Annotated in this window: 58 protein-coding genes; 31 read left to right on the top strand and 27 right to left on the bottom strand. The window is 72.4% G+C overall.

Translation table 11 applies throughout. The annotated features are described in order from the left end of the window. The first annotated feature begins 9 nt into the window (after window positions 1-9). Both MTDSW087_RS21945 and MTDSW087_RS21940 read left to right on the top strand, forming a co-directional pair. Window positions 10-741 (top strand): DUF599 domain-containing protein, encoded by a 732-nt coding sequence (locus tag MTDSW087_RS21945; RefSeq protein ID WP_144767000.1) that lies wholly within the window; start codon window positions 10-12, stop codon window positions 739-741. Continuing rightward, on the top strand, window positions 741-1,028 hold the full coding sequence (locus MTDSW087_RS21940; protein ID WP_144766999.1) for a DUF3253 domain-containing protein: 288 nt from the start codon (window positions 741-743) through the stop codon (window positions 1,026-1,028). The genes MTDSW087_RS21945 and MTDSW087_RS21940 overlap by 1 nt, the downstream gene beginning before the upstream one ends. On the opposite strand, the gene MTDSW087_RS21935 is transcribed toward MTDSW087_RS21940, so the two are convergent. Next, the gene (locus tag MTDSW087_RS21935) at window positions 974-1,789 is read right to left on the bottom strand and encodes a YdcF family protein (RefSeq protein ID WP_144766998.1); all 816 of its coding nucleotides are present in this window, start codon (window positions 1,787-1,789) and stop codon (window positions 974-976) included. The genes MTDSW087_RS21940 and MTDSW087_RS21935 overlap by 55 nt on opposite strands. 270 nt (window positions 1,790-2,059) lie before the next feature. Between MTDSW087_RS21935 and MTDSW087_RS21930 the strand changes: the two genes are divergently transcribed. The 5 genes from MTDSW087_RS21930 (at window position 2,060) to MTDSW087_RS21910 (ending at window position 6,458) form a co-directional block, all read left to right on the top strand. After that, on the top strand, window positions 2,060-3,007 hold the full coding sequence (locus tag MTDSW087_RS21930; protein WP_144766997.1) for an aspartate carbamoyltransferase catalytic subunit: 948 nt from the start codon (window positions 2,060-2,062) through the stop codon (window positions 3,005-3,007). 5 nt (window positions 3,008-3,012) lie between these two features. After that, entirely contained in the window at window positions 3,013-4,323 is a 1,311-nt protein-coding gene (locus tag MTDSW087_RS21925; protein ID WP_373322004.1) for a dihydroorotase, read from the top strand. Beyond that, window positions 4,323-4,928: a glycerol-3-phosphate 1-O-acyltransferase PlsY gene (plsY, locus tag MTDSW087_RS21920; protein WP_186383953.1), complete on the top strand. Its 606-nt coding sequence runs from the start codon at window positions 4,323-4,325 to the stop codon at window positions 4,926-4,928. The genes MTDSW087_RS21925 and plsY overlap by 1 nt, the downstream gene beginning before the upstream one ends. Window positions 4,929-5,095: 167 nt before the next feature. Beyond that, window positions 5,096-6,262, top strand: coding sequence for a DNA-processing protein DprA (dprA, locus tag MTDSW087_RS21915; protein ID WP_144766995.1), 1,167 nt, complete (start codon window positions 5,096-5,098; stop codon window positions 6,260-6,262). Window positions 6,263-6,278: 16 nt separating this feature from the next. Beyond that, on the top strand, window positions 6,279-6,458 hold the full coding sequence (locus tag MTDSW087_RS21910) for a hypothetical protein (RefSeq protein ID WP_144766994.1): 180 nt from the start codon (window positions 6,279-6,281) through the stop codon (window positions 6,456-6,458). 12 nt (window positions 6,459-6,470) lie between these two features. Here MTDSW087_RS21910 and MTDSW087_RS21905 read toward each other — a convergent pair whose 3' ends face one another. Together MTDSW087_RS21905 and MTDSW087_RS21900 are read right to left on the bottom strand one after the other, a co-directional pair. Further along, entirely contained in the window at window positions 6,471-6,974 is a 504-nt protein-coding gene (locus MTDSW087_RS21905; RefSeq protein ID WP_373322003.1) for a DUF3280 domain-containing protein, read from the bottom strand. A gap of 97 nt (window positions 6,975-7,071) precedes the next feature. Next, the gene (locus MTDSW087_RS21900; protein WP_186383952.1) at window positions 7,072-7,605 is read right to left on the bottom strand and encodes a helix-turn-helix domain-containing protein; all 534 of its coding nucleotides are present in this window, start codon (window positions 7,603-7,605) and stop codon (window positions 7,072-7,074) included. Between the two features lie 59 nt (window positions 7,606-7,664). Between MTDSW087_RS21900 and MTDSW087_RS21895 the strand changes: the two genes are divergently transcribed. Together MTDSW087_RS21895 and MTDSW087_RS21890 are read left to right on the top strand one after the other, a co-directional pair. Beyond that, window positions 7,665-8,387, top strand: coding sequence for a glutamine amidotransferase (locus tag MTDSW087_RS21895; protein WP_306421690.1), 723 nt, complete (start codon window positions 7,665-7,667; stop codon window positions 8,385-8,387). After that, window positions 8,384-9,082, top strand: a complete 699-nt coding sequence (locus MTDSW087_RS21890) for an MOSC domain-containing protein (RefSeq protein ID WP_238179315.1) — start codon at window positions 8,384-8,386, stop codon at window positions 9,080-9,082. Before MTDSW087_RS21895 ends, MTDSW087_RS21890 begins: the two co-directional genes overlap by 4 nt. A gap of 15 nt (window positions 9,083-9,097) precedes the next feature. On the opposite strand, the gene ruvX is transcribed toward MTDSW087_RS21890, so the two are convergent. Next, window positions 9,098-9,610 (bottom strand): Holliday junction resolvase RuvX, encoded by a 513-nt coding sequence (gene ruvX / locus MTDSW087_RS21885; protein WP_144766991.1) that lies wholly within the window; start codon window positions 9,608-9,610, stop codon window positions 9,098-9,100. A gap of 10 nt (window positions 9,611-9,620) precedes the next feature. Further along, on the bottom strand, window positions 9,621-10,187 hold the full coding sequence (locus MTDSW087_RS21880) for an SMI1/KNR4 family protein (RefSeq protein WP_144766990.1): 567 nt from the start codon (window positions 10,185-10,187) through the stop codon (window positions 9,621-9,623). A gap of 167 nt (window positions 10,188-10,354) precedes the next feature. Between MTDSW087_RS21880 and MTDSW087_RS30350 the strand changes: the two genes are divergently transcribed. Further along, complete coding sequence (locus MTDSW087_RS30350; protein WP_186383951.1) at window positions 10,355-10,492, top strand: hypothetical protein; 138 nt, start codon at window positions 10,355-10,357, stop codon at window positions 10,490-10,492. Window positions 10,493-10,530: 38 nt separating this feature from the next. Here the strand turns inward: MTDSW087_RS30350 and MTDSW087_RS21875 are convergent, their stop codons facing one another. Continuing rightward, entirely contained in the window at window positions 10,531-11,022 is a 492-nt protein-coding gene (locus MTDSW087_RS21875) for a DUF2147 domain-containing protein (protein ID WP_144766989.1), read from the bottom strand. Window positions 11,023-11,254: 232 nt separating this feature from the next. On the opposite strand from MTDSW087_RS21875, the gene ndk reads away from it, so the two are divergent. Next, on the top strand, window positions 11,255-11,677 hold the full coding sequence (ndk, locus tag MTDSW087_RS21870) for a nucleoside-diphosphate kinase (RefSeq protein ID WP_144766988.1): 423 nt from the start codon (window positions 11,255-11,257) through the stop codon (window positions 11,675-11,677). A 166-nt stretch (window positions 11,678-11,843) separates the two neighbouring features. Then, window positions 11,844-12,206: a hypothetical protein gene (locus MTDSW087_RS21865; RefSeq protein ID WP_142585576.1), complete on the top strand. Its 363-nt coding sequence runs from the start codon at window positions 11,844-11,846 to the stop codon at window positions 12,204-12,206. A 150-nt stretch (window positions 12,207-12,356) separates the two neighbouring features. On the opposite strand, the gene purN is transcribed toward MTDSW087_RS21865, so the two are convergent. Together purN and purM are read right to left on the bottom strand one after the other, a co-directional pair. After that, window positions 12,357-13,013: a phosphoribosylglycinamide formyltransferase gene (gene purN, locus MTDSW087_RS21860; protein ID WP_186383950.1), complete on the bottom strand. Its 657-nt coding sequence runs from the start codon at window positions 13,011-13,013 to the stop codon at window positions 12,357-12,359. Next, window positions 13,010-14,071 carry a phosphoribosylformylglycinamidine cyclo-ligase gene (gene purM / locus MTDSW087_RS21855; protein WP_144767010.1) on the bottom strand — a complete coding sequence of 354 codons (1,062 nt, stop codon included), beginning with the start codon at window positions 14,069-14,071 and terminating at the stop codon, window positions 13,010-13,012. The genes purN and purM overlap by 4 nt, the downstream gene beginning before the upstream one ends. A gap of 143 nt (window positions 14,072-14,214) precedes the next feature. Between purM and MTDSW087_RS21850 the strand changes: the two genes are divergently transcribed. From MTDSW087_RS21850 to MTDSW087_RS21825, 6 genes are all read left to right on the top strand, one after another. Further along, entirely contained in the window at window positions 14,215-15,312 is a 1,098-nt protein-coding gene (locus MTDSW087_RS21850) for an AI-2E family transporter (RefSeq protein WP_144766986.1), read from the top strand. Window positions 15,313-15,427: 115 nt separating this feature from the next. Beyond that, complete coding sequence (locus MTDSW087_RS21845) at window positions 15,428-16,138, top strand: P-loop NTPase family protein (RefSeq protein ID WP_144766985.1); 711 nt, start codon at window positions 15,428-15,430, stop codon at window positions 16,136-16,138. Window positions 16,139-16,292: 154 nt separating this feature from the next. Next, window positions 16,293-18,671 carry an RNA degradosome polyphosphate kinase gene (locus tag MTDSW087_RS21840; protein WP_244948397.1) on the top strand — a complete coding sequence of 793 codons (2,379 nt, stop codon included), beginning with the start codon at window positions 16,293-16,295 and terminating at the stop codon, window positions 18,669-18,671. Between the two features lie 217 nt (window positions 18,672-18,888). Beyond that, the gene (gene ppx / locus MTDSW087_RS21835) at window positions 18,889-20,409 is read left to right on the top strand and encodes an exopolyphosphatase (protein ID WP_238179199.1); all 1,521 of its coding nucleotides are present in this window, start codon (window positions 18,889-18,891) and stop codon (window positions 20,407-20,409) included. Between the two features lie 136 nt (window positions 20,410-20,545). Next, a complete protein-coding gene (locus MTDSW087_RS21830; protein ID WP_144767008.1) occupies window positions 20,546-22,171 on the top strand; it encodes a sensor histidine kinase in 1,626 nt (541 codons plus the stop codon). Next, window positions 22,168-22,872: a response regulator transcription factor gene (locus tag MTDSW087_RS21825; RefSeq protein WP_144766984.1), complete on the top strand. Its 705-nt coding sequence runs from the start codon at window positions 22,168-22,170 to the stop codon at window positions 22,870-22,872. The genes MTDSW087_RS21830 and MTDSW087_RS21825 overlap by 4 nt, the downstream gene beginning before the upstream one ends. Before the next feature lie 216 nt (window positions 22,873-23,088). On the opposite strand, the gene gatB is transcribed toward MTDSW087_RS21825, so the two are convergent. From gatB to ptsP, 9 genes are all read right to left on the bottom strand, one after another. Continuing rightward, window positions 23,089-24,561: an Asp-tRNA(Asn)/Glu-tRNA(Gln) amidotransferase subunit GatB gene (gene gatB / locus MTDSW087_RS21820; RefSeq protein ID WP_144766983.1), complete on the bottom strand. Its 1,473-nt coding sequence runs from the start codon at window positions 24,559-24,561 to the stop codon at window positions 23,089-23,091. A gap of 70 nt (window positions 24,562-24,631) precedes the next feature. Beyond that, on the bottom strand, window positions 24,632-25,732 hold the full coding sequence (locus tag MTDSW087_RS21815; RefSeq protein ID WP_244948396.1) for a glycosyltransferase family 61 protein: 1,101 nt from the start codon (window positions 25,730-25,732) through the stop codon (window positions 24,632-24,634). A 9-nt stretch (window positions 25,733-25,741) separates the two neighbouring features. Then, window positions 25,742-26,041: a hypothetical protein gene (locus MTDSW087_RS21810; protein ID WP_144767006.1), complete on the bottom strand. Its 300-nt coding sequence runs from the start codon at window positions 26,039-26,041 to the stop codon at window positions 25,742-25,744. Continuing rightward, a complete protein-coding gene (gene gatA / locus MTDSW087_RS21805) occupies window positions 26,038-27,519 on the bottom strand; it encodes an Asp-tRNA(Asn)/Glu-tRNA(Gln) amidotransferase subunit GatA (protein ID WP_144766982.1) in 1,482 nt (493 codons plus the stop codon). The genes MTDSW087_RS21810 and gatA overlap by 4 nt, the downstream gene beginning before the upstream one ends. A gap of 87 nt (window positions 27,520-27,606) precedes the next feature. Beyond that, the gene (gene gatC / locus MTDSW087_RS21800) at window positions 27,607-27,894 is read right to left on the bottom strand and encodes an Asp-tRNA(Asn)/Glu-tRNA(Gln) amidotransferase subunit GatC (protein ID WP_144766981.1); all 288 of its coding nucleotides are present in this window, start codon (window positions 27,892-27,894) and stop codon (window positions 27,607-27,609) included. 160 nt (window positions 27,895-28,054) lie between these two features. Further along, window positions 28,055-29,539 carry a carbohydrate porin gene (locus MTDSW087_RS21795; RefSeq protein WP_144766980.1) on the bottom strand — a complete coding sequence of 495 codons (1,485 nt, stop codon included), beginning with the start codon at window positions 29,537-29,539 and terminating at the stop codon, window positions 28,055-28,057. 157 nt (window positions 29,540-29,696) lie between these two features. Further along, on the bottom strand, window positions 29,697-31,418 hold the full coding sequence (locus tag MTDSW087_RS21790) for a fructose-specific PTS transporter subunit EIIC (protein ID WP_144766979.1): 1,722 nt from the start codon (window positions 31,416-31,418) through the stop codon (window positions 29,697-29,699). Window positions 31,419-31,600: 182 nt separating this feature from the next. Beyond that, window positions 31,601-32,551, bottom strand: a complete 951-nt coding sequence (pfkB, locus tag MTDSW087_RS21780) for a 1-phosphofructokinase (protein ID WP_144766978.1) — start codon at window positions 32,549-32,551, stop codon at window positions 31,601-31,603. Beyond that, entirely contained in the window at window positions 32,548-35,094 is a 2,547-nt protein-coding gene (ptsP, locus tag MTDSW087_RS21775) for a phosphoenolpyruvate--protein phosphotransferase (protein WP_144766977.1), read from the bottom strand. Before ptsP ends, pfkB begins: the two co-directional genes overlap by 4 nt. A gap of 177 nt (window positions 35,095-35,271) precedes the next feature. Here ptsP and MTDSW087_RS21770 point away from each other — a divergent pair, with 177 nt between their 5' ends. The 3 genes from MTDSW087_RS21770 (at window position 35,272) to MTDSW087_RS21760 (ending at window position 37,763) form a co-directional block, all read left to right on the top strand. After that, window positions 35,272-36,255 carry a LacI family DNA-binding transcriptional regulator gene (locus MTDSW087_RS21770; protein WP_144766976.1) on the top strand — a complete coding sequence of 328 codons (984 nt, stop codon included), beginning with the start codon at window positions 35,272-35,274 and terminating at the stop codon, window positions 36,253-36,255. Window positions 36,256-36,349: 94 nt separating this feature from the next. Continuing rightward, the gene (locus tag MTDSW087_RS21765) at window positions 36,350-37,324 is read left to right on the top strand and encodes a hydroxyacid dehydrogenase (protein ID WP_238179345.1); all 975 of its coding nucleotides are present in this window, start codon (window positions 36,350-36,352) and stop codon (window positions 37,322-37,324) included. 43 nt (window positions 37,325-37,367) lie between these two features. Next, a complete protein-coding gene (locus tag MTDSW087_RS21760) occupies window positions 37,368-37,763 on the top strand; it encodes a hypothetical protein (protein WP_144766974.1) in 396 nt (131 codons plus the stop codon). Here the strand turns inward: MTDSW087_RS21760 and MTDSW087_RS21755 are convergent. From MTDSW087_RS21755 to MTDSW087_RS30345, 3 genes are all read right to left on the bottom strand, one after another. Next, a complete protein-coding gene (locus MTDSW087_RS21755) occupies window positions 37,753-38,643 on the bottom strand; it encodes an MBL fold metallo-hydrolase (RefSeq protein ID WP_373322009.1) in 891 nt (296 codons plus the stop codon). The two genes, MTDSW087_RS21760 and MTDSW087_RS21755, sit on opposite strands and share 11 nt — an antisense overlap. A gap of 127 nt (window positions 38,644-38,770) precedes the next feature. Beyond that, window positions 38,771-39,769 (bottom strand): DUF2865 domain-containing protein, encoded by a 999-nt coding sequence (locus tag MTDSW087_RS21750; RefSeq protein WP_144766972.1) that lies wholly within the window; start codon window positions 39,767-39,769, stop codon window positions 38,771-38,773. A 336-nt stretch (window positions 39,770-40,105) separates the two neighbouring features. Then, entirely contained in the window at window positions 40,106-40,264 is a 159-nt protein-coding gene (locus MTDSW087_RS30345) for a hypothetical protein (protein WP_186383949.1), read from the bottom strand. A 290-nt stretch (window positions 40,265-40,554) separates the two neighbouring features. Here MTDSW087_RS30345 and MTDSW087_RS21745 point away from each other — a divergent pair, with 290 nt between their 5' ends. Continuing rightward, entirely contained in the window at window positions 40,555-40,731 is a 177-nt protein-coding gene (locus tag MTDSW087_RS21745; RefSeq protein ID WP_003599466.1) for a DUF1328 domain-containing protein, read from the top strand. 93 nt (window positions 40,732-40,824) lie between these two features. Here the strand turns inward: MTDSW087_RS21745 and MTDSW087_RS21740 are convergent, their stop codons facing one another. Then, window positions 40,825-41,067 carry a NepR family anti-sigma factor gene (locus MTDSW087_RS21740; RefSeq protein ID WP_373322008.1) on the bottom strand — a complete coding sequence of 81 codons (243 nt, stop codon included), beginning with the start codon at window positions 41,065-41,067 and terminating at the stop codon, window positions 40,825-40,827. A gap of 234 nt (window positions 41,068-41,301) precedes the next feature. Here MTDSW087_RS21740 and MTDSW087_RS21735 point away from each other — a divergent pair, with 234 nt between their 5' ends. Together MTDSW087_RS21735 and MTDSW087_RS21730 are read left to right on the top strand one after the other, a co-directional pair. Continuing rightward, window positions 41,302-42,108, top strand: a complete 807-nt coding sequence (locus MTDSW087_RS21735) for a response regulator (protein WP_144766971.1) — start codon at window positions 41,302-41,304, stop codon at window positions 42,106-42,108. A gap of 487 nt (window positions 42,109-42,595) precedes the next feature. Further along, entirely contained in the window at window positions 42,596-42,970 is a 375-nt protein-coding gene (locus MTDSW087_RS21730) for a hypothetical protein (RefSeq protein ID WP_144766970.1), read from the top strand. Window positions 42,971-43,172: 202 nt separating this feature from the next. Here the strand turns inward: MTDSW087_RS21730 and MTDSW087_RS21725 are convergent, their stop codons facing one another. Continuing rightward, complete coding sequence (locus MTDSW087_RS21725) at window positions 43,173-43,367, bottom strand: con-10 family general stress protein (protein WP_142585180.1); 195 nt, start codon at window positions 43,365-43,367, stop codon at window positions 43,173-43,175. A 181-nt stretch (window positions 43,368-43,548) separates the two neighbouring features. Between MTDSW087_RS21725 and MTDSW087_RS21720 the strand changes: the two genes are divergently transcribed. Both MTDSW087_RS21720 and MTDSW087_RS21715 read left to right on the top strand, forming a co-directional pair. Further along, a complete protein-coding gene (locus MTDSW087_RS21720; RefSeq protein ID WP_306421694.1) occupies window positions 43,549-43,764 on the top strand; it encodes a hypothetical protein in 216 nt (71 codons plus the stop codon). A gap of 163 nt (window positions 43,765-43,927) precedes the next feature. Next, window positions 43,928-44,371, top strand: a complete 444-nt coding sequence (locus MTDSW087_RS21715; protein ID WP_144766969.1) for a Crp/Fnr family transcriptional regulator — start codon at window positions 43,928-43,930, stop codon at window positions 44,369-44,371. Window positions 44,372-44,381: 10 nt separating this feature from the next. On the opposite strand, the gene MTDSW087_RS21710 is transcribed toward MTDSW087_RS21715, so the two are convergent. Next, complete coding sequence (locus MTDSW087_RS21710) at window positions 44,382-44,831, bottom strand: VOC family protein (protein WP_144766968.1); 450 nt, start codon at window positions 44,829-44,831, stop codon at window positions 44,382-44,384. Between the two features lie 223 nt (window positions 44,832-45,054). Here MTDSW087_RS21710 and MTDSW087_RS21705 point away from each other — a divergent pair, with 223 nt between their 5' ends. Then, window positions 45,055-45,693 carry a L,D-transpeptidase gene (locus tag MTDSW087_RS21705; protein WP_144766967.1) on the top strand — a complete coding sequence of 213 codons (639 nt, stop codon included), beginning with the start codon at window positions 45,055-45,057 and terminating at the stop codon, window positions 45,691-45,693. 68 nt (window positions 45,694-45,761) lie between these two features. Here MTDSW087_RS21705 and MTDSW087_RS21700 read toward each other — a convergent pair whose 3' ends face one another. Then, entirely contained in the window at window positions 45,762-46,919 is a 1,158-nt protein-coding gene (locus MTDSW087_RS21700; protein WP_144766966.1) for an AI-2E family transporter, read from the bottom strand. Between the two features lie 239 nt (window positions 46,920-47,158). Here MTDSW087_RS21700 and MTDSW087_RS21695 point away from each other — a divergent pair, with 239 nt between their 5' ends. Genes MTDSW087_RS21695 through MTDSW087_RS21685 form a run of 3 tightly spaced genes read left to right on the top strand, consistent with a single transcriptional unit; the run spans window position 47,159 to window position 49,090 of the window. Beyond that, the gene (locus tag MTDSW087_RS21695) at window positions 47,159-47,467 is read left to right on the top strand and encodes an acyl carrier protein (RefSeq protein WP_142585174.1); all 309 of its coding nucleotides are present in this window, start codon (window positions 47,159-47,161) and stop codon (window positions 47,465-47,467) included. A gap of 34 nt (window positions 47,468-47,501) precedes the next feature. Beyond that, window positions 47,502-47,966, top strand: coding sequence for a 3-hydroxyacyl-ACP dehydratase FabZ family protein (locus tag MTDSW087_RS21690; RefSeq protein ID WP_144766965.1), 465 nt, complete (start codon window positions 47,502-47,504; stop codon window positions 47,964-47,966). After that, complete coding sequence (locus MTDSW087_RS21685; protein WP_144766964.1) at window positions 47,963-49,090, top strand: beta-ketoacyl-ACP synthase; 1,128 nt, start codon at window positions 47,963-47,965, stop codon at window positions 49,088-49,090. Before MTDSW087_RS21690 ends, MTDSW087_RS21685 begins: the two co-directional genes overlap by 4 nt. 61 nt (window positions 49,091-49,151) lie before the next feature. Here MTDSW087_RS21685 and MTDSW087_RS21680 read toward each other — a convergent pair whose 3' ends face one another. Together MTDSW087_RS21680 and MTDSW087_RS21675 are read right to left on the bottom strand one after the other, a co-directional pair. Continuing rightward, window positions 49,152-50,426: a glycosyltransferase family 4 protein gene (locus MTDSW087_RS21680; protein WP_144766963.1), complete on the bottom strand. Its 1,275-nt coding sequence runs from the start codon at window positions 50,424-50,426 to the stop codon at window positions 49,152-49,154. 108 nt (window positions 50,427-50,534) lie between these two features. Continuing rightward, window positions 50,535-51,299: an NAD kinase gene (locus MTDSW087_RS21675; RefSeq protein ID WP_144766962.1), complete on the bottom strand. Its 765-nt coding sequence runs from the start codon at window positions 51,297-51,299 to the stop codon at window positions 50,535-50,537. 99 nt (window positions 51,300-51,398) lie between these two features. Here MTDSW087_RS21675 and cutA point away from each other — a divergent pair, with 99 nt between their 5' ends. Next, entirely contained in the window at window positions 51,399-51,719 is a 321-nt protein-coding gene (gene cutA / locus MTDSW087_RS21670) for a divalent-cation tolerance protein CutA (protein WP_144766961.1), read from the top strand. 126 nt (window positions 51,720-51,845) lie between these two features. On the opposite strand, the gene MTDSW087_RS21665 is transcribed toward cutA, so the two are convergent. Beyond that, complete coding sequence (locus tag MTDSW087_RS21665; protein ID WP_186383947.1) at window positions 51,846-52,730, bottom strand: LysR family transcriptional regulator; 885 nt, start codon at window positions 52,728-52,730, stop codon at window positions 51,846-51,848. Window positions 52,731-53,011: the final 281 nt, after the last annotated feature.

Raw genomic sequence — 53,011 nt, 5'->3', positions numbered from 1 at the left:
CCCGGTCCCATGCCCAACCTTCCCGCCAGCGCCGCCGCCTTCTCGCCGCTCGACCTCGGCGCCCTGCTGTTCTTCGTGGTCGCCTGGATCGGCTACGCGCTCTCGGTCGGCCGCCTGCGCGGGCGGATGGTCTCGCTGTCCCAGCTCATGAACCGGCAGCGCGAGACCTGGGCGCAGCAGATGCTGGCGCGCGAGAACCGCGTGGTCGACACCACGATCAACGCCTCGCTGCAGAACGGCACCGCCTTCTTCGCCTCGACCTCGCTGATCGCGCTGGGCGGCGCGCTCACCCTGTCGCGCTCGGGCGACGACGTGCTGAGCCTGTTCGGGGCGCTGCCCTTCGGCGGGCTGGCCACGCGGCTCACCTGGGAGATCAAGGTCGCCGGGCTCGCGGTGGTGTTCGTCTACGCCTTCTTCAAGTTCGCCTGGGCCTACCGGCTGTTCAACTACGGCGCCATCCTGATCGGGGCGGTGCCGCCGAAGGGCTCGGGCGCGAGCGAGGCCGAGATGCTGCGCGCTGCGCGCCGGGCCGCGGCCATGAACACCGCCGCCGGCAGCCAGTTCGCCCGCGGCCAGCGCGCCTTCCTGTTCGCGCTCGCCTATCTCGGCTGGTTCGTGAGCCCCTACCTGCTGATGGCTGCGACCGCCGCGGTGGTCCTTGTGATGTGGCGGCGCCAGTTCGCCTCCGAGGTGCGCGCGGCGCTGCTCGCCGACGACCCGACCCTGGAGGATGCGGAGTGATGGCCGACGACGCGCTGATCGAGACCACGCTCCTCGACCTCGTGGCGGCGCGGGGGGCGGGCAAGACCGTCTGCCCGTCAGAGGTGGCCCGCGCGCTCGGCGGCGCCCATCCGGACGGCTGGGGGCCCCTGATGCAGCCGGTCCGGCGGGTGGCCGTGCGCCTCGCCAAGGCGGGCCGGATCACGATCCTGCGCAAGGGCCGGCCGGTGGACCCGGACGATTTCCGCGGGATCTACCGGCTCGGCCCCCCGGCGGAATCGGGCTCGGGCAGCCAATCGGGCGTGTAGCCGGCGAGCCGGTAGGCGGCGAGGCCGATCCATTCCTTCACCGCGAGATCGAGGATCAGGAGCCCCTCCGAGGCGAAGCCGCCGAAGCGCAGGGCGGTCCAGCCCGCGGTGCGGTAATCCACCGGATAGGCCTCCACCGTGAAGCCCGCCTGCCGGAAGCAGCCCACCGTCCGCGGCATGTGCCAGGCGGAGGTGACGAGGAGCCAGCGCTCGCCGGGCTTGGGCTGCACCAGGGCGGCGGTGAAGGCCGCGTTCTCCTGCGTGTTGCGCGAGCGGTTCTCCAGGATCAGGCGCGAGCGCGGCAGGCCGAGGGTGTCGGCGTAGCGGCTGATCACGTCGGCCTCCGAGATCCCGGTGCCGCTCAGGGCGGCGTTCCCGCCCGTGAAGACCAGCCGCGTCTCGGGGAAGCGCCGGGCGAGGTCGGCCATGTAGGTCTGGCGCTCGTCCGCGTTGTTGCCGACGAACTGGCGCCGCGCCGCCGACAGGCCGGTCTCGACGCCGCCGCCGAGCAGGATGATGCCGGCGGGCGGCGCATCGCCCTCGCGCCATTGGGGAAAGCGGTCCTCCAGCGGCGCCATCACCAGGACGGGCAGGGGCGAGAGGCCGCCGAGCAGGAGGCCGACGGCGCCGAACAGCACCAGCCCGGCGGCAATGCGCCGCCGGCGCGTCGCGAGGAGGAGGCCGCCGAGGAGCGCGGCGAGGATGAACAGGTTGGAGGGGGTGATCAGGAAGAAGATCACCTTCGAGGCGGAGAAGAACATCGCCGCTCAGGCCCGGCCGCGCGCCGGGCTCACCGCGGGCGGCGCGTCGCGCAGGGTCTCGTCGGTCATGGGGTCGTCCTGAGGAGGGTTCGGCCCTGCGGCGGCGGGGCGCGGCGCGTGCGGCCACGCCGGAACCCGGCATATCATGGGGAGCGGCGCTCCTCCCAGCCGCCGGCGCCAATCGCCTCGGGATCGTCGCGGCGCGGTTACCTGCTTGCCCCTCGCGCCCCTTGCCCGCATGCCTGCCGCGACCTATCACCGGCCCTCGACATGACTCACGGCACGCCCCCGAGCTTCCCCCACCGCCACCTCCTCGGCATCGAGGGGCTGACGCGTCCCGAGATCGAGGGGCTGCTCGACAGGGCGGACGCGGCCGTCGACATCTCCCGCCAGGTCGAGAAGAAGCGCGTGACCCTGCGCGGGCGCACGCAGATCAACCTGTTCTTCGAGCCTTCGACGCGGACGCAATCCTCCTTCGAGCTCGCCGGCAAGCGGCTCGGCGCCGACGTGATGAACATGTCGGTCGCCTCCTCCTCGGTGAAGAAGGGCGAGACCCTGATCGACACCGCGGCGACGCTGAACGCCATGCGGCCCGACATCATCGTGGTGCGCCACCAATCGGCGGGGGCTGTGCATCTGCTCGCCCGCAAGGTCGATTGCTCGGTGGTGAACGCGGGCGACGGCGCCCACGAGCACCCGACCCAGGCGCTCCTCGACGCGCTCACCATCCGCCGCAACAAGGGCCGCATCGAGGGGCTCCAGATCGCGATCTGCGGCGACGTCCTGCATTCGCGGGTGGCGCGCTCGAACATCATCAGCCTGCAGGCGCTCGGCGCGCGGGTGCGGGTGATCGGCCCTTCGACGCTGCTGCCCGCAGGCATCGAGCGCTTCGGCGTCGAGGTCTTCACGAACATGCGCGAGGGGCTGAAGGGCTGCGACATCGTCATGATGCTGCGCCTCCAGCGCGAGCGCATGAACGGCTCCTTCGTGCCCTCCGTGAAGGAGTATTTCCGCTATTACGGCCTCGACGGCGACAAGCTGGCGCTCGCCAAGCCCGACGCCCTGGTGATGCATCCGGGCCCGATGAATCGCGGCGTTGAGATCGCCTCGGACATCGCCGACGGCGCGCAATCGCTGATCCGCGAGCAGGTCGAGATGGGCGTCGCCGTGCGCATGGCGGTGCTGGAAGCCCTCGCGTGCCACTTGCCGAACGAGTGATGTCGATGTCGCTGCGACCGCTCCTCCTCACCAATGCCCGCCTGCTCGACCCGGCCGCCGGCCGTGAATCCCGGGGTGCCGTGCTCGTCCGCAGCGGGCGCATCGCCGACATCGCGCAGGGCGCCGCTCCCGGGACGCCCGAGGATGCCCAGACGATCGATTGCGGCGGGCTCGTCCTGGCGCCCGGCCTCGTCGACATGCGCGCCTTCGTGGGCGAGCCGGGCGCGGAGCACCGCGAGACCCTGGCCTCGGCGAGCGCCGCGGCGGCGGCCGGCGGTGTCACCACTTTGGTCTGCATGCCCGACACCAACCCGGTCATCGACGGGCCGGCCATCGTCGACTTCGTGCTGCGGCGGGCCCGCGGCACGGCCTGCGTCAACGTCCTGCCGGCCGCCGCCGTCACCAAGGGCCTGGCGGGGCGCGAGATGACCGAGTTCGGCCTGCTGCAGGAGGCCGGCGCCGTCGCCTTCACGGACGGGCTCAAGGCCGTGACCAACGCGCAGGTGATGCGCCGCGCGCTCACCTATGCCCGGGATTTCGGCGCGCTGATCATGCAGCATGTCGAGGAGCCGGACCTCGTCGGCGAGGGCGTGATGAACGAGGGCGAGTTCGCCTCCCGCCTCGGGCTGATCGGCATCCCGCGCGAGGCCGAGACGGTGATGCTGGAGCGCGACATCCGCCTCGTGCGCCTCACCGGCGCGCGCTACCACGCGGCGATGATCTCCTGCGCCGACAGCGTCGAGATCGTGCGGAAGGCCAAGGCCGACGGGCTGCCGGTCACCTGCGGCGTCTCGGTGAACAACCTCGTGCTCAACGAGGGCGATATCGGCCATTACCGTACCTTCTGCCGCCTCTCGCCGCCGCTGCGCGCGGAGGCCGACCGGCAGGCCGTGGTGGCCGCGCTCCGCGAGGGCGTGATCGACGTGGTCGTCTCCGACCACAATCCGCAGGACGTCGAGACCAAGCGCCTGCCCTTCGCCGAGGCCGCGGATGGGGCGCTCGGCATCGAGACCCTGCTCGGGGCAAGCTTACGCCTCGTCCATACCGGCGATATCGGCCTGCCCCGGCTGATCGCGGCGCTCACCGCGGCGCCCGCCGGGATCCTCGGCCGCGAGGCCGGGCGGCTCGCCAGGGGCGCGCCCGCCGACCTCGTGCTGATCGACCCCGACCTGCCCTACGTCCTCGACAAGCGGGCCCTGAAGTCGCGCTCGAAGAACTCGCCCTTCGACGAGGCCCGGCTCCAGGGTGCGGCCCTGCTCACCCTGGTAGGCGGCAAGGTCGTGCACCGCGTCCCCGAGATCGCGGTGGCCGCGTGATCGCACCCGCCGACCTCGCGACCCCCATCGTCGCCGCCTGCCTGGGGCTCGGCTACCTGCTCGGCTCGATTCCCTTCGGGCTGATCCTCACCAAATTCGCCGGGCTCGGCGACGTGCGCGCGATCGGCTCCGGCAATATCGGCGCGACGAACGTGCTGCGCACCGGCCGCAAGGGCTTGGCCGCCGCGACGCTCGTGGGCGACGCGCTGAAGGGCACCGCCGCGGTGCTGATCACCGCGCGCTTCGGCGAGGCCGCGACGCTCGCGGCCGGTCTCGGTGCCTTCCTCGGCCATCTCTTCCCGGTCTGGCTCGGCTTCAAGGGCGGCAAGGGGGTGGCGACCTTCATCGGCGTGCTGCTCGGCCTCGCGCCGCTGGCCGTGCTCGCCTTCGCCGCGGTCTGGCTCGGCCTCGCCTTCGCCCTGCGCTACTCCTCCCTCGCGGCGCTGGCGGCCTCGGCGGTGACGCCCGCCGTGCTCTGGGCGATGGGCCGCCCGAGCGCGGCCCTGCTGTTCCTGGTCCTCGGCCTGCTGCTCTGGTGGAAGCACGCGCCGAACATCCGCCGCCTCCTCGACGGCACCGAAGGCCGCATCGGCCAGAAGGGCTGATCCGGGATCCCAAAGGGATCATCCCTTTGGTGGGGTGTCGGGGCAAAGCCCTGACGTCGCCCAGGGCTCCGCCCTGGACCCGCGAGAGGGATGATCCCTCTCGACACCCAGGACGGACTATTCGCCGGGCGATGTGATAGGGTTCCCAGAGACGACGGGATTCCCTCATGCAGCTCACCGACGCCCAGCGGATCGACTGGCTCCGGCTGATCCGGACCGAGGGTGTCGGCCCGCGCACCTTCCGCGGCCTGATCAACCGCTTCGGCGGCGCCTCCGCGGCGCTCGAGGCTCTGCCCGACCTGACCCGGCGGCAGGGGAAGCCGGTGGTGCCGCCGAGCCGCGCGCAGGCCGCCGACGAGATCGCGCGGGCGGAGACGCTCGGCGCCCGCTTCGTGGCGACCGGCGAGGCCGATTATCCGCGCCTCCTCCAGGCGACCGATACCGCCCCGCCGCTCCTCGCCGTGCGCGGCGCGGCCGCCGCGCTGAACCGCCCGGCCGTCGCCCTCGTCGGCTCGCGCAACGCCTCGGCCGCAGGGGGCGCCTTCACCGAGCGGCTGGCTCGTGAACTCGGCGAGGCCGGGCTCTGCGTGGTCTCGGGGCTCGCCCGCGGCATCGATGCCCGCGCCCACAAGGCGGCGCTCGCCACCGGCACGGTCGGCGTGCTGGCGGGCGGGCACGACCGGATCTACCCGGCGAACCATGCCGGCCTCGTCGCGTCGATCCTGGAGGCCGGGGGCGCCGTCGTCGCCGAGATGCCGATGGGCTGGGAGCCGCGGGGGCGCGACTTCCCCCGGCGCAACCGCATCATCTCGGGGCTCGCCTACGGCACCGTCGTGGTCGAGGCGGCCCGCCGCTCGGGCTCCCTCATCACCGCCCGCTTCGCCCTGGAACAGGGCCGCGAGGTCTTCGCGGTGCCGGGCTCGCCCCTCGACCCGCGCGCCGAGGGCACCAACGACCTGATCCGCCAGGGCGCCACCCTGGTGGCCGAGGTGGACCACGTACTCGCCGTGCTCGCGCCGCTGGTCTCCGGCGAGATGCCGGCCGCGCGCGACGCCCCCGACCTCGAGGACCGGCCGATCTTCTGGGACGAGATCGACCTCGACGGGATCGCGGTGCCCGTGCCGGCGCCCTGTCTCGACGCGCAGGACCTGCCCGAGTCCGAGGATCCCCGCGCCCGGGTGATCGGAGCGCTCAGCCCCGCCCCGGTCGCCACCGACACCCTCGCCCGCGCCACCGGCCTCGCCGTGCGCGCGGTGCAGACCATCCTGCTGGAACTGGAGCTCGACGGGCGCGTCGAGCGCCACGGCAGCGGAACGGTCTCGCTGATCCGCTGAGTCTCGAGCATCTTCCATGACCCTCGGATCACAGAAAATGTTCTATTTATTTGATTGTGCTGCATTTTCTTTCGCGGAACCGGTGTCCACTTCCGCGGAAAATGCGCTGGAGCGCTCGCCGCCGAAGTGGATACCGGTTCGGCGCAAGAGGGCGCATCAAAACAAGAGCTTGGAGCCGTTCCCGATTGCAGCGTGATCGGGAACGGCTCTAGCGGACGAGAAGCTGGTTCTTCACGAGGTAGCGGATGCCGCGGTCGAAGGATTCGTCCGTGTCGCCGCGCAGGTCCACACTGTAGGCCTTCTCCGGCGCGCCCTCGGTGAGCGGCTTGAAGTAGACGTTCATGTTGAGGATGAGGTTCGAGACCTTCTGGATCTCGCCGACGAAGACGCCGTCCGCCCCGAGCTTGCGCCCGAACCGCTCCGCGCAGCCGCCACAGGCGCGCAGATCCGCCGTCTCGGCAACCTCCATCCGGACGGGCTCGGTCGGGACCAGGCTGTAACGGCCGGATTCCTTCAGGAGGTCGCGGAAGGTGTCGGCGGTGCGCCTCAGCCGCGCCCGGTCCTCCTCGGTCGGCGGCAGCGGCGCGCCGCGGGCAAATTGGAAGTCCAGGACCGCGACCTTCTCGGGCTCCGCACGGGCGGGGAGGGCGGCGGCTGCGAGCAGCACGCCGGCCAGGACGAGGCTTCGCGTCGAGCCGAACGGCATGGGCATTATTCCTCCGGGACGTGTCGATGACCGGGCCGCCGGCGGCCCCTCATGCGCGACAACGCGCGAGAGCCGGAAGCGCTCGCCCTGCCGAGCCTCCGGGTCAGTCCGCGACCACGACGAGCACGGACGCGGGCGCGGCGCCGCAGCGGCGCAGGCGATGCTTCAGGGCGCCGTCATAGGTCGCGCAATCGCCCGGGCCGAGCCTGATCAGGCGGTCGGCGACCCGAAGCTCGACCTCGCCGTCGAGGACATAGGCGATCTCCTGGCCGCCATGGGCCGGCAGGTCCTCGGTGAGGAAGGCCTCCCCCGGCTCGATCACGTAGAGCGAGGCGGCCCGGCGCGTCGAGCCGGGGATCAGGGCCTCGACCGCGTAGGCGCCGTCGCGGACGGCCACACGATCCGCGCGCCGCACCACCAGCACGTCCGTCTCCGCGGCGGATTCGCCGAACAGCTCGGCCATCGGTGCGTCGAGGGCCTTTGCAATGGCCTCCAGCGTGGCGACGGAGGGCGCCTTCTCGCCCCGCTCGACCCGCGAGAGATGGCCCTTGTGGATCCCGACCGCAGCGGCAAGGGCCTCGACGGTGAGGCCGCGGCGGCGGCGGAGGGCGCGGATGCGCTGGGCGACGACGGACATCCGACGGTCATGCCCCTTGCGGCGCATCCGGACAACGGCTACCGCCAGTGGACAACAAGTTGTCCAACTCTGGCCCGCCGATGCGCAAAGCCCTCGTCATCCGCCACGTCCATTTCGAAGATCTCGGCGCCTTCGCCGACCCGATCGAGGCCGCGGGCTACCGGATCCGCTACCATGAGGCCGGCCTGGACCCGTGGCAGGGCGAGGCCTTCGCCGAGGCCGACCTCACTGTCGTCCTCGGCGGCCCGGTCGGCGCCTACGAGGACGCGCTCTACCCGTTCCTGGCGGACGAGCGCGAGGGGCTTCGCCGCCGCCTCTCCGCCGGCCGGCCGACCCTGGGCATCTGCCTCGGCGCCCAGCTCATGGCCTCCGCCCTCGGCGCCCGCGTCGCACCGGGCCCCGCCAAGGAGATCGGCTGGGCGCCGGTCGCACTGACGGAGGCGGGCCGGGCCGGGCCGCTGCGCCATCTCGACAACGTCCCCGTTCTGCACTGGCACGGGGACGGCTTCGCATGTCCGGCCGGCGCCGAGCGCCTCGCCAGCACCGAGATCTGCCCGAACCAGGCCTTCGCGCTCGGCAGCCACGCCCTCGGCTTCCAGTTCCACCCGGAGGCGGACGGGCGCGGGTTCGAGCGCTGGCTGATCGGGCACGCCGTCGAGATCGCCGGCGTGCCGGGCCTGTCCGTCGCCGATCTGAGGGCGGATGCGCAACGCCTCGGCCCTACAGCTTCCGAGGCCGGGCGCCGCTGCATCGCGGAATGGCTCGCCGGGCTCGGGCGGTGAGCGCCGAGAGGGTCACGATCGGGGCCGTGCTGACCGGCGGCTGCGCCCCGCTCGGGAATGCGGGCGCCCTGAGCGGCATCGCCAAGACGCCGGTGGAACGGCCGGTCCGCATCGGCCCGGAGGGCCTGGAGGGCGACGCGCAGGCCGACCGCCGCCATCATGGCGGCCCCGAGAAGGCCGTCCACCACTACGCCCGCGACCATTACCCGGCCTGGCGTGCCGAGCTCGGCGGCGCCGCGGCGGCGCCGCTCGAACGGCCCGGGGCCTTCGGGGAGAACCTGTCGACCCTCGGCCTCACCGAGGCCGAAATCTGCGTCGGGGACCTCTGGCGGGCGGGGACGGCCCTGCTTCAGGTCAGCCAGGCCCGCCAGCCCTGCTGGAAACTCGACCACCGCTTCGGCACGCCGGGCATGGCGCGGCGCGTCCAGGCGAGCGGGCGGACCGGCTGGTACTACCGCGTGCTGGAGCCCGGCACGGTGGCGGCGGGGGACAGCCTGCAGCTGACGGCGCGGCCGCATCCGGACTGGCCGCTCGCCCGCCTCCTCGACGTGTTCTACCGGAACAGGCTGAACCGGGATGCGCTGGCCGGGATCACCGGCCTCGCGGCGCTGTCGCCCTCGTGGCGGGCCCTCGCCGCGCGGCGCCTGGAGCGCGGCGCCGTGGAGGACTGGGCCCCGCGCCTCGACGGCCCCTGACGGGATCGCCGATCGTCAACGCTCGTGGCGATCGAGCGGGTCGTCCTCGTCGGGGTGGTCCGTGGCCAGATCCTGCATCCGGTCGAGCGCGCCCTGCAGGATGTAGGCGGCGGCGAGCTTGTCCACGAGCTGCGCGCGCTTGGCCCGCGAGGTGTCGGCCTCGATCAGCGCCCGGGTGACCACCGCGGTGGAGAGCCGCTCGTCCTGGAACAGGACCGGCAGGTCGAGGATCGGCTTGAGGTTGCGCACGAAGGCGCGGGTCGACTGAACCCGGGGGCCGGCGCTACCGTCCATGTTGAGGGGCAGGCCGAAGACGAGGCCGCCGACCTGATGCTGCCGGCAGAGGTCGCGCAGGCGCTCGGCATCCGGCGTGAACTTCACCCGGCGGATCGTCTCCAGCGGGCTCGCGATGCGCCGCTGCACGTCCGAGAGGGCGAGCCCGATCGTCTTGGTGCCGAGATCGACGCCGATGAGCCGCGCGCCGCCGCGCGCGGCCTCGGCGAAGGCGCGGAGGTCCTGATTATCCATGCCGATGCGGTTAGATCGGTTCGGCCCCGCGCGCCAGCACCGCGTCCTCGATCCCCTCGAAGAGCGAGGGCAGGGGCTCGGCCGCCTCGCCCAGCACGCTGCGCACGCCCTCGCCCTGCACCCGGCGGAAGAAGGCGTCGAGGCTCTCGGCCCCGAATCGCACCGTCTCGAGATCGGGGGCGAGAACCCAGATGTCGTACTCGCCCGTGCCGGCGACGTCCCAGAACAGGAAGCTGCCGTCCTCGGCCTCGCCGAAGAAGCAGGCCCGCTCCAGCACGGTGGGGTCGTCGCCCTCCACGGAGAAGGCGTGCGACGCCTCGAGCAGCGCGAGCGCCGCCTGGATGCTGTGGGCGATCACCTCGGCGCGGGTGACGAGGTCGGCGGCCGGGTAGGGCAGGGGCGTGGCGATCCGGATCGTGCCGCCCGCGAGGCCGGCCCCGCAGGCCCGGCAGAAGCTGCGGTAGGAGTCCGGCAGGGGAAAGCCGAGCGCGCCCTCCGCCCGCGCGATCTCGTCATCCGCGGAGACGCGGCCCCGGCGGAGTTCGGTGAAGACCTCGGACCACGGCGCCGTCCCCATCCGCACTCTCCCACACGCGACAGCCGATCCTGCCGTTAACCATAATGCCAAGTCATGCCTAGCTCCGGAGGGAGCGGTTCCGGCATAACGGCGTTAACGGATACTTAACCTTGTCGGGGGGAACGCGCGTGGCCGCCGAAGAGACGACCGTTGCCGGACGGTGCCAGATGCGGCGCCTGCACAAGCTGATGCTGCTGCTCGCCTTCGAGATCCTGGTCTTCGGCTTCACGCAGGCCCAGCTTGAGCGGCCGAGCCGCGGCATCTCGGTGGAAACCACCGTGACGCCGAACCACGTGGTGACCTGAGGCGCCGAACCGGCATCCACTTCGGTGGAGAGCGCTCTCTAGTCCGCCGCCTTCGCGCGGGGCGCGCCCGGAGCCGCGGCGGCCTGCTGGTTCACGTCCGGGACCCGGGTCCAGGTCTGCGAGCCGCACAGCACCTTGAGCAGGCAGCCCGAGACCGACAGCTCCGAGACGCTCTCGCGCGCGACGCTGACCTGGTACACCTTGCCTTCCTCGATATTGTAGATCTCGCCCGAGAACTTCTCCTCGTCGGGCTTGAGGCCTTCGATCAGCGGCAGGCCGAGCACCGGCCGGGCGCGCTTCTTCGGATCGGGGTTCTTGATGTCGGTCCGCGGCGTGCCGGTATCGGAGTTCGGCACCTTCAGCCACACCACCTTGCCGCAGACGAGGCTCTGGCCGGGGCCGCAGCGGTCGATGCGGATCTTGGCGCGCCCGTCGCCCGTCAGCCAGGTCCCGGAAGGATCCTTGGGCGCCTCGGCCCAGGCGGTGGCGACGCCGGCGAAGAGGAGGGTGGTGGCGAGGATGGTACGCATGCGGGTGTCTCCTGGGCTGGCGCGGGGGCGCTGGACACGGGGAGGTCGGCTGCAAGGGAGTACGCGGTCGCAATCGGGCGTTTTTTCGGCACTGTTGCAGCGAAGCCATGGCCGCGCCGGATTCGGCCCGGGTTGAGGGCGCAGGGGGCGCCCGCTATAAGCCCGGCGCCGCAACGGCTTCCGCGAGGCGGAAGACCGCCGAACACACTTCACGCAGACGGAACCCGCACGCATGGCCACCGAGCGCACCTTTTCCATCCTCAAGCCCGATGCCACGCGGCGGAACCTGACCGGCGCGGTCAACGCGGTGATCGAGAAGGCCGGCCTGCGCATCGTCGGCCAGCGCCGCATCAAGATGAGCCGCCAGCAGGCCGAGACGTTCTACGAGGTCCACAAGGAGCGCCCCTTCTTCGGCGAGCTCGTGGAGTTCATGACCTCCGGCCCCGTCGTCGTGCAGGTGCTGGAAGGCGAGAACGCCGTCGCCAAGTACCGTGAGGTGATGGGCGCCACCAACCCGGCCCAGGCCGCCGAGGGCACCATCCGCAAGCTCTTCGCCGAGTCGGTCGGCGAGAACACCGTGCACGGCTCGGACAGCGCCGAGAACGCCCAGATCGAGATCGCGCAGTTCTTCCAAGACGCCGACATCGCCGGCTGAGCGCCGCCGGGATCTGGCCGCCGGGGCACACCGGCGGCCATTCTACCTACGTAGTGCGGCGGCCGGCCGGAATGGCCGCCGGTGTGGCCAAGCCGCCATTGACGTGGCGGGCGCTCGGGGCGTCCAAGGGCACGGTTTCGTTTTCCAGCTCCCGGACGCCGCTTTCATGACCCGCCGCCTGTCCCTCACGCTCGCAGCCGGCCTCCTGGCCCTCGGCGCCACCGCGGCGCTGGCCGGCGGCTCCTCCGCCCCCTTCGAGCAGTACCAGCCCGATCCGGCTTTGCGCACCGCGCCCAAGGCCAACCTGGAATCCCGTGTCCGCCACGCCTGTACCGTCGTCCAGGCGCGCATGACCAATGCCAGCGAGGCCTCCCTGGAGCGCCCCTGCGGCTGCTACGCCCGCCAGACCCTGCGCACCCTCGACGAGGCCGAGATCGAGGCCTACCGCGCCACCGGCTACTTCAATGACTCGGCCCGCGCCAAGGCGCTCTCGGCCCTCGATTCCTGCAAGCTGCAGCGGCCGGTCTGAGGACCCGTCCGGGCCTGAGCCCGGGCGAAAGCGCGACCGCGCGTCGGCGCCCATGCGCCGGACGCGACGATCGGGATCGTCGCACAGGAAGAACCATCGGGGCTGCGCGCCCCGAACCTCGCCGAAGGGCCTCGGCCCTTCGGTATCCTGTTACAGGCTGAGGAGCGCGCCGTCGGCCTGTGCGGCGTCCGCGTCGAAGACCACGCGGTCGCCCTCCAGGCGGACCTTTCCGCCCGCCACCAGGGCGAGCGCCGCCGGGTAGAGACGGTGCTCCTGCACGATCACACGGTCGGCAAGGCTGTCCGGATCGTCGCCCGCCCGCACCGGTACCGCCGCCTGCGCCACGATCGGCCCCGCATCGAGCTCCGGCACCACGTAGTGCACCGTGCAGCCGTGCAGCCGCACCCCGGCCTCGAGCGCCCGCGCATGGGTCTGCGTGCCCTTGAACAACGGCAGCAGCGAGGGATGGATGTTGATCATCCGCCCCGCCCAGCCCTCGACGAAGCCGGGGGTGAAGATCCGCATGAAGCCGGCGAGGCAGACGAGATCGACCTTCGCGGCGCGCAACTCCGCATCGAGCGCCGCGTCGAAGCTGTCCCGGTCCGGATAGGCCCTGTGGTCGATCGCCTGCGTCGCGATCCCGGCTTCGGCCGCTCGGGCGAGCCCCGCCGCCTCCGGCCGGTTCGAGAGCACCAGCACGATCTCGGCCGGGAAGTCCGGCGCGCGGGCGGCCTCGATCAGCGAGACCATGTTCGAGCCGCGCCCCGAGATCAGGATCGCGACGCGGGTCTTGGCCGGCACGCTCACAGCGCGAGGCGGCCGTCGAAGGTGACGGGCTCGGACCCGCGCGCGGTGATCCGCCCGAGCCGGATCGGCGCCTCGCCGGCCTGGGCCAGCGCCGCGCTCACCGCCTCGGCCTTGGCCGCCTCCACCACCACGGCCATGCCGATGCCGCAGTTGAAGGTGCGCAGCATCTCTCCTTCCGCGACGCCGCCCTCGCGGGCGAGCCAGCCGAAGACCGGCGGCGCCTTCACTGCGTCGAGGTCGACCGCGATGCCGACATCGTCCGGCAGCACGCGGGGCAGGTTGTCGGGGAAGCCGCCGCCGGTGATGTGGGCTAGGGCCTTGATGCCGTCGGTGGCCTTGAGGGCTGCGAGCAGGGGCTTCACATAGATCCGCGTCGGCTCCAGCAGCGCCTCGCCGAGGGAGCGGCCCGCCTCGAAGGGTGCCGGGGCGTCCCAGGGCAGGCCGGTGCGGGCGACGATGCGGCGCACCAGCGAGAAGCCGTTCGAGTGGACGCCCGAGGAGGGCAGGCCGAGCACGAGGTCGCCGGCCGCGATGCCGGGCTTCGGCAGCAGGGTGCCGCGCTCGGCCGCGCCCACCGCGAAGCCCGCGAGGTCGTAGTCCGAGCCGTCGTAGAGGCCCGGCATCTCGGCGGTCTCGCCGCCGATCAGCGCGCAGCCCGCCTGGCGGCAGCCCTCGGCGATGCCGCGCACGATGTCGGCGCCGACGCCGGGCACCAGCTTGCCGGTGGCGTAGTAGTCGAGGAAGAACAGCGGCTCGGCGCCCTGCACCACGAGGTCGTTCACGCACATCGCCACGAGGTCGATGCCGATGGTGGCGTGCCGGTTCGTCTCGATGGCGATCTTCACCTTGGTGCCGACGCCGTCATTGGCCGCCACCAGGATCGGGTCCTTGAACCCGGCCGCCTTCAGGTCGAACAGGCCGCCGAACCCGCCGATCTCCGCATCCGCCCCCGGCCGGCGCGTGGCGCGCACCAGCGGCTTGATCGTCTCGACGAGGGCGTTGCCCGCATCGATGTCCACGCCCGCCTGCGCGTAGGTCAGCCCGTCCTTGCCCGTCATGCCCGCGCCGTCTCCGAGCCGCATCGTTCCAAACTTCGCGTGCTCTAACCCCTTGCGGCGCGTCGCGCGAGTCGGGAGAGGGTTGATCGCGACGCCGGGGGTTCCCACTCTCGGCCCGGACGTGAAGCTTGGGGGGAGGGGCGATGCGCGCGCGGGCGGTGATCGGGCTGAGCGCCCTGGTGGGGCTCGGCCTCCTCGTCTACCTCCTGCGCGACGTGATGCTGCCCTTCGTGGCCGGCATCGCGCTGGCCTACCTGCTCGATCCCCTGGCCGACCGGCTGGAGCGGCTCGGCCTCGGGCGGCTCGCCGCGAGCCTCGCCATCCTGGCGCTCTTCGTGGTCGTGCTGGTGGTGAGCCTGCTGCTGCTCGCGCCGCTGGTGGCGAACCAAGTGGCGGCGCTGATCTCCAGCCTGCCCCAGATGGTCTCGCGGCTCCAGGCGATCCTGGCCGAGCGCGCCGGCCCGCTGCTGCAGCGGCTCGGCGGCGCCGACGCACTGAGCGAGCTGCAATCCTCGGTCGGCTCCCTGGCGACCCAGGGCGTCGCGTGGCTCCTCGCCTTCCTCAAGTCGATCTGGACCGGCAGCCAGGTGCTGATCTCGATCGCCTCGCTCCTCGTGGTGACGCCGGTCGTCGCCTTCTACATCCTGGTCGACTGGGACCGCATGATCGCGGCCATCGACGGCTGGGTGCCGCCGCGCCATCAGGTGACCGTGCGCGACCTCGCGCGCCAGATCGACCGGGCGATCATCGGCTTCGTGCGCGGGCAGACCCTGGTCTGCCTGATCCTCGGCAGCTTCTACGCGGTCGGGCTCTGGCTGGTCGGGCTGAACTTCGGCGTGCTGATCGGGCTGATCGCCGGCTTCCTCACCTTCATCCCCTATGTCGGCACGCTCACCGGCTTCCTGCTCGCCATGGGCGTCGCCCTGGTCCAGTACTGGCCGGGCTCCGACTGGCTGCATATCGGGCTGACGCTCGGCATCTTCCTCACCGGCCAGTTCCTCGAGGGGAACATCATCTCGCCCAAGCTCGTCGGCGATTCGGTCGGGCTGCACCCGGTCTGGCTGATGTTCGCGCTGCTGGCCTTCGGCTCGCTCTTCGGCTTCCTCGGCCTGCTCCTCGCCGTGCCGGTGGCCGCCTCGATCGGCGTGCTGGTGCGCTTCGGCCTGCGGCAATACCTGCAAAGTAGACTCTACCACGACGGCGAGCCGATCCTGATCGAGATCTCCCCGCGCGACCGCTGAGGCCGCCCGGGCTATGAAGCCGCCGCGCCCGGGCCCGTTCGCGGGCGCCGGCCGCGACCCGAACGCCCCTCGCGCCGACGTGTCGAGGCGCGGGCACGATGGTATGATCCGCCCCATGCGCGACACCGCTCCGCCGAAGCAGCTCGCCTTCGACCTGCCCCTCGACCCCCGCTACGGCCGCGAGGACTTCCTCGTCGGCCCCGCCAACGAGGCGGCCTACGCGCTGGTCGAGGCCTGGCCGGACTGGCCGGACACGGTCCTCGTCCTCACCGGGCCGCCGGGCAGCGGCAAGAGCCACCTCGCCTCGATCTGGGCGGGCCGCGCCCATGCCTGGACCGTGCCGGTCTCCGGCGTGACGGGGGAGAGCGTCACCCATCTCGTCTCGAACGGCGCCCTGGTGGTCGAGGATGTCGACCGGGCGGAGGCGCGCGACGAGGCCGCCCTGTTCCACCTCCTCAACCTCGCCCGCGAGCGGAAGGCCCCGGTGCTGCTGACGAGCGCCAAGCCCGTCGACGCCCTGGAGCTGCGCACCGCCGACCTGCGCTCGCGGCTGCGCCTCGCGCCCGGCGCCGAGATCCTCAGCCCCGACGACGCGCTCCTGCGGGCCGTCATCGTGAAGCTGTTCGTGGACCGGCAGCTCGTGGTGGACCTCGCGGTGATCGACGCGGTGGCGCTGCGCATCGATCGCTCGCTCGGGCGCGCCCGCGAGGTGGTGTCCGAGCTCGACCGCGACGCCCTCGGGCGCGGGCGCCGCATCACCAAGCCGCTGGCGCTGGCCGTGCTGGAGCGGATGGGGGTGGGCGAGGGAGAGGGCGACGAGGATTGAGGGCGTGCCCGGGCCGGGGCGCCTCGGCCCGGAATGGATGCCTTGCGCTGGACGCGGATCACGAGACGCCGCACCGTCATCGAACTGTCATGCTGGCGGCCGGTTTCCCTGGTAGGGGAGCCGGCAGGAGAAGAGGGAGCCCATCTTGCCGGAAATGGAGCCGAGAGCAGGCGCGCGCGCCGTCGAGCCGGAGCTGGACGATGCGGGGACGGAAGCGGCGGCGGCCAAGCCCGCGGCGCCCCGCAGAGCCCCTGCGCCGCGCCGGCCCGCGGTCGTGCGCGCCGCACCTCCGGCAGACCCGCAGGAGACCGACGAGTGGCCGGTCGCGTCGGACCTGCCCGAGGCCCCCGCCGCGTCCGCCGATCAGCCGGCCCGCGAGCCGGTGGTCGAGGCCGGCCGCACGCTCCGCCACTCCCCCGAGCGCTTCGTGAACCGCGAGCTGTCCTGGCTGCAGTTCAACCGCCGGGTGCTGGAGGAGGCCTCCAACACCAACCACCCGCTCCTGGAGCAGCTCCGCTTCCTCTCGATCTCGGCGAACAACCTCGACGAGTTCTTCATGGTCCGCGTCGCCGGCCTGCACGATCAGGTCCGGGCCGGGCTGACGCTGCCCTCGCAGGACGGGCTGACCCCCTCCGAGCAGCTCGCCCGCATCTCGGCTGAGGTGTCGCGGCTCGCCGAGGACCAGCAGACCCGCTGGCGGGAGCTGCGCGCCGAGCTGCTCACCGTCGACATCGCCCTGGTCGAGCCGGGGGAGCTGAAGCCGGAGCACAAGCGCTTCCTCGAGGAGTACTTCCTCAACCACGTCCTGCCGGTGCTGACGCCGCTCGCCATCGACCCGGCCCATCCCTTCCCGTTCATCCCGAATCTCGGCACCACCATCGCCCTGATGCTGGTGCGCCCGAAGGACGGCCGGACGCTGCGCGCGCTGATCCGCATGCCCGGCGTGCTCGACCGATTCGTGCGCCTGCCCGCCGTCGAGGGCGACCCGGCCGCGCGCTTCATCGCGATCGAGCAGGTGATCGTGATGTTCACCGGGCGCCTCTTCCCCGGCTACCACGTGCGCGGCCAGGGCGCCTTCCGGGTGGTGCGCGATTCCGATCTCGAGATCGAGGAGGAGGCCGAGGATCTCGTCCTCCACTTCGAGACGGCCCTGAAGCAGCGCCGCCGCGGCGTCGTCATCCGCCTCGAGGTCGAGGCCGGCATGCCGGAGGACCTGCGCGCCTTCGTCGCCGACGAGGTGGAGATCAGCCCCGACGCGATCTTCCTGGTTGAGGGCATGCTCGCGCTCAACGAGCTGTCGCAGATCGTCGGGATCGACCGGCCGGACCTGAAGTTCAAGCCCTACAACCCGCGCTTCCCCGAGCGCATCCGCGAATCGGGCGGCGACGTCTTCGCGGCGATCCGGCAGAAGGATTTCTGCGTCCACCACCCCTACGAGTCCTTCGACTCGGTGGTGCAGTTCCTGGCCCAGGCGGCGCGCGACCCGAACGTGGTCGCGATCAAGCAGACGCTCTACCGCACCTCCTCGAACTCGCCGATCGTGGCGGCGCTGGCGGAGGCGGCCGAGCTCGGCAAGTCGGTCACGGCCCTGGTCGAACTGAAGGCCCGCTTCGACGAGGAGGCCAACATCCGCTGGGCGAGGAACCTCGAGAAGGCCGGCGCCCAGGTGGTCTTCGGCTTCGTCGAGCTGAAGACCCACGCCAAGCTCTCGATGGTGGTGCGCCGCGAGGGCGAGCGCCTCGTCACCTACTGCCACATCGGCACGGGCAACTATCACCCGATCACCGCGCGCATCTACACCGACCTGTCCTTCTTCACCGCCGACCCGGCGATCGGCCGCGACGTCAGCCGGATGTTCAACTTCATCACCGGCTACGCGGAGCCCGCCGAGCTCGAATGCATGTCGGTCTCGCCGCTGACCCTGAAGGCGCGGCTGCTGGAGCACATCGAGGCCGAGATCGCGCATGCCAAGGCCGGGCGGCCGGCGGCGATCTGGATCAAGTGCAACTCGCTGGTCGACGCGCAGATCATCGACGCGCTCTACGACGCCTCGGAGGCGGGCGTGCAGATCGACTGCGTGGTGCGCGGCATCTGCTGCCTGCGTCCCGGCATCCCGGGCCTCTCGGAGACCATCCGGGTCAAGTCGATCGTCGGGCGCTTCCTGGAGCACGGGCGCATCTACGCCTTCGGCAACGGCGTCGGGCTGCCCCACCCGAAGGCGACCGTCTACATCTCCTCGGCCGACCTGATGAGCCGCAACCTCGACCGCCGCGTCGAGGCGCTCCTGCCGATCACCAACACCACCGTGCACCAGCAGGTGCTCGACCAGATCATGCTGGCCAACCTCCTCGACAACCGCCAGAGCTGGCGGGTGCTGGCCTCGGGCGCGAGCGAGCGGATCCAGCCGGCCGAGGGCGAGGAGCCTTTCAACGCCCACAAGTACTTCATGACGAATCCGAGCCTGTCGGGCCGCGGCAAGGCCTCGAAGAAGTCGAGCCCGCGGGCGCTGAGCCGCCGGGCACAGAGAGGGTAGCGCATCGATTGGGCCGCATTTTCTGTCGCGGAACCGGCAACCACGTCCGCGGAAAATGCTCTGGCACCCGTCCCGCGCTGGGAAGAGAAGCCTGCGGGGAGCCCGGGAAAACCGGCCCTCCCCCAACAAGGCCCGGTTCCCGGCCGCGCGATTTGGATCTAGCTATGGCCGGGCCGCTTCCCCCGTGAGGCGGCCCGCAAACCAAGGAACGGCAGAGTTGGGTCTTCTTCCCGCCACCACCGGGCCCGTGGGCGACCGGCTGCTCCCGGTCGCGATCATCGATATCGGCTCGAACTCGGTGCGGCTCGTCACCTACGACGCCCTGACACGGGCGCCCACCCCGATCTACAACGAGAAGATGTTGTGTGGCCTCGGCCGCAACGTGCTGACGACGGGGCGCCTCAACGAGGAGGCGGTCCGCCGGGCGCTGAGCGCGCTGACCCGTTTCCGCATCCTCTGCCGCACCATGGGCGTCACCCGGCTGCACGTGCTCGCCACGGCCGCCGCCCGCGACGCCGAGAACGGGCCGGCCTTCCTGGAGGCGGCCGAGGCCGCCTGCGGCACCCGGATCGAGCTGCTCTCGGGCCGGCGCGAGGCGGAGCTGTCGGCCCTCGGCGTGATCTCGGGCTTCCACGCGCCCGACGGCGTGGTGGGCGACCTCGGCGGCGGCTCCCTCGAACTGGTGGACGTGCGCGGCCAGGTGGTGGGGCAGGGGGTGACGATGCCGCTCGGCGGCCTCGCCCTGCAGGACCTCTCCGGCGGCTCGCTCAAGAAGGCGGCCAAGCTCGTGCGCGAGCACATGCGCAAGGCCGCGCCCCAGCTCGAGATCCTGAAGGGCCGCACCTTCTACGCGGTCGGCGGCACCTGGCGGGCGCTCGCCCGCCTGCACATGGCCGCGCGGCAATACCCGCTCCACGTGATGCACGGCTACACGGTGGAGCCCTCGGACGAGCTGAGCTTCCTCCAGGTGGTCGAGCAGTCCGACGCGGCGCAGCTCCAGGACGTCGACGTGATCTCCGAGGCGCGCCGGCCGCTGCTGGCCTACGGCGCCGTGGTTCTGGAGGAGATCATCCGGGTCGGGCGGCCGCGCGAGATCGCGATCTCGGCCTCGGGCGTGCGCGAGGGCCTGCTCTACGAGCAGCTCGACCGCGACCAGCGCGCCGGCGACCCGCTCCTGACCTCGGCCGCCGAGCTGAACGCCCTGCGCGCCCGCGCCCCCGCCCACGGCGAGGATCTGCGCGCCTGGACCGACCGCTTCGTGGAGAGCCTCGACGGGCCCGAGACGGCGGACGAGCGGCGCCTGCGCCACGCCGCCTGCCTGCTCTCCGACCTCGGCTGGCGGGCCCATCCGGACTATCGCGGCGAGCAGAGCATCGCGCTCATCCAGAACGCGGCCTTCGTCGGCGTGGACCATCCGGGCCGCGCCTATCTCGCCCTCGCGGTGGCCTTCCGCCATGTGGGCGTGGCGCCGGAGCGGGCGAACCCGGTGCTGCGGGCGATGGCCGGCCCGCGCCTGTTCGAGCGGGCGCGCCTGCTCGGCGCCCTGCTGCGCGTCGCCTTCCCGCTCTCGGCGGCGATGGGCGGCGTGCTCGGCACCACACCGCTCGCCGTGGTCGACGGGCGGGTGACGCTGCAACTGCCCCCCGAGTTGCGGGACCTCAACAGCGAGCGCCTGCAGGGCCGGGTGCGCGCGCTCGCCCGCCTCCTGAGCCTCGACGGGCGGGTGATCGCGGGCTGATCCATACGCGCCGGGTGTCCTTTCGGGCGTTCTCCTGCGCCGCCCCCTTGGCATCCCCTTGGCACCCCCTTGGCCCACCGGGCGGCGGATGCCATGCTTGGTCCCAACCGCCCGCGAGGCGGGCCGGACGGGGATGATGCGCTCGCTCAAGGTTCGATTCGCGCTGCTGCTCGGCGCGGCAGCCCTGCTCGTCGTGCTGGCCGCAGCGGGCGTGCTGGCCTCGATCGCGGCCGCCGAGCGCACCATCGACCGCACCCTGGAGGCGCAGGGGCGGCTGGAGCTGCTCGCCGAGCTGTCCGGCCGCATGACGCAGTTCGGCCTCGCCGCCATCGAGACGGTCGGCAGTCCCGACACCCAGCCCGAGGCGCTGACCATCGCGCGCACCAATGTCGACCGGGCGCTCGCCGCCGTGGACGAGGCGCTGGCGAGAAGCATCCAGGAGAGCGGCGACCCGCTCGACCGGATGCAATACGCCGCCCGCACCCGCCCGATGGCGCAGCTCCGCGGCGCCCGGGTGATCCTCGACCGGCAGGTGGCGCAGATCACCCGGGGGAATGCCGAGCCGGAGCAGCGCCAGAACGCGATCAAGGGCGCGCTGAACGGCTTCGGCGCCATGACCGGCCAGCCGCTCTCCTTCCTGATCGAGGCGGAGCGGCGCAGCATGGTGCTGGGCTCCGAGCAGGCCCGCGCCCTCTCGAACCGGCTGCGCGTCGCCTCGGCCCTGGCGGTGCTCGCGGCGCTCGTCCTCGTCACCGTGCTCTACCGCAGCGTGACCCGCCCGACGCTCGCGCGGATCGAGGCGGTGCGGCGCGCGGCCGGCGCGGTCGGCCGCGGCGAGCTCGACACCCGCCTCTCCGTGGCGACCCGGGACGAGCTCGGCCTCCTGGTCGCGAACTTCAACCGCATGGCCGCGCGCCTCGCCCGGCGCGAGCGCCGCGTCGCCGCCGACCGGTCGGAGCTGGAGCAGACCATCCAGACGCGCACCGCGGACCTGCGCGCCGCCAATGCCCGGCTCGAGGCGGTGGACCGCTCGCGCCGCCGCTTCTTCGCCGATGTCAGCCACGAGCTGCGCACGCCGCTCACCGTGATCCTCGGCGAATGCGACATCGCCGCCCGCAGCGCCGGCCGGGCGGTCGATCACGGCCCGGCCTTCGCCACCATCCGCAAGCGGGCGCAGCGCTTGAAGCTCAGGGTCGAGGACCTCCTGCGCGTCGCCCGCTCGGAATCCGGCGAGATCGAGCTCGACCGCCGCCTCGTCGGCGCTGCGTCCGTGCTGGCCGAGGCCGTCGACAACAGCGCCTCCGAGGCCGCCCGCCGCCGCGTCGCGCTCGATTTCGATCCGGGCGCCCGCGACGTCGAGCTGATGGCCGATCCGGAATGGCTGCGTCAGGTGGTGGAGAGCCTGATCGACAACGCGCTGCGCCACGCCACCGGCCTGACCCGCGTCACCGTCGCCCTGGCGTCGGGAACGAGCGCGGCGGGCGCCGCGGCCATCGTCACCGTCAGCGACGACGGCCCGGGCTTCGGCGCCGCCGAGGAGGCCCTGTTCGAGCGCTTCCGCCGCGGCGAGCGCCCGGCCGAGGGCGGCTTCGGCATCGGCCTGGCGCTCGCCCGCTGGGTGGTGGAGCGGCATGCCGGCACCATCGCGCTGGGTGCGGGCGAGGGCGGGCGCGGCGCCCGGGTCCGCCTCGAACTGCCGGCCCTCGACCACACCACCGACATCGAACCCGACACGCTCAAGCAGAAGGACGACGCCGCATGACGCGGATCCTGATCGTCGAGGACGACATCGACATCCGGGGCATGCTCGCCCGCGGCCTGGAGGCGGAGGGGTTCGAGGTGGGCACGGCGGGCAACGTGGACGACGCGCTCTCCGCCGCGCGCGCCGAGACGCCGAACGCCGTGGTGCTCGACATCACCCTGCCGGACGGCTCGGGCCACGATGTCTGCCGCTCCCTGCGGGCCGGCGGCTATCCCGGGCCGATCCTGTTCCTCTCCGCCCGCGACGAGGTGCGCGACCGCGTCGAGGGGCTGGCGCTCGGGGCCGACGACTACATCGTGAAGCCCTTCGAGTTCGACGAGCTGGTGGCGCGCTTGCGCACGCACCTGATGCGCCGCGAGAGCGCCGAGGCGCCGCGCACCACGCTCAGCGCGGGCAAGCTCGCGCTCGACCTCGACACGCGGCAGGTCTCCTGCGGCGAGGCCACGGCCCGGCTGACGCCGCGCGAGGCGGAGCTGCTCGCCATGCTGATGGAGGGCGCCAACCGCCCGGTCTCGCGCGCCGAGATCTTCGAGAAGCTCTGGGCGAGCCAGGGCGGCCTCTCGCTGAACGTGGTCGACGTCTATATCGGCTACCTGCGCTCCAAGATGGCCGACTTCGTCCGCCACGGCGGCCCCGTCCTCACCACCGTGCGCGGGCGCGGCTTCATGCTGGAGCTGAAGGGCCAGAGCTTCCGGCACTGATCGTGGGGGCTTGGCACCCCCTCTCCCCGCCGGGCGGGGAGAGGCCCGCAGGCACCTCGTCGTGCCTGCGGGAAGCGCAGGCGAAGCCGGAGCGGCGGTGATTCCGGAAGAGGCTCCTTCGGAACCGCCCCCTCACCCCCGGCTGCCGCCTTGTCGCGACGACGACGGGGTCGTCGCGACCCTCTCCCCGCGCGCGGGGAGAGGGGATCCTGCGGCCTACTCGATGCCGAGCTTGGCCTTGAGCAGGGCGTTGACCGCGGCCGGGTTCGCCTTGCCGCCGGTGGCCTTCATGGTCTGGCCGACGAACCAGCCGAGCAGGGTCGGCTTCTCCTTCGCCTGGGCGACCTTGTCGGGATTCTTGGCGATGATCTCGTCGACCGCCGTCTCGATGGCGCCCGTGTCGGTGACCTGCTTCATGCCGCGGGCCTCGACCACGGCGCGCGGATCACCGCCCTCGGTCCAGACGATCTCGAAGAGGTCCTTGGCGATCTTGCCCGAGATCGTGCCCTCGCCGATCAGGTCGATGATCGCGCCGAGCTGATCGGCCGAGACGGGGCTCTGATCGATGCCGAGGCCCTCCTTGTTGAGACGGCCGAACAGCTCGTTGATCACCCAGTTCGCGGCGGCCTTGCCGTCGCGGCCCTTGGCCACGGCCTCGTAGAAGTCGGCGGAGGCGCGCTCGGCCACCAGCACGCCGGCATCGTAGGCGCTGAGGCCGAAATCGGCGACGAAACGCGCCTTCTTGCCGTCCGGCAGCTCCGGCAGCCCGGCGGCGAGCGCGTCCACATAGGCCTGGTCGAATTCGAGCGGCAGCAGGTCCGGATCGGGGAAGTAGCGGTAATCGTGCGCCTCCTCCTTCGAACGCATCGAGCGGGTCTCGCCCTTGCCGGGGTCGAACAGGCGCGTCTCCTGGCTGATCGTGCCGCCATCCTCGATGATCGCGATCTGGCGGCGCGCCTCGGTCTCGATGGCCTGGCCGATGAAGCGGATCGAGTTGACGTTCTTGATCTCGCAGCGGGTGCCGAGCGGGTCGCCGGGTTTGCGCACCGAGACGTTCACGTCGGCGCGGAGACTGCCCTTCTCCATGTCGCCGTCGCAGGTGCCGAGATAGCGCAGGATGGTGCGCAGCTTCGTCACGTAGGCCTTGGCCTCCTCCGACGAGCGCAGGTCGGGCCGCGAGACGATCTCCATCAGCGCGACGCCGGAGCGGTTGAGGTCGACGAAGCTCTGGTTCGGCGCCTGGTCGTGCAGGGACTTGCCCGCATCCTGCTCCAGGTGCAGGCGCTCGATGCCGACCGTGATCGACTCGCCGTCGGGCAGATCGACCAGCACCTCGCCCTCGCCGACGATCGGGTCCTTGTACTGCGAGATCTGGTAGCCCTGCGGCAGATCCGGATAGAAGTAGTTCTTGCGGTCGAAGACCGAGCGCAGGTTGATCTTCGCCTTCAGCCCGAGGCCGGTGCGGACCGCCTGGGCCACGCATTCCGTGTTGATCACGGGCAGCATGCCGGGCATCGCCGCATCCACCAGCGAGACGTTGTCGTTCGGCTCGGCGCCGAAGGCGGTGGAGGCGCCCGAGAACAGCTTCGAGCGGCTGGTGACCTGGGCGTGGATCTCCATGCCGATCACGACCTCCCAGTCGTGCAGGCCGCCCTTGATCAGTTTCTTCGGGTTCACGGGGATCGTCATGCTCGAACCTTGCCGCGCCGAGGCAGCGCTTCGTGTGTCGAGCGTGTGTAGGAACCGGCTGGCGCCGGGGTCAAGCGGGGCGGGCCCAGTCGAGCCAGGCGAGGGCCGCGTCGATGTCGCGGGGCTCCACCGAGAAGCCGCCCTCCGCGTCGGGCTCCGTGCCGATCACGTAGCCGCTGGCATGGCCGAGCACGTGGTCGAGGCCGCTCTGCAGGAAGCCGAGGGCCGGGTCGCCGTTGCGCAGGGACAGCACGGTGGCGCCGGGCTCGGCGAAGAGCGAGCCGTGCAGGCCCGAGCCGTACTCGCCGACGAGCGTCGCGGCCGAGCGGAACAGCGCGACCTGCTCGGGGATCGGCAGCGTCTCGGGCCGCGCCGTCTCGAATCCGCGGGCGGCGGCGCGCTCGGCGAGCAGGGCGCGCTCGGCGAGGCGCCGCCGGTTCAGGGTCGCCGGATTCTCGGAGCGGGCGACGAGGAGCCGGCGCCGCGGCCGGGGCGCCGGGCGCCAGCGCGGGCGGCGGTATCCGAGGCGGTCGAGCAGGAAGGTCCGGGCCTCCGCCAGCATCGGCGCAGCGCGGCTGGCATGGCGCAGGGCCCCCGGGACGACGAGCTGCGCGCAGGCGAGGCGCTCCCCCCAGGGGGCGTAGGGCAGGATCTGCCCCGCCTCGATGCCGAGCGCCGCGAGCCAGGCGCGGGCGAAGGCGGGCGTGTCGTCGGGCAGGAGGATGCGCAGGCGCTCCAGACGGTAGCCTGCCCGGTGCAGCAGGTAGAGCTTCGGCAGGAAGTCCGCGAGCCAGTGCCCGTAGACGGTGTGGCCGGCGCCCGCGAGCAGCACGACCTCCTCCGCGATCCGGCGCAGGGGGAGGGTGGGGCGCCGCTCAGCCAGGTCGGGGTGGAAACGGGCGGGATAGCCCGGATCGACGTTGATCTGGCCGCACAGGGCGAAGCGCCCGTCGAGGAGCACGGCGCCCTCGCGCAGCACCTCGGCCTCGCGCACGCGGAGCACGGCGGCGCCGTGGACGAGCGATTCGGTGAAATAGGCCCGCATCAGCGCGGGCGTCACCGCGCCGATCATCAGGTCCGGCGGGCGCGGCCGGGCATGGCGGGAATGGCTGAGGTCGAGGATCTCGCCGCGCCCGGCCGCGAGCGCCTCGCGCAGCTCGACGGTCTCCACGGCCGCGTGTCAGGCCCCGCGCCGGACGAGGCGGCGGGCGGAGAAGCCCAGGATCGCCCAGAGCAGGGCCGCCACGGTGCGGACCGGGAAGAAGGTCGGCCCGTCATGGCTCACCGGGGCCGGCCAGGGAATGCCCACCGTGCCGATCGCCCAGGAGACCAGCACCGAGACGGCGAGCGCGATGATCGCCGCGATGAAGACCTTGCCGAACTGGCTCGCGGTCCAGCCGAGATAGAGGGCGAGCCCGATCAGGACGGGGTCGAGCCCCGCCCAGATCCAGACGGTCCAGGGATAATAGGGGACGGTCATGCCCACCAGGGCTTCGGCAGCGCGGTCCGCCCGGCCGCATCCTCGATGGTCTGGGCGACGGCGAACAGGGTCTCCTCGTCGAAGGGCCGGCCGATGAGCTGGAGGCCGAGCGGCAGGCCCTGGCTGTCGAGGCCCGCCGGCACGGCGATGCCGGGGAGCCCCGCCATGTTCACCGTCACCGTGAACACGTCGTTGAGGTACATCTCGACCGGGTCGGCGGAGGCCTTCTCGCCGATGCCGAAGGCGGCCGACGGGGTGGCGGGGGTGAGGATCGCGTCGACGCCCTCGGCATAGGCCGCCTCGAAGTCGCGCTTGATCAGGGTGCGGATCTTCTGGGCGCGCACGTAATAGGCGTCGTAATAGCCCGCCGAGAGCACGTAGGTGCCGATCATGATGCGGCGCTTGACCTCGCGGCCGAAGCCCGCCGCGCGGGTCTTCTCGTAGAGGCCGACGATGTCGTTGGCCGGAACGCGCAGGCCGTAGCGCACGCCGTCGTAGCGGGCGAGGTTGGAGGAGGCCTCGGCCGGGGCCACGATGTAGTAGGCCGGCAGCGCGTATTGCGTGTGGGGCAGCGAGATCTCCTTGATCGTCGCGCCGGCCTCCTTCAGCCAGGCGGCGCCCTGGTCCCAGAGCTTCTGGATCTCGGCCGGCATGCCGTCGACCCGGTACTCCTTCGGGATGCCGATGGTGAGCCCCTTCACGCCGCGGGAGACCGCCGCCTCGAAATCGGGCACCGGCAGGTCCACGCAGGTGGTGTCGCGCGCATCCGGACCGGCCATGGAGGCGAGCAGCACCGCGCAGTCGCGCACCGTGCGGGCGATCGGGCCGGCCTGATCGAGGGAGGAGGCGAAGGCCACCGTGCCCCAGCGCGAGCAGCGCCCGTAGGTCGGCTTGATGCCGACCGTTCCGGTGAAGGCCGCGGGCTGGCGGATCGAGCCGCCGGTATCGGTGGCGGTGGCGCCGAGGCAGAGATGGGCGGCGACCGCCGCCGCCGAGCCGCCGGACGAGCCGCCGGGCACGATCTGCGCGTCGGAGCCGGTGCGGCGCCAGGGCGAGACCACGGTGCCGTAGGCGCTGGTCTCGTTCGAGGAGCCCATGGCGAACTCGTCGAGGTTCAGCTTGCCCAGCATCACGGCGCCGTCGCGCCAGAGATTGGCGGTCACGGCCGATTCGTAGTGCGGCTCGAAGCCTTCGAGGATCTTGGAGCCCGCGGTGGTGGTGACGCCGTGGGTGCAGAACAGGTCCTTGATGCCGAGCGGCAGGCCCTCGAGGGGGCGGGCCTCGCCGGCGGCGATCTTCCGGTCCGAGACCTCGGCCTGGGCCAGCGCGCGCTCGGGCGTCTCCAGGATGAAGGCGTTGAGGGCGCGCGCCTTCTCGACGGCGTCGACATGCGCCTGCGTCAGCTCGCGGGCCGAGAAGCGCTTGGCCTTCAGCCCGTCGCGCGCCTCGGCGAGGGTGAGTTCGTTGAGTTCGCTCACGTGTCCGTCCTCATGCCCGCCGCGGCGGCGGGCCCTGCCCGGCGGTTCAGGCCGGGCGTGCAGCAGGATTTGGGCCCGACGCGCGGCCTACTCGACCACCTTCGGGACGAGGAAGTAGTGATCCTCGGTCTCGGGGGCGTTGGCCACGATGTCGGTCGCGCGCCCGCCCTCGGTGACCACGTCCTCGCGCTTCTTCATGCGCATGGGCGTGACCGAGGTCATCGGCTCGACGCCCGCGACGTCGACCGCGCCGAGCTGCTCCACGAAGGCGAGGATGGCGTTCAGCTCGCCCTGCAGCGGCGCCACGTCCTCCTCGGAGACCGCGATGCGCGCCAGATGCGCGATGCGCCGGACTGTCTGTGCGTCGACCGACATGCTGCCCCGTTCATCCGCCCGGCCGGGCGGTCATTTCAGAGATCCGCCGCGCTATAGCACCGGGCTTCGCGGGGCCGCAACGCGGGTGGGACCGCAACGCGGGAACCGGCGCGCTCTCGGACGCAGTGCGGGGCTGCGCGTCACGGCAGCCCCGTTCTCCTCACCGGCTCCCCGGGCCGCTGGCGAGGCCGGCCAGCGTGAACAGGTCCACCGAGAGCTTGGCGCCGACCACGACGGCGTCCGGGATGTTGCGCGGCCGGAAGGGGAAGCGGGTCTGGTCCGGGTTGACGATGTATTGCAGGTTCGGGGTCAGCCGGATCGCGGGCGTGACCTGGATGCCGTAGTTCAATTCCATCATCACCTGCTGGGTCGGAACCCGGCGGTCGAGCCCGATCGCGGCCTGGGCGAGCGCGATGTTCGAGAGCGCCAGCGGGCTGAACTTCTGCGTGTTGATGACGAAGCCCACCGTGTCGTAGGGGCGCCCGGCGAAGGTGCCGGTCTGGAGCGCGCCGATCTCCAGGAAATAGTCCTCGACGAGCCGGCCCGAGGTGCCGGCCATGGCGACGCCGAACAGCGTCAGGCCCTGGATCCCGGTCGGGTCGGGGCGCCAGACCATCTGGTCGAAGCGGGCATAGACGCCGGAGCGCCCGAAGCGGGTCATGGGATTGAGGCCCGTCAGCACGGCCGCGCGGCCGGTGACGTCGCGGACCGGGTCGGCATAGTCGGAGGCGTCGTACCAGCCGCCGATGCCGTAGTTGCGCGGCAGGGGATCGTTGGCGAAGGTCGTGGAATAGCCGAGCTCGAACGGCACGATCGCGCCGGTGGCGCCCTTGAGCGAGAAGTCGAGGCCGTTGTCGCCGGGCTGCTGGTGCAGCGGGTTCACCTCGTAGGCGCCGACATGGACGAAGACCGTGTCGGTGAGCCAGCCCTTGGCGTGGGCGCCCCAGCTCGAGACCGGCCAGAAGGTGAAATTCGAGGTCTTGAACACGAAGGTCGGGTTGCCGCAGGCCGAGTTCGTCTGGAAGCTGCAGTAGATCGGCGAGTTCAGGAAGTTGATGTTCGCCACCAGCCGGCCGACCTCGATGTCGAGGCGGTTGTCGAACAGCTTCTGCTGGTAGGAGAGCAGCGTCAGCCGGGTGGTCTGGCCGCCGCCATAGATCTCCTGCACGCTGGTGTTGTTGCCGATAGAGTCCTGGGCGAGGCTGCGGCCGTGGCGGTTCGTCACCGCCACGTGGAACGAGCCGCCCTCGATGCCGGCGAGCCGCTGCAGGTCGCCGTCGATGCCGAAGAAGAGCTGGCCCGCCCAGGCCGAGCCCTGGCGGATGCCGCCGACCGGGTTGATCGCCCCCTGGCCGGTATAGTTCAGGAGGAAGCTCAGGCCGTTGCCGAGGTCGAGGGTGCCCGGCGGCAGGGACGGGGGCGTCGCGGTCTGGCCGAGCGTGTCGGCGGCCTCCGCCGCGCTGTCGGCCCCGCCGAAGCCCTCGCCCGGCGGCTGCTGCGCTCTCCGCCGCAGGGCGGGCCGCACCGCCGTCGCCGGCACGCCGATGGCCTCGGCGCCCCGCGCCGGCAGCTCCTGTGCCGATGTCCCGATCGTGCCCGCCGCGCAGAGTCCAAGCGCGCCGAGAACCGCCCCCAACCTCGTCATGACCTTCCCCCTCCGGTGCCGCCGCCCCGGTCTTGCGCCGGGTTGTTACAGTTGTTACAGAAATTTTCCGTGAAACAGTTTCGCGATCACAATATGGTCAGAACGAATGCTGCTGATCATAAGCGATCAACAGCATTCATCCTGTCACCGGGCCGCATCAGGCGGCGCGCTTCTTGAGGAATCCCACCAGCAGGGCGGTGACCACGGTGCCGGCGATCAGCGCGACCACCGCTCCGGTGAGGTTCGTCACCGCGTTCGGGATCGGCAGGACGAACAGGCCGCCATGGGGCACCTTCAGGGTCACGCCGAGGCTGAGCGCCAGGGCGCCGGCGAGTGCCGAGCCGGCGACCAGGGCGGGGATCACCCGCAGCGGATCGGCGGCGGCGAAGGGGATGGCGCCCTCGGTGATGAAGGCGGCACCGAGCACGGCCGCCGCGCCGCCGGCCTCCCGCTCCGGCGCGGTGAAGCGGGCCGGGAACAGGCGGGTAGCGAGCGCCAGCCCAAGCGGGGGCGTCATGCCGCCGAGCATCACCGCGGCCATCGGCGCGTCGACGCCGGAGGAGAGCAGCGCCGCGGCCGAGGCATAGGCGGCCTTGTTGATCGGCCCGCCCATGTCGACGGCCATCATGCCGCCGAGGATCAGGCCGAGCACCAGGGCGCTCGCCCCCTGCATGCCCTTGAGCCAGCCGGTGAGCGCCGCGAGCACGGCCGCCACCGGCACGCCGACCACGTAGATCATCAGGAGGCCGGTGATCGCGGTGGCGAGCAGCGGCAGGATCAGGACGGGCTTCAGCCCCTCCAGGTTCTTGTGCAGGCGGATGTGCCGGTTGAGGAACTTCGCCGTGTAGCCGGCGATGAAGCCCGCCGCGATGCCGCCGAGGAAGCCCGCCTGGAGGTTGGCCGCCAGCATGCCGCCGATCATGCCGGGCGCGATGCCGGGGCGGTCGGCGATGGAATAGGCGATGTAGCCGGCGAGCGCCGGGACGATCAGCGCGAAGGCGGCCTTGGCGCCGATCTCGCCGAGCGCGTAGCCGAGCGTGCCGGCATTGCCCGGCGCCATGGCATCGATGCCGCCGACCGCGAAGGCCAGCGCGATGAGCAGGCCGCCCGCCACCACGAAGGGCAGCATGAAGGAGACGCCGGTCATCAGGTGCCGGTAGGCGCCGGCCTGCTTCTCGGCCACGGCGGGACGGGCCGGCCCGTCGGCGGAGGCCGCGCCCTCGGCGGCCTGCATCTGCGCCTCGGCGAGCGCGGTGGCGATCAGGCCCTTGCCGTCGCGGATCGCGGCCTTGGTGGTGGTGGCGTAGACGCGCTTGCCCGCGAAGCGCGCCCGGTCGACGCCCTTGTCGGCGGCGATCAGCACGATGTCGGCCGCGGCGATCTCGGTGTCCGAGAGGGGATCGCGCGCGCCGACCGACCCTTGCGTCTCCACGCGGACGTCGTGGCCGAGCGCCTTGCCGGCGGCCTGGATGCCCTCGGCCGCCATGAAGGTGTGGGCGATGCCGGTGGGGCAGGAAGTCACCGCCACGATCTTTTTGGAACCGGCCGGCGCGGCTGCCGGCGCGGATACGGCGGCCGGTGCCTGGGCGGCGCCGGCGAGCGCCCGGTCGAGCACGGCGCCGGCATCGGCGAGCACGTCCTCGATCGCGGCGCGCACCTTGGCGAGCGCGCCGAAGCGGCCCTCGCCGAGATCGCCCTGGCCGACCAGGAGGACCGAGCGGCCTTCCGCGATCGCCGCTTCGGGCAGCGGGTTGCCGCCGCGCAGTTCGAGCGCGATCGGCTGGTTGCGCCGCCCCGCCGCCTTGCGGAGCGCTTCGAGGGCGAGGACGGCGTGGGTCGAGAGGTCTCCGCCTCCGACCACGGCCAGGAGCTGGGCCATGGGTTTCCTCCGGTGGGGGTCGTCGATTTCGGTGATCCCGCCCCCGACCTCAGCCTGAGGTGCCGGAGCGGAGCGGAGGCCTCGAAGGAGGACTCCAGGGATCGTGGAGGCTTCTGGAGGCCTCCTTCGAGGCCCGCTTGCGCGGGCACCTCAGACTGAGGTCGGTGGGTGGGACGGGGCGTTCAGCCGACGGCCTCGACCGGCACGGTCGCCGCGACCGCCTCCACCTCCGCCCGCGGCGGCAAGCTGGCGCCCTCGCGGGTGAGCTTGGCCGAGGCGAAGGCCAGCGCCCGGCGGGCCATGTCCTCCAGGGCGAGCCCGTCATGCAGGCCGGCGACGAGGCCGGCGACCAGGGCGTCGCCCGCGCCGACCGTGCTCGTCACCTGCGTCGCGGGCGGCCTGGCATGGAGCGCGCCGCCGGCGGCGAGGAACAGGGCGCCCTCCGCGCCGAGCGAGACCACGACCAGCGGGATACCGCTCGCCTGCAGGGCCCGGGCGGCGTCGAGCACGTCGGCGAGCGCGGGGAGGGGGCGGCCGGCCCATTCCTCCAGCTCGTGACGGTTCGGCTTCACGGCGTAGGGCAGGGCGTCCGGCCCCGCGGAGAGCGCCGCGGCGAGCGGGGCGCCGGAGGCGTCGAGGACGACGCGCGCCTCGCGGGCCCGCAGGCGCCGGGTCAGGTCGCGGTAGGTCTCGGGCGGCAGCCCGCCGGGCAGGCTGCCCGCCAGCACCACGAGGGAGCCCGCCTCCGCCATGTCGAGGAGCACCGCGCGGGCGGCGTCGAGCGTGCCGGGGGTCACGGCGAGCCCCGGCAGGTTGATGTCGGTGGTGTCGCCGGAGCGCCGGTCGAGGAGCTTCAGGTTGGTTCGGGTCTCGCCCGGGATCCAGACGAAGCGGTCGTCGATGCCCTTCTCGGTGAGCACCTGCGTGAAGGGGGCGGCGTTGTCCGAGCCGAGAACCCCGGTGGCGGCGACGGAGAGGCCCCAATCGGCGAGGCAGCAGGCGACGTTCACGCCCTTGCCGCCGGCATGGGAGCGCACCGCGCGGGCCCGGTGGACCTGGCCCGGCGCCAGCGCGTCGAGCACGACGGTCTGGTCGATGGCCGGGTTGAGGGTGAGGGTCAGGATCGGGCTCACGCCGCGTCTCCCGCGCTGTCGAGGGCGCGGACGGCGGCGGCGTCCTCCTGCTCGCAGGCACGGAGCGCCAGGGCCTTCAACGCGCCGAGATCCGCAGACCGCAGCCGCGCCTTGACGCCGGGCAGGTCGCGCGGGGTCATCGACAGCTCGTGGACGCCGAGGCCCGCGAGCAGGCAGGCGCCGAAGGGATCGCCCGCGATGCCGCCGCACACGCCCACGAAGCGCTTGTGGCGGGCCGCGCCCTCGCAGGTCATGTGGATGAGGCGCAGCACCGCCGGGTGGAGCGAGTCGGCCTCGGGGGCGAGCTCGGTGTTCTGCCGGTCGATGGCGAGCGCGTATTGCGTGAGGTCGTTGGTGCCGATCGAGAAGAAGTCGCAGTGCCGGGCCAGCGCGTCGGCCTGGATCGCGGCGGCCGGCACCTCGATCATGATGCCGAGGGGCACCTCCGGCGCGCCGATCTCGGCCCGGATCCGCTCCGCCACCGCGCGGAGCCTCAGCACCTCGGGCACCGAGGTGATCATCGGCATCATGATCGCGAGCGGGGCGTCCTTGCCCTTGGGCGCGTCGGCCGGGACGTGGTCCCTGGCGGCCCGGTAGAGGGCGCGCAGCTGCGGCTCCATCAGGTCGGGCCGACGCAGCAGCAGGCGGGCGCCGCGCACGCCGAGGAAGGGGTTCTCCTCCTTCGGGAGCTGGAGGTGGGCGACCTGCTTGTCGCCGCCGATGTCGAGCGTCCGCACGATGAGCGGGCGGCCGCCGAGCGCCTTCAGCATCCCCGAATAGGTCTCGTACTGGTCGTCCTCGGAGGGCGTGTCGCCGCGCTCCAGGAACAGGAACTCGGTGCGCATCAGGCCGACGCCCTCGGCGCCCTGGTCGAGAGCGAAGGGGACCTGCTCCGGATTGTTGACGTTGGCGCCGATGGCGATGCGGTGGCCGTCGCGGGTCTCGGCGGGGCGGGCCCGCTCGCGCGCCTCGGCCTCGGCCTTCTCGCGTTGCCGCTCGCGCCAGGCGGCGGCCGAGGCGATGTCGGCCTCGCTCGGGTCGAGGTAGAGGCGGCCGGTGGTGCCGTCGAGGATGGCGGTGGTGCGGTTCGCCAGAGCCAGCAGACCGGGGCCGCCCGCGACCACCGCCGGGATGCCCAGGGTGCGCGCCAGAATCGCGGTGTGCGAGGTCGGACCGCCCTGGGCGGTGGCCAGCCCGATAACCCGGGCGGGGTCGAGACCCGCCGTGTCGGAGGGCGCCAGATCCGGGGCGATCAGGATGCAGGGCTCGTCCGGCAGGTCGTGGCCGCTCTTCAGGGCCGGGTCGATCTGGGCGAGCACCCGGCGGCCGACATCGCGCAGATCCGCGGCGCGGCCGGCGAGGACGGGGTTGCCGAGCGCCGCGAGCTGGCCGGCCATCCGGTCCACCGCCGCGTTCCAGGCGAAGGCGACGCCGTGGCCCTCCACCATGAGCTGGCAGGCCAGGGTGATCAGGTCGGTGTCGGAGATCAGCTCGGCTTGCGCCCGGAAGATGCCGGCATCGGCCTTGCCGAGGCGGCGCTCGGTGTCGTCTGCGAGTGCGGCGAGCTGGCCGGCGGTGGCCTGGAGCGACCGGTGCAGCCGGTCGGCGCCCGAGGTGAGGGGCTCCGGCTCGTCCGGCACCGCGACCTCGGCGCTCGCCAGCACGTGGACCGGGCCGATGGCGATGCCGGGGCTCGCGCCGATGCCGGGCACCACCGTCGGGGCGCCCTCCGGGTTCCAGCCGGCGACCGGCGCGGCGGCGCGGGCGGCGGCCTCCGCGGCGCGCTGCGCCGCCGCCTTCTCGCCGGCGCTCAAGCCCGTCACCGCGGCGCAGATCTTCGCCAGCGCCCCCGCCTCGTCGTCGCCCTCGGCCGAGATGGTCACCGCGTCGCCGCAGCGCAGGCCGAGCTGGAGGAGGGCGATCAGGTTCTTGGCGTCCGCGACCTGGGACCCGTGCCGCAGCTGGATCCGGGCCGGGCAGGACTTGGCCACCTCGACCCAGTGGGCGGCCGGGCGGGCGTGGAGCCCGGTCGGGTAATCGACGCTCCACTCGAAGCGCTGGCGGAGATCGGTGGCCGGGCCGGCCGCGCCCGGGGCGGGGGCGTCCTCGTTCAGGGCCGCGGCGATGTCGGCCTCGCGGCCGGTGGTGCGCAGCCGCTCCAGCCGGGCCTCGTCCTGGATCAGGCGGGTGAGGCGGCGCAGCACGGTGATGTGGGTGTCGGACTGGGCGGCGATGGCGACGACGAGATGCGCGACCTGGCCGTCGTGCCACTCGATGCCGCCGGGCACCTGCAGCACGGCGAGGCCGCTCTCGCGCACCAGATGCCGGTCGTCGACCATGCCGTGCGGGATGACCACGCCGTGGCCGAGATAGGTGTTCGCCACGCCCTCGCGGCGCAGCATGCTCTCGCCATAGGCGGCGTCGATGCAGCCGGCGGCGGTGAGGAGCTGGGCGGCCTCGCGGATCGCGTCCTCCTTCGAGGCGGGCGCGGCGGCGAGCCGCACGAGCAGGCGCGGCGTGAAGATCGGCGTCGGTGCGAGCATGGCGTGCTCTCCTCCCGGATGGCTCCGGCTACTTCGCCGGCTTGCTGTTGCCGATACTGAAAACGTTTTCACAACCTGTGTCAACTCGTGGCGCCTTCAACCGCGCGTTACACTCTTGCCGTCAGTCGGCCCTGATGGCACAAATCGTGACATGATCCTGAAAACGTTTCCTCAGCCATGACGGTCGGCATCCGCGACGTGGCCCGCGCGGCGGGTGTCTCGACGGCGACGGTGTCGCGGGCGCTCGGCCGCGGCCCGGTGAGCGACGCCCTGCGCGAGCAGGTGGAGGCGGCGGTGCGCGCCACCGGCTATCGGCCGAACCTCTCGGCCCGGCGCCTGCGCTCGCAATCGGCCCAGACGATCGGCCTGATCGTGGCCGACATCCGCAACCCGTTCTTCACGGCGGTGAGCCGGGCGGTGGAAGACGCGGCCTTCGCCTCCGGCATGCGGGTGATCCTCTGCAACACCGACGAGGATCCCGCCCGCGAGGCGATGTATCTGCGCCTGATGGAGGAGGAGCGCGTCACCGGCGTGATCTTCGCGCCGACGAAGGGCACCGCCGATTCGCTGCGCGACCGGCCCCTCGGCTTCCCCGTGGTGCTGATCGACCGGACCGGGCCGCCGGGCACGCATGACAGCGTGGTGCTCGACAATCCCGCGGCGGGCGCCGCCCTCGTCGATCATCTCGTGGCGCAGGGCTACAGCCGGATCGGCGGCCTGTTCGGCTCGACGAGCTCCACCGCCCGCGAGCGCCGGGCCGGCTACGAGGCGGCGATCGCCCGGCACGGCCTCACCCCCGCGATCCGCACCGTCGCGCCGAACGCGGAGGCCGCCGAGGCCGAGGCCCGGCGCTGGCTCGGGGCGGAGGACCGGCCCGAGGCGCTCGTCCTCTCGAACGGCCTGATCCTGATGGGGGCGGTGCGGGCCGCCCGCGCGCAGGGGCTCGCGATCCCGCGGGACCTCGCGCTCGCCGGCTTCGACAACGAGCCCTGGACCGACCTCGTCGAGCCCGGCCTCACCGTGATCGAGCAGCCGGTGGCCGAGATCGGCGCGCAGGCGATGCGCCTGCTCTTCGAGCGGATCGAGAGCCCCGAGCAGCCCGTGCGCAAGGTGATGCTGAGCGGGCGCATGATCGCGCGGGGCTCGACGCAGGCGCGTTGACCCCCGTTTCGGCGGAGATCATCCGCTCGCGGACTTCCCTTCCGCGGCGGCCACGGCATACGGGATGTCGAATCCCGAACCCCGGAGCGTATCCGTGCCCGATGCCGCGGACGGCCTGCCCCTCGTCCTCCTGACCAGCCCGATCCATCCGGAGGCGATGGAGCGGCTCGCAGCCCATGCCCGCGTGGTCGCCGCGCCCGATACGGGCTTCGACACCCTGCGCCGGCTCGCGGCGGATGCGGCCGGCCTGATCGTGCGGGCGCAACTGCCCGACGACATCCTCGACCACGCGCCCGCCTTGCGCGGCATCGTCCGGCACGGGGTCGGGCTCGATTTCGTGCCGATGGCGGCGGCGACCGCGCGCGGCGTGCCGGTGGCGAACCTCCCGGGCAGCAACACCCGGGCGGTGGCGGAATACGTCTTCGCCGCCCTGTTCGAGCTCCGGCGCGGGCTCGGGCGCCTCGACCGCTCCTTGCGCGAGACCGGCTGGCTGCCGGCCAAGACCCGGGCGAACGATTGCGCCGAGATCGGCGGCTCGACGCTCGGGATCCTCGGCCTCGGCGAGATCGGGCACGCCGTGGCGCGCACCGCCTCCGCCGGATTCGGCATGCGCGTGCTGGGCGCCTCGCGCAGCGCCAGCACCTTCGGCGGCCTGGTCGAGCCGGTCTCCGTCGAGGAACTGTTCGAGCGGAGCGACGCGGTGGTGATCGCCTGCCCGCTGACGCCCGAGACCCGCGGCCTCGTGGATGCCGGGCTGATCGGCCGGATGCGGCGGGACGCGGTGCTGATCAACGTGGCGCGCGGCCCGATCGTCGAGGCGGAGGCGCTCGCCGACGCGCTGGAGGGCGGCCGGATCGGCGGCGCGGCCCTCGACGTGTTCGCGGTGCAGCCGCTGCCCGCGGACCATCGCCTGCATGCCTGCCCGAACCTGCTCCTCACCCCGCACGTCGCCGGCACCACCGCGACGAGCCTGCGCACCATGGGCCTCGGCGCGGCCGAGCTGATGCTGGCGATCCTGCGCGGCGAGCGGCCGGCGACCCTGGTCAACCCGGAGATCGACGCGGCCTGACGCCGCCGCGATGCCGACACAGGGGCCGTGCTAGGAAGGCGCCATGCGCGCCGCCCTCCTGCTGCTGCCCCTCCTCGCCGGCCCGGCCCTCGCCGAGACGCCCAAAGGGCCGAGGCCCGCGGGCAGCACGACGATCGCCTGCCCCTCGCTGGCGAATTACCGGCTCCTGATGCGGCAGGCGAAGGATGCGGCGGGCGCCGCGGCGGTGCTGGCCGACCCCAAGGCCGACCATCTCGGCTGCGCCGTGACGGCGCGCGAGGCCGTCACCGGGATCGGCGACCATGTCGCCCTCGACGGCCGGGCCTACGAGTGCCTGAGCCTGCAGACCACGAGCATCTGCCAGTGGACGGAAGCCGGCAGCATCGCCGTGCCCGCCGAGAAGCCCGCCCGCGCCGCCGCGCCGAAACCCGGCGCCGAGCCGGCCAAGCCTAGGCGGTGAGGGCGCCGGGTCGGTAGCGCCCCTCGATCCGGGGCGGCCCGTCGCAGGCCGCGAGCCCCCGCTCGACCAGATCCTCCACATGGGCGAAGACCGAGAGCATCGCCGCTCCCGTCAGCCGCGGGTCGAGCCCCTGGTAGAGCGCCGCGACGATCGTGCGGATGTCGCCGTCGCCGGCCTCGATCCGGCCGCGGATGGCGGCCTCGCGCTGGCGGCGGTGGTGCAGGAGCGCCCGCACGAAGCGGCGCGGCTCGCGCACCGGTCCGCCATGGCCCGGCCAGTAGACCGTCTCCGGCCGGTCGCGCACCCGCTCCAGGGCCGCCATGTAGGCCCGCATCGACCCGTCCGGCGGTGCGACGATGCTGGTGGACCAGGCCATCACGTGGTCGCCCGAGAACAGGGCGTTCTCCTGCGGGAAGGCGAAGGCGAGGTGGTTCATGGTGTGGCCGGGCGTCTCGACGGCCGTGAGGCTCCAGCCTTCCCCCGAGACCGTCTCGCCCTCCGCCAGGATCCGCTCGGGGTCGTGCTCGCGGTCGGCGCTGGCATCGAGGACGGGGAGCTCCCCCTCGGCGAGCGCCCGCGCGGCGCGGTGCGGACCGCAGCCGAGGATCGGCGCGCCGGTGCGGGCGGCAAGCAGCCGCGCCCCCGGGGAATGGTCGCGGTGGGTGTGGGTGACGAGGATGTGGCTCACCCGCTCGCCCGCGAGGTCGGCGAGGAGCGCCTCGACATGGGCGTCGTCCTCGGGGCCCGGATCGATCACCGCCACCGCGCCGCGGCCGACCACGTAGGTGCAGGTGCCGCTCGCGGTGAAGGGCGAGGCGTTGCCGGCCACCCGGCGGCGCACCAGCGGGGTCAGCTGCACGAGTTGGCCCGGCTCCGGCATCGCCGTGTCGAAATCCGGCTGGCCGGCGGCCTCGTCCGCGTCGTCCCGCGCCTGCGTCATCGGCTGCCTCTCAACCCCTTCGGCGCGGACCTACGCCATCGCGCCGGCCCGCACAAACCGGCCGCGATCAGCGCTGGAAGGGGGAGGGGGCCACCACGCGCACGGCCGTGAAGCCCGCGGAGGCGCGCTCGGGGATGCGGAAGCCGATATCGGTGGCCGCGACGCGGATCACGTTCATGCGCTCCTCCCGGCGGAGCGCCAGACGGAAGGCGCGGGCCTGCTCCTCGCGGCGCAGCGCCCCGACGCGGCCCTCGATCTGGCGCCCGAGGCCGCGCGGCAGGCGCGCCGTCCGGTAATCCTCCAAGGCGTAGGCGCCGCTGCCGTCGCGCGTGACCACGCGGGCCGAGTCGCGGGTCGTCACCACGTCGCCGCGCTCCAGCGTCGCGTCGCGGGCGATCGGCAGCGGCGCTGCCCCGTCCGGAGGCTGGCAGGAGCAGTCGGCCACGCGGCGCTGGCGGTAGATGTTGGCGAGCGCCGAAGCCTTGTAGGGCAGGCCCCGCAGGCTCACCGCCTCGTCGAGCTCGGCCGCCCCCTTGGACAGGGTGTAGAGGCTCGTCGGCGCGCCGGGGCAGGCGGCAGCGCAGGCAGCGGCGTGGACGGGCAGGTCGGCACGGCCCTTCAGGTTGCCGATCGGGAACAGGTAGCCGTCGCACATGCGGACGCAGACCGTGCGCTGGCCGGTCCAGCCGTCGGCCATGCGCGCGGCGTAGCGCGTGGCCACGGGGCGCACGGCCGGGCGGCGGTGCCGGCGCACCGAGCCGGATTCGGCGAGGCCCGGCCGCGGCGTCTGCAGCACCGCGCGATGGGTGGCGACGCGGCGCGGATCCGGGAGGTTGACGTAGCGGCTCGGGTGCTCCGGTTTCGGAGCGTGCGCGGGCTGGGTGGGGCCGCGGAAGAGGTCCTCGAGGAAGCCGAACAGGTTGCCGCGCTCCGATGCGTGGACGAGGCTCGACCCGATCGTGACGCTGCCGAGCCCGAGGACCAGACCCGCGAGCGCGGTGCCGAGCATCTGCCGGCGGCTGCCCCCGGAGCCGAGTGCCCGTCCGATCCGCCTGCCGACCGCCATCCGCTCCCCCTCGCCGTGCGGCGCGGCCCATGCTCCGGGTGCGCCAGGCGCAGATCCGTTCGGAACGGGCGCCCGAGCGGGACTTTAAGGAGGCGCGTGCAGGGAAGAGCAAGTTCGGAAAACGACTGATGACCCGCGTCGTCGGCGGTCGAAACGGCTTCGCGCCCGGATCAGAACTGGGTTCGAGACCGGATTACTGCTCGAACCGTCCCGAAACAGGCCGGAGCGTGCCGGGACGGTGCAAGTCGGGGAGTGCTACGCCGGGGACCCTGCCCGAAAACAGGAGGGGATAACGCGCCGCGCGCGGCGCGATCCAGGGATGACGGGCCGCGAACCTCAGCGACCGTCCGGCCGCCGCCGGCTGCGGACGCGCACCGGGACGAGTTGCGCCTGGGGCTGCGGCCGGACGGCATCGAGCACGATCTCGGCGGCGCGCACGATCGCGTCGGTCAGGCTCTCGGCAAGGCGTTCGGCGAGCGCGCGGGCATTTCTCATCGCGGATCTCGTAAATGGCTCCTCGACGGGACGAACGCGGCCGATATGCCGTCCGTTCCGCCCGTCACGTCAGCCAATATGGGCGCATCGTCCTTCCGATGCGAGGGCCTGCGACAGGTGGGCCGATCCCGGGATCGGCCCCGCCGGGACGCGGACGGTGCGCCCGCGCCCGCCGCCCGCCCGCTCGCGACCACTGCATTCGATCGCTGGAACCGAAGTCAAACCTTGGCGTTTCCATGACCAGAAGGCCGCGGGAACGAACCGCGGCGAGACTATCGAAGGACAAGAACATGCTCGGTTGGGCCGTAACATTCCTCGTGGTGGCCCTGGTGGCCGCTCTCCTCGGCTTCGGCGGCATCGCCGGCACGGCGATGGAGGCCGCGAAGCTGGTCTTCTTCGTCGCGATCGTCCTGTTCGCCATCTCGGCCGTGATCGGCCTGATGCGCGGCCGCTCGCCGACATTGTGACGTGACCGCCGGCCGCCGCGCCACGGGCGCGGCGGCCCTATGGATGATCAACAGAACGCCGCGGAATGGGTGAATCGACGGTTGCTCTCCGGCTCAGGCCGGGCTGCCGTCGAGATCCTCCTCGCCCGGCGCGAGCGACGTCTTGCCCTCGCTCGCATCGAGACGGGCGATCAGGTCGCGGAAACGGTCCGGGACGGGCTGCTGCACCACCTGGTCGTACATAGCGCGCAGATGGGTGCCGAGGCGGGTGCGCGTGAAATCGTCGAGCCGCGTGCCGGGCTGGCCTGGGGGCAGGCGCGACTCCGTCGCAGCGGCAGATCGGGCATCCCCATCCACCGGCGCGCCTCCCGACCGGAGGGCCTTCGCCTCATCCTTCATGCACCAACGCCCCCTCTGGTCGGTTCGACCGGACTGCCGCATTGTGTTGCGGCTTGACATACGCCATGGCTGCCTCGGCAACGCCGCGGTCCGGCATCGGTTCCGATATCGGGAGGCCCCCGCCGGAACGGAGCGGGGCCGCCCGCGTTGGGGCGGAAGGCACGCAAGAACACGGCAGCCACAGGGGATCTAATGTCCACATCGCAACTCGTTGTGCAGCACCTGCCCTACCTGCGGCGCTACGCGCGCGCGCTCACGGGCAGCCAGGTGGCGGGTGACGCCTACGTCGCTGCGACGCTGGAGACGCTGGTCAACGAGCCCGAGACCCTCGGGCGCAGCACGAACGTGAAGGCCGACCTGTTCCGCGTGTTCACGCGGATCTGGAACTCGCTCTCGGTCAACGGCCGCAGCGAGCAGGTCCAGCACGATCTGCCGGCCGAGGTCCGGCTCGGCCAGATCACGCCGCTGCCGCGCCAAGCCTTCCTGCTCTCCTGCCTGGAGGGCTTCTCCGAGGAGGACGCGGCGATCATCCTCGACGTCGACGTCTCGGAGGTGCGCGACCTTGTTGACGAGGCCGGCCGGGAGCTCGCCGCGGACATGGCCACCGAGATCCTGATCATCGAGGACGAGCCGCTCATCGCGATGGACCTTGAGGCCCTGGTCGAAGGTCTCGGACACAACGTGATCGGCGTGGCCCGCACCCGCTCGGAGGCGATCAAGATCGCGGGCGAGGGCGGCCACCGCCCCGGCCTGATCCTGGCCGACATCCAGCTCGCGGACGGCTCGTCCGGCCTCGATGCGGTCAACGACCTGTTGAAGACCTTCGAGGTGCCAGTGATCTTCATCACCGCCTATCCGGAGCGCTTCCTCACCGGCGAGCGGCCGGAGCCGGCCTTCCTGATCGCCAAGCCCTTCCAGCCGGCCAACGTCTCGGCGGTGATCAGCCAGGCGCTGTTCTTTCAGCAGACCGCCCGGCGCCGCGAAGCCAAGACGGCCTGAGAATGACGGCCTGAGAATGACGGCCTGAGAATGACGGCCTGAGAAGGCCCGAACCCGATCGGGCGGAGCCTCGGCTTCCCCACCGGATCCGCTCGATCTGCAACAAGCCCCGGCCCGGCCGGGGCTTTTCTTTTGCGGCCCCTCCTCGCGCGCCGGGCGGTGCGCACAAAAAAACGGGCCGGAGAAGGCTCCAGCCCGTCATCGAGGTTCCGGCCGATGCACAAGGGGAATGCGGGGAGGACCAGGTGGCCGGGTGCTCCAGAAACGGGCGGCCTCCGGTAGGGGTTCCCGCGCCACGAAATTTTTCCATAAACTGTGTGCGAAAGGCCACATCTGGACGGGTGTGGACAAACCTGTGTCGCCGCGCACATCGATGGGCATCCCCACCGAATACTGATGTGTTCCGAAGCGGGGCAGTCGTGGAACCCCCGCGCTGAGAAAGCGTTGATAGGACAACCTGTCAAGCTCTCCTTCGGAGGTCGCTGCGATGCTTCGGTCTGGTTTCATTCTGGGCGTGAGTGCACCGGCCGCGATCCTGACCCTGATGGTGCATCCAATGGTCCGCGACGCCGCCGACCGCTGGATCGCCCCGGTCGCGCATGCGGCGCCCGCCTCCATGCCCGCCTCGCTGCCGCTGCCAGGGATGCGCCCGGCTTCGCTGGCGATCAGCCCAACCCGCGTGGCTGGCGTGCCGCGCGTCGAGAGCCGCTCGACCCCAGTCGCGACGCAGGGGATGGAGCCGGCCGAGCGCCCGGCGCTCAGGCAGCCGCGCCGCATCGTGCGCGAGGGTTGCGAGACGGCGCTCAGCGCCCTGGTCGGCCCCGAGGCGCGCCGGATGACGCCGGGCCGGTGCATCTCCTGAGACAACGGGACGGACACATCACTGACGAAGGCCGCCCGATCCCACGGATCGGGCGGCCTTCTTCGTCTTCGAACCCGCGAAGCCCCACCCGCGAAGCCCCATGCGAAAGGGCCCCGCCATCGACGGGGCCCTTTCGCATGGGTGATCAGGTGCGTTAGGCGCGGCGCCCACCCTCAGGCGGGCGCCGCGCAGTCCATGGATGTCACTCTGCGCCGCCGCGGCCGGTACCAGTGGCCTGACCGCCCTTGCGGCCAGCCGAGGAAGCCAGCTCGCGGTCCTGCGAGAACGATCGCTTCTCGGCCGGCACGCTGCGTCCGCCCTTGCTCGCGATCTCTCGCTGCCGCTCGATATCCATGGACGCAAAACCTCGCTTCGAGGTCGAGCCACTCGATGCCATCAGTCCCTCCTCAGGCTTCGCTTCACCTCGACACAACCTTCGCCAGTAACCGATGGTTCCTCCCGGTTCGTTTGGTGCCATCCACGGCAACCGTGACGGTTCTCGTCGGTTGATCGCCCGAGAATGGCATGCCGAGCGCGTGCCGCGGCGCAGCGAAAGCTTGGCCGTGACGAGATCAGGGATGGAACCGATGACCAACCGCGAGATGGCCAAGGGCGCGCTGACGGGAGACCGCGGCCAGCACCCGAACGCGCAAGTCCTGCCGCCGATGCCGGCCGCCGAGGACAGCCGGACGCCGACGACGCAGATCGAGCCGGAGGATTCGCCGCAGCCGAACGCCTCGGCCAAGCGCCGGCCGCCGGAGGAGGGCGAGATCGGGCTCGTCACAAGACGGTGAGCCAAGGACATGGCGGGCTCGGGCCCGATCCGCGGCCGAAGCCCGCCGCGCGCCCGGTCCGCCCGCCTTCCCCTGCACAGGAGCCGCACCGCTCCCCCTGGACAAATCCGGACCCGTCCGCATGGATGCGCGGCAACCGGCAGGACACGCCCGGAGCGACACCATGACCCTCGACACCGAGGTCTCATCCCTGCGGCAGGTGCCGCTGTTCCGCGAGGTCGAGCCCGCGCGGCTGAAGCTGCTCGCCTTCACGAGCGAGCGGGTGCATTTCGAGGCCGGCCAGCGCTTCTTCACCCGCGGCGATCCGGCGGATGCCGCCTACCTGATCCTGGAAGGCGAGGCGGCGGTGAGCCTCGACGGGCCGGCGGGCCCGATCCGCCTGGCGCTGCTCGGCGCCAACGCGCTGGTGGGCGAGATGGGCATCCTCGCCGACCAGCCGCGCTCGGCCACCGTCACGGCCGAGGGGCCGACCACGGCGCTGCGCATCGACCGCGGCGTCTTCCTCGAACTGCTCGCCCAATTCCCGCAGATCAGCATCGCGGTGATGCGCGAGCTCGCGCTACGCCTCGAGCAGACGAACCAGGCCCTCGTGCAGAGCCGCGCCTGAAGGGCGCCCGTCACCCGCCTTCATAGGTGATGAACTCCATCAGCGAGCCGTCGGGATCGCGGAAATAGACGCTGATGCCGGGACCCGCCGCACCGTTGCGCCCCACGGGCCCGCGCTCCACCGGCACGCCGTGGCGGGCGAGATGCGCCATCGCCTCCTCAAGGGTACCGGGCCAGCGGAAGCAGAGATCGCTGCCGCCCGGGCTCACGGGCTTGGCGGCGAGCGGCTCGGCGACGACGCCCGGCCCGTGGCAATTGAGCTGTATGCCGCCGAAGCGGAAGGCGACGGCCGCGCCGCGCTCGATCACCTCCGCTCCGAGCACGTCCCGGTAGAAAGCGGTGGAGCGCGCCCACTCGGTGACATGGATGACGCAATGGTCGAGATGGATCGCCGGCCGGGTCGGGATCTCGGTCGCGGGCAGGGCGGGCTCCCCCTCTGGCAAGGTCTCGACATCGGGCATGGCGGCTCTCCGGCTCGTTCCGTCCGGACAAGATAGGGCGCGAGAACGGGCGCGGCGCGGCCAAGGTGCGTCCGGCGCTTCACCGGGGCCTGCGACCCAAAAGCTACATCGCGGCCGGGGGTCAGAGGGTAGTCAGGGCCCTTGACGCGCCCCGTCCGGGCGGGCCGGAGCCGGCCCGCGGGCGGCCCGCGCGAAGGACGAGACCAGCCCCAGGGACCCTTTCATGCCGACCCGCCGCACCCTTCTCGCCGTCGTGCCGCTCGCGGCCTGCCAGCAGAGCCGCGGCCCCGTGCAGGTGTCGGCGGCCGACGAAGAGGCGGCCTGGTACATCGGCACGAAGCCCGACAAGCCCTACGACGTGCCCCTGGTCGATACCGGCCGGCTCGACCCGAAATACCGCCGGCAGATCGTGAGCTATACCGGCCCCGAGAAGCCCGGCACCATCGTGGTCGACATCGACGAGCGCCAGCTCACCCTGGTCCAGGCCGAGGGCAGCGCGGTCCGCTACGGCGTCGGCGTGGGCAAGCTCGGCTTCTCCTGGAAGGGCGAGGCCCGGGTCGGGCGCAAGGGCGTCTGGCCGGACTGGAGCCCGACCACGACCATGGTCTCGCTCAACCCCGACCTGCCGCGCACCCGCAAGGGCGGCGTCGACAACCCGCTCGGCGCGCGCGCGCTCTATCTCTACCAGGGCGACCGCGACATCCTGTTCCGCATCCACGGCACCAACGAGCCCTGGAGCATCGGCGAGCAGATGTCCTCGGGCTGCGTCCGCATGCTCAACGAGGACATCGTCGACCTCTTCGAGCGCGTGCCCGTGGGCACGCGGGTCCTGGTGAAGCGGAACGGCAAGTACCGGGTGTAGGGCGCTCTTAGCCGAAGCGGATACCGGTTCGGCGAAAGAGAGCGCGTCGCAACAAGGTGAGAGGGCACCTATCCCGCCCGCTCGGGGCCCTCCGTGAAGTCCCGCCACAGCAGCATGAGGGCCGCCATCACCGCCGGCCCGACGAAGAGGCCGAGGAGCCCGAAGCTCTCGACACCGCCGAGGATGCCGAGCAGCACCCAGAGGAAGGGCAGCTTGGTCGTGCCCCCGATCAGCACGGGGCGCACGAAGTGGTCGGCCACGAAGGTGACGACGAGGCCAGCCCCGACGATCACCAGGGCCGCCACCGTCTGCCCCTGGGCCAGGACGAGCAGCGCCGCGAGGCCGAAGGCGACGGGCGCGCCGAAAGGGATCATCGCGGCGACCGCAGTGAAGGCGCCGAACAGGACCGGGTGCGGCACCCCCGCGAAGACGTAGACCAGCCCGAGCAGCACGCCCTCGCCGAGGCCGACGAGGACCAGCCCGTCCACCGTGCCGTGGACCGAGGCCACCATCTGCCGGCCGACCCGCTCGCCGCGCCGCCCGAACAGGCGGTTGCAGGCGGTGAGCGCCTGATTCCGCACCGTGTCGCGGTCGCGGAACAGGAAGAACAGGGCGACGAGGCTGAAGCCGAACAGCACGGCACGGTGCACCACCTCCCGGCCGAGATTGCGCGAGAGCCCGGCGGCGCGGCCCGCGTCGAAGCGGTGGAGCAGGTCCGAGGCCGCCTCCGGATGGCCGAGCGTATCGGTCCACCATGCCCTGGCCTGTTCGGCGCCGAAGGGCAGGCGGTTCAGGAAGTCCGGGGCCGGGATGCCCTCGCGCTGGGCGGTGCGGGCGAACGCGATCACGTCGTGCGCCTCGCGCGCCGCCTGCACGGCGAGGACGACGAGGGGCACCAGGAAGACGAGGGCGACGAGCAGCGTGGCGAGGCCGGGGAGCAGGAGGTTGTGCCGGTCGCGCGGCAGGCGGCGCTCGGCACGGTCGTAAAGCGGCCCCAGCGCGATCGCCAGCACCACCGCCCAGGCCAGCGCCGGCAGGAACTCGCGCAGGATCCACAGGCCGAGCACCGCCAGCGCCAGGACGAGGGCGACGCGCGCGGCCCCCTGCGCGCGCGGGCTCTCGGTCGGGGCCGCCGCACCGGGATCCCGCTCCGCCGGCAGGCCCGGCTCGGCCACGTCGCGCCGCACGAGATCCACGGGATACGCCTCCACTGAACGATCGCTCATCTAGGACGCCTCCCGGCCGCCTGGAATGGCGGGGAGAGCGGGGAGCGCCGATCCCCTCTTCACGAAACCGACACGGTTGCCCGTCCGGACCCCCTCGTGTAGAGGTCGCGCCCATCCGAAGGGCCCTCCCGCGAGGCCCTGCACCGCGACGGCTCGCCCGGACGGGGGCGCCGGCCCCGGCGCCGACCGCCATGCCGGCCCCGTCGCGGCGTCAGAACGATGAGAGTCGGCGAGAACGCATGTCTGAGCCCCAAACCGGCAGCACGGCCACCTTCGAGCGCGTGGCCGACATCATAGCCGAGACCGCCGACATCCCGCGCGAGAAGATCACGCCCGAGAGCCACGCCATCGACGACCTCGGCATCGACAGCCTCGCCTTCCTCGACATCGCCTTCGCGGTGGACAAGGCCTTCGGGATCAAGCTGCCGCTGGAGCGCTGGACCCAGGAGGTCAACGAGGGCAAGGTCCCGGCCGAGGAGTACTTCGTGCTGAAGAACCTCTGCGCCCGCATCGACGCCCTGGTGGCCGAGAAGGCCGCCAAGGCCTGATTCCCGGCCGACCATCCTTGCCAGAAGTCCTGCCATGCGCCTCGAATATTTCGAGATGATCGATTCCGTCCGGCATCTCGACCGGGCGGCGGGACGGATCGAGGCGCTGGCCCGGGTGCCCGAGGCGAGCCCGGTCTTCGAGGGCCATTTCCCCGGCTACCCGCTGGTGCCGGGCGTCCTGCTCACCGAGACCATGGCGCAGGCCTCCGGCTACCTGATCCTGGCCCATCTCGACTTCGCGTCGATGCCCTTCCTGATGGCGGTGGACAAGGCGCGCTTCCGCAACTTCGTCGGCCCCGGGGCCGAGCTCACCGTGGAGGCGAGCCTCGTGCATGACGGCTCCGGCTACGCGGTGACCAAGGCGGCGATCCGGGTCGAGGGCAAGGCGCTCGCCGACGCGGAGCTGCGCTTCCGCACCATGCCCTTCCCGAATGGGCTCGACGCACCGATGCGCGAGCGCGCCCGCAGCATCGGGCTTCTCGACGGAGCCGCCGCGTGAGCCGGGACGTCGTCGTCACGGGCCTCGGCCTCGTCTCCTGCGCCGGCGAGGGGGTCTCCGCCCATCTCGCCGCCTACGATGCGGGCGGCGCGCCGCCGACCGATGCGGAGCGCTTCGCGCCCTATCCTGTCCATCCCGCGCCCGCGCTGACCTGGGACGGGCAGATCCCGAAGAAGTCCGACCAGCGGCAGATGGAGCCGTGGCAGCGCCTCGGCGTCTATGCGGCGGGGCTCGCCCTCGACGCGGCCGGCGTGAAGGACGACGCCGCCTTCAAGCAGGGCCTGCACCTCGTGGTCTCGGCCGGCGGCGGCGAGCGCGACTACGCAGTGGACGGAGCGATCCTGACCGGCCTGCGCGGGACGAACGAGGCCGGCCCCTACCTGAACGAGCGGCTGCAGAACGATCTGCGCCCGACCCTGTTCCTGGCCCAGCTCTCCAACCTGCTCGCCGGCAACATCGCCATCGTGCACGGGGTCACGGGCGCCTCGCGCACCTTCATGGGCGAGGAGGCGGCCGGCGTCGACGCGCTGCGCATCGGCGCCGCGCGGGTGGCCTCCGGCCAGATCGACGCGGTGCTGGTCGGCGGCTCCTACAATGCCGAGCGGCCCGACGTGCTCGTGATCCACGAGATGGGCGGCTACCTGCGCCGCGGCGCCTACGCGCCGGTCTTCGAGCGCGCGGATACGCCGGGCTTCATCCTGGGAAGCTGCGCCGCCTTCCTGATGCTGGAGGCCGCCGAGACGGCCGCCGCCCGGGGCGCCCGGGCGCTCGCCCGCCTCGCCCCGGTGGCGAGCGACCTGACCCGGCGCGGCCCGGGCAGCGCGGGCGCCAGCCTCGAAACGCTCTGGGGCCAGGCCGGCGTCGCGAAGCCGGAAGCGGTACTCTCCGGCGCCACCGGCGTCGCATCGGTCACCGCCGAGGAGGCGGAGGCGCTCGCCCGGCTCGCTCCCGGCGCGCCGATCCGCGCCCTCGGCGACCTGATCGGCCACGGGCTCGAGGTCACCGCCCCCTTCGGCGCGGCGCTCGCCGCCGCCCTGGTGGCCGAGCGCGGCCTCGGCGAGGTCGCGGTCACCGCGATCGGCCATCGTCGCGGCGAGGGCGTCCTGCGGGTCCTGGCGGCTTAGAGCGCTCTCAAGCCGAAATGGACACCGGTTCGGCGCAAGAGAGCGCGTCGAGACGAGGATCTCAGCGCAGGGCGGGACCGAGGGCCGCCACGGGGGCCCGGTCGCCTGCGGGCGCCGCCGCCGGATCGGCCCGCAGCACGCCCTCGTAGACGCCCTCCAGCCCGTCGAGATGCCGGTCGAGGGTGAGAGGATCGGCCCAGAACAGGTCGTAGGCCGCATCCGCCATGCTCCGGGCGGTGGAATCGTCGGCGAGGCGGCGGAGCGAGGCGGCCAGCGCGTCCGGGTCGCCGGAGCGGAACCAGAGGCCGCTCACCCCGTCCCGCACCGCCTCGCGGCCGGCGCAGACGTCGCTGACGATGACCGGCGTTCCCATGGCGAGGGATTCGAGCACCGTGAGCGGCTGGCCCTCGTACCAGACGGAGGGGAAGACCAGGGCGCGGGCGGCGCGCATCAGCGTCTTGACCTCGGCGGGGTCCTTCCAGCCGAGCATGCGCGCTTCCGGGTAGCGCTCCGCAATCTCGGCGGCCTGCGGCCCGTCGCCGACGAAGACGGCCTGCAACCCCGCCCGGCGCGCAGCCTCGGCGAAGAGGAGGGGGCCCTTCTCCGGCGAGATGCGGCCGACGAAGACGAAGTCGCCGGGTGTTCCCGCGCCCTTGCGGCCGAGGGGCTCGGCATCGATCGGATTGCCGACCTCGGCGTAGCGCGCGTCTCGCGGCAGATAGGGCAGGATCGCCTCCCGCTGCAGGCGGCTGATCGTGATGATCGCCTGCGGGCTCTCGGGCAGGCCGGTCTCCTGCATCAGCCAGTGGCGGCCGACGCGCATCAGCTTGCGGGCGTAGCTGCGCGAATCGCAGTTGTGGCCGATACAGGACAGCGAGCCGGGCTTGCGCGAGCAGGGCGCCGCGGTCTGGTAGTCGTAGAAGCCGCCATTCGGGCAGGCGAGATAGTATTCGTGCATGGTGAAGACCACGGGCAGGCCGCAGGCGCGCAGCACCGGCCCGATCGAGGGCGAGAGCGCCTTGGCCCAGCCATGGACGTGGACCACGCTCTCGCGCGGATCGAGCCCGGCGAGCAGCGTGCGGAGCTGCGCCGCCGCCGGCCCGTTCCAGAGCCATTGCACGCCGAACCGCGCGAGCGAGCTCGTGCGGGTGACGTCGGTCTGGCCGGTGAGCACCACCGCGATGCCGGCTTGCGCAAGCCGCGGATCGGCCGGCCCGACTGCGGCGAAGACGGTGACGGCATGGCCGCGGGAAGCCAGTCCCAGCGCGCTCTCCACCACCACCTTGGCCTGGCCGCCGTTGATATAGGCGTGGTCGGCGACGAGGACGACGTGCATGGAGCGGGATCCTGCCTGCGGGACCCGCGTGACGGGCCTGCCGCCGACCCTCCGGGATCCGGCTCAAGACTCCGCAAAGATTGAGGGTTAACGGGCCGGCTCGCCGCCCTACCCGAACTGCTCGCGCAGGATGCGCTCGTCGAGGCTGTGACCGGGATCGTGGAGCAGGACGAGGTTGGTGGCCTCGTCGAGCCAGGTCTCGACGGTGCGCACGCGGCGGAACTCGGTGTGGTCGGCCACCGCCGCGACGGGGCGGTGGGCCGCCTCCAGCACCTCGACGCGGATGCGGGCGTAATCGGGCAGCAGCGCCCCGCGCCAACGCCGGGGCCGGAAGGCCGAGATCGGGGTGAGGGCGAGAAGCCTGGCGTGCAGCGGCAGGATCGGCCCGCCGACCGAGAGGTTGTAGGCGGTCGAGCCCGCGGCGGTGGCGCAGAGCACCCCGTCGGCGATCAGTTCCTCCAGCCGGACATGGCCGTCCACCGAGATCCGGAGCTTGGCGGTCTGGTGGGTCTGGCGCAGCAGGTAGACCTCGTTGATCGCCCGCGCGGTGTGCTCCCGCCCCTCGGTGTCCACGGCCTGCATCAGGAGCGGGTGGACCACGCTGCGATGGGACGCCGCCAGGCGCTCCAGCAGGTCGTCGTTGCGGTACTCGTTCATCAGGAAGCCGACGGTGCCGCGGTTCATCCCGTAGATCGGCTTGCCGACATCCATGAAGCGGTGCAGGGCCTGCAGCATCAGGCCGTCGCCGCCGAGCGCCACCACCACGTCCGCCTCTTCCGGCGTCACGTGGTCGTAGCGGCGCATCAGGGTGGCGGCGGCCGCCCGCGCCTCGGCGGTCGGGCTCGCGATGAAGGCGATCTTCTGGAAGCGCATGCCCGACGGATCCGAAACCCTCGACCCAGGCGCCCCGTTGACGCCGGCTCCCACCCGGGCCTCATTCACGACCCGTAACAACCGAGGAAGAGCCATAGCATGGAGCGCGTGCTTCTGGTCTATACCACCTTCGCCGATGCGGAGACGGCGCTGGATATCGGCGAGGGCCTGGTGCGCGACCGCCTCGCCGCCTGCGTGAACGTGCTGCCCGGAATGCGCTCGGTCTATGCCTGGAAGGGCACGGTGGAGCGCGGCGCCGAGGTGGTGGCGATCGTGAAAAGCCGGGACTCGCTTCGCGAGCCGCTCGCCGCGGCCCTGAAGGCGCGCCACCCCTACGAGACCCCGATCATCCTGCCCCTGCCCGTCGCCGAGGCCGACCCGGACACGCTGGCCTGGATCCTCTCCGAGACCGGCGCCTGAAGTCCCGAGGATCCAAGGGGATCATCCCCTTGGTGGGGTCTCGGGGCGAAGCCCTGAGGGTGGCTTCCCCCACCAGGGCTCCGCCCTGGACCCGCCAAAGGGGTGACCCCTTTGGGATCCCGGATCTCACGCCCGCAGATGCGCGACGAAGTCCCGGGCGAAGGCGGGCAGCGCCTCGAGGTCGCGCAGGCACAGGGTGAGCTCGCGGGCGGCCCAGGGGTCGACCAGGGGCACCACGGCGATGTCGAGGCCGCGGGCGGCGCGGCGCGCCGTGCTCTCGGGTACGATGCCGAGCCCGACCCGGGCATCGGCCAGCCGGCAGACCGCGTCGAAGCCGCGCAGCTGCACGCGCAGGCGCATCACCCGGCCGATCCGGGCGGCGCGCTCGGCCAGGAACCGGGTGATGGCACTCGCGCGGTCGAGGCCGACGAGGTCGTGGTCGAGCACCTCGCCGAAGGTGAGGGCGGTCCGGCGCGCCACCGGATGGCCGTGGCCGGCCACCACCACGAAGCGGTCCTTGCGGAACGGGTAGGTCTGGAGCGTGCCGGTATCGACGGTGCCCGACAGGATGCCGAGATCGGCCGCGCCCTCAGCCACCAGCCCGACGATCTCGTCCGAGGTGTGCTCGTCGATGTCGACGCTGACGCCGGGATTGGCCGCGAGATAGGCCGAGAGGGCCTCGGGCAGGAATTCGGTGAGGGCGTTGGTGTTGGCGAGCACCCGGATCTGCCCGACCGTGCCGCCCGAGAAGGCCGAGAGCTCGGTCTGCATCCGCTCGATCGCCGCGAGCAGGCCGCGCGCATGGGCGAGGAGGGCGCGGCCCGCCGGGGTCGGGGTGACGCCGAGGCGGTTGCGGGTGAGGAGGGCGGCGCCCAGGCTCTCCTCCAGCCCGCGGATGCGCGTCGAGGCCGCGGCCAGCGCGAGGTTCGCCCGCGCCGCCCCGTGGGTGATCGACCCGGCCTCGACCACGTGCCGGAACAGGGACAGGTCCACGAGGTCGAAGCGCATCATCGGGCGGGCTCCAGCATCCGCGGGCGGCGAAGCCTGCGCGAGGCCCTGGCTGGCGGGGCAGGGGGGTTTTGGCAAGGGGCGGCGGGGTCGCCCCCTCTGCGGGGAGGGGAGCGACGGTTCCAGACGGGGCGCGGGTCCCTCTCCCGTTCGGGAGAGGGGGCCTGTCGTGGTTCGCATATGCTTTCGGCCCCGCGCGGATTGTCCGCCGGGGGCATGGCTGGCGCGGTCGGGGTGACGCGGGACGCCGCGGAGCCCTGAACGCAACGTTGCAAAGCCGGCTC

The sequence above is a fragment of the Methylobacterium dankookense genome (genome assembly GCF_902141855.1).
GTDB classification, from domain to species: domain Bacteria; phylum Pseudomonadota; class Alphaproteobacteria; order Rhizobiales; family Beijerinckiaceae; genus Methylobacterium; species Methylobacterium dankookense.
This window is presented reverse-complemented; position numbering and strand designations above follow the sequence as displayed.

What these genes read in the sequence shown, in the direction of transcription:
- MTDSW087_RS21945 (WP_144767000.1), top strand. Translation starts at nt 10, where the DNA reads ATGCCCAACCTTCCCGCCAGCGCCGCCGCCTTCTCGCCGCTCGACCTC.
- MTDSW087_RS21940 (WP_144766999.1), top strand. Translation starts at nt 741, where the DNA reads ATGGCCGACGACGCGCTGATCGAGACCACGCTCCTCGACCTCGTGGCG.
- MTDSW087_RS21935 (WP_144766998.1), bottom strand. Translation starts at nt 1,789, where the DNA reads ATGTTCTTCTCCGCCTCGAAGGTGATCTTCTTCCTGATCACCCCCTCC.
- MTDSW087_RS21930 (WP_144766997.1), top strand. Translation starts at nt 2,060, where the DNA reads ATGACTCACGGCACGCCCCCGAGCTTCCCCCACCGCCACCTCCTCGGC.
- MTDSW087_RS21925 (WP_373322004.1), top strand. Translation starts at nt 3,013, where the DNA reads ATGTCGCTGCGACCGCTCCTCCTCACCAATGCCCGCCTGCTCGACCCG.
- dprA (WP_144766995.1), top strand. Translation starts at nt 5,096, where the DNA reads ATGCAGCTCACCGACGCCCAGCGGATCGACTGGCTCCGGCTGATCCGG.
- MTDSW087_RS21910 (WP_144766994.1), top strand. Translation starts at nt 6,279, where the DNA reads ATGACCCTCGGATCACAGAAAATGTTCTATTTATTTGATTGTGCTGCA.
- MTDSW087_RS21905 (WP_373322003.1), bottom strand. Translation starts at nt 6,974, where the DNA reads ATGCCCATGCCGTTCGGCTCGACGCGAAGCCTCGTCCTGGCCGGCGTG.
- MTDSW087_RS21900 (WP_186383952.1), bottom strand. Translation starts at nt 7,605, where the DNA reads ATGTCCGTCGTCGCCCAGCGCATCCGCGCCCTCCGCCGCCGCCGCGGC.
- ruvX (WP_144766991.1), bottom strand. Translation starts at nt 9,610, where the DNA reads ATGGATAATCAGGACCTCCGCGCCTTCGCCGAGGCCGCGCGCGGCGGC.
- MTDSW087_RS21880 (WP_144766990.1), bottom strand. Translation starts at nt 10,187, where the DNA reads ATGGGGACGGCGCCGTGGTCCGAGGTCTTCACCGAACTCCGCCGGGGC.
- MTDSW087_RS30350 (WP_186383951.1), top strand. Translation starts at nt 10,355, where the DNA reads ATGCGGCGCCTGCACAAGCTGATGCTGCTGCTCGCCTTCGAGATCCTG.
- MTDSW087_RS21875 (WP_144766989.1), bottom strand. Translation starts at nt 11,022, where the DNA reads ATGCGTACCATCCTCGCCACCACCCTCCTCTTCGCCGGCGTCGCCACC.
- ndk (WP_144766988.1), top strand. Translation starts at nt 11,255, where the DNA reads ATGGCCACCGAGCGCACCTTTTCCATCCTCAAGCCCGATGCCACGCGG.
- MTDSW087_RS21865 (WP_142585576.1), top strand. Translation starts at nt 11,844, where the DNA reads ATGACCCGCCGCCTGTCCCTCACGCTCGCAGCCGGCCTCCTGGCCCTC.
- purM (WP_144767010.1), bottom strand. Translation starts at nt 14,071, where the DNA reads ATGACGGGCAAGGACGGGCTGACCTACGCGCAGGCGGGCGTGGACATC.
- MTDSW087_RS21850 (WP_144766986.1), top strand. Translation starts at nt 14,215, where the DNA reads ATGCGCGCGCGGGCGGTGATCGGGCTGAGCGCCCTGGTGGGGCTCGGC.
- MTDSW087_RS21845 (WP_144766985.1), top strand. Translation starts at nt 15,428, where the DNA reads ATGCGCGACACCGCTCCGCCGAAGCAGCTCGCCTTCGACCTGCCCCTC.
- MTDSW087_RS21840 (WP_244948397.1), top strand. Translation starts at nt 16,293, where the DNA reads ATGGAGCCGAGAGCAGGCGCGCGCGCCGTCGAGCCGGAGCTGGACGAT.
- MTDSW087_RS21830 (WP_144767008.1), top strand. Translation starts at nt 20,546, where the DNA reads ATGCGCTCGCTCAAGGTTCGATTCGCGCTGCTGCTCGGCGCGGCAGCC.
- MTDSW087_RS21825 (WP_144766984.1), top strand. Translation starts at nt 22,168, where the DNA reads ATGACGCGGATCCTGATCGTCGAGGACGACATCGACATCCGGGGCATG.
- gatB (WP_144766983.1), bottom strand. Translation starts at nt 24,561, where the DNA reads ATGACGATCCCCGTGAACCCGAAGAAACTGATCAAGGGCGGCCTGCAC.
- MTDSW087_RS21810 (WP_144767006.1), bottom strand. Translation starts at nt 26,041, where the DNA reads ATGACCGTCCCCTATTATCCCTGGACCGTCTGGATCTGGGCGGGGCTC.
- gatC (WP_144766981.1), bottom strand. Translation starts at nt 27,894, where the DNA reads ATGTCGGTCGACGCACAGACAGTCCGGCGCATCGCGCATCTGGCGCGC.
- MTDSW087_RS21795 (WP_144766980.1), bottom strand. Translation starts at nt 29,539, where the DNA reads ATGACGAGGTTGGGGGCGGTTCTCGGCGCGCTTGGACTCTGCGCGGCG.
- MTDSW087_RS21790 (WP_144766979.1), bottom strand. Translation starts at nt 31,418, where the DNA reads ATGGCCCAGCTCCTGGCCGTGGTCGGAGGCGGAGACCTCTCGACCCAC.
- ptsP (WP_144766977.1), bottom strand. Translation starts at nt 35,094, where the DNA reads ATGCTCGCACCGACGCCGATCTTCACGCCGCGCCTGCTCGTGCGGCTC.
- MTDSW087_RS21770 (WP_144766976.1), top strand. Translation starts at nt 35,272, where the DNA reads ATGACGGTCGGCATCCGCGACGTGGCCCGCGCGGCGGGTGTCTCGACG.
- MTDSW087_RS21760 (WP_144766974.1), top strand. Translation starts at nt 37,368, where the DNA reads ATGCGCGCCGCCCTCCTGCTGCTGCCCCTCCTCGCCGGCCCGGCCCTC.
- MTDSW087_RS21755 (WP_373322009.1), bottom strand. Translation starts at nt 38,643, where the DNA reads ATGCCGGAGCCGGGCCAACTCGTGCAGCTGACCCCGCTGGTGCGCCGC.
- MTDSW087_RS21750 (WP_144766972.1), bottom strand. Translation starts at nt 39,769, where the DNA reads ATGGCGGTCGGCAGGCGGATCGGACGGGCACTCGGCTCCGGGGGCAGC.
- MTDSW087_RS30345 (WP_186383949.1), bottom strand. Translation starts at nt 40,264, where the DNA reads ATGAGAAATGCCCGCGCGCTCGCCGAACGCCTTGCCGAGAGCCTGACC.
- MTDSW087_RS21745 (WP_003599466.1), top strand. Translation starts at nt 40,555, where the DNA reads ATGCTCGGTTGGGCCGTAACATTCCTCGTGGTGGCCCTGGTGGCCGCT.
- MTDSW087_RS21735 (WP_144766971.1), top strand. Translation starts at nt 41,302, where the DNA reads ATGTCCACATCGCAACTCGTTGTGCAGCACCTGCCCTACCTGCGGCGC.
- MTDSW087_RS21730 (WP_144766970.1), top strand. Translation starts at nt 42,596, where the DNA reads ATGCTTCGGTCTGGTTTCATTCTGGGCGTGAGTGCACCGGCCGCGATC.
- MTDSW087_RS21725 (WP_142585180.1), bottom strand. Translation starts at nt 43,367, where the DNA reads ATGGCATCGAGTGGCTCGACCTCGAAGCGAGGTTTTGCGTCCATGGAT.
- MTDSW087_RS21720 (WP_306421694.1), top strand. Translation starts at nt 43,549, where the DNA reads ATGGAACCGATGACCAACCGCGAGATGGCCAAGGGCGCGCTGACGGGA.
- MTDSW087_RS21715 (WP_144766969.1), top strand. Translation starts at nt 43,928, where the DNA reads ATGACCCTCGACACCGAGGTCTCATCCCTGCGGCAGGTGCCGCTGTTC.
- MTDSW087_RS21710 (WP_144766968.1), bottom strand. Translation starts at nt 44,831, where the DNA reads ATGCCCGATGTCGAGACCTTGCCAGAGGGGGAGCCCGCCCTGCCCGCG.
- MTDSW087_RS21705 (WP_144766967.1), top strand. Translation starts at nt 45,055, where the DNA reads ATGCCGACCCGCCGCACCCTTCTCGCCGTCGTGCCGCTCGCGGCCTGC.
- MTDSW087_RS21700 (WP_144766966.1), bottom strand. Translation starts at nt 46,919, where the DNA reads ATGAGCGATCGTTCAGTGGAGGCGTATCCCGTGGATCTCGTGCGGCGC.
- MTDSW087_RS21695 (WP_142585174.1), top strand. Translation starts at nt 47,159, where the DNA reads ATGTCTGAGCCCCAAACCGGCAGCACGGCCACCTTCGAGCGCGTGGCC.
- MTDSW087_RS21690 (WP_144766965.1), top strand. Translation starts at nt 47,502, where the DNA reads ATGCGCCTCGAATATTTCGAGATGATCGATTCCGTCCGGCATCTCGAC.
- MTDSW087_RS21680 (WP_144766963.1), bottom strand. Translation starts at nt 50,426, where the DNA reads ATGCACGTCGTCCTCGTCGCCGACCACGCCTATATCAACGGCGGCCAG.
- MTDSW087_RS21675 (WP_144766962.1), bottom strand. Translation starts at nt 51,299, where the DNA reads ATGCGCTTCCAGAAGATCGCCTTCATCGCGAGCCCGACCGCCGAGGCG.
- cutA (WP_144766961.1), top strand. Translation starts at nt 51,399, where the DNA reads ATGGAGCGCGTGCTTCTGGTCTATACCACCTTCGCCGATGCGGAGACG.
- MTDSW087_RS21665 (WP_186383947.1), bottom strand. Translation starts at nt 52,730, where the DNA reads ATGATGCGCTTCGACCTCGTGGACCTGTCCCTGTTCCGGCACGTGGTC.